49 protein-coding genes and 1 riboswitch (1 of these 50 cut by a window edge) are annotated in these 55,690 nt (G+C 73.1%); of the genes, 24 read left to right on the top strand and 25 right to left on the bottom strand.

What is annotated here, in order from left to right:
- A protein-coding gene (locus tag BLW43_RS12665) for a GlxA family transcriptional regulator (RefSeq protein ID WP_093253988.1) crosses the window boundary here: on the bottom strand, positions 1 to 835 show its 5' portion. 122 nt of this gene lie to the left of the window's left edge; only the first 835 of its 957 coding nucleotides appear in the window; it begins with the start codon at positions 833 to 835; its stop codon lies off the left edge, out of view.
- A 79-nt stretch (positions 836 to 914) separates the two neighbouring features.
- Here BLW43_RS12665 and BLW43_RS12660 point away from each other — a divergent pair, with 79 nt between their 5' ends.
- The 5 genes from BLW43_RS12660 (at position 915) to BLW43_RS12640 (ending at position 6,358) form a co-directional block, all read left to right on the top strand.
- The gene (locus tag BLW43_RS12660; RefSeq protein ID WP_093253987.1) at positions 915 to 2,162 is read left to right on the top strand and encodes a sarcosine oxidase subunit beta family protein; all 1,248 of its coding nucleotides are present in this window, start codon (positions 915 to 917) and stop codon (positions 2,160 to 2,162) included.
- A gap of 22 nt (positions 2,163 to 2,184) precedes the next feature.
- On the top strand, positions 2,185 to 2,472 hold the full coding sequence (locus tag BLW43_RS12655) for a sarcosine oxidase subunit delta (RefSeq protein WP_093253986.1): 288 nt from the start codon (positions 2,185 to 2,187) through the stop codon (positions 2,470 to 2,472).
- Positions 2,469 to 5,393 (top strand): sarcosine oxidase subunit alpha family protein, encoded by a 2,925-nt coding sequence (locus tag BLW43_RS12650; protein ID WP_093253985.1) that lies wholly within the window; start codon positions 2,469 to 2,471, stop codon positions 5,391 to 5,393. Before BLW43_RS12655 ends, BLW43_RS12650 begins: the two co-directional genes overlap by 4 nt.
- Positions 5,386 to 5,853: a sarcosine oxidase subunit gamma gene (locus BLW43_RS12645; protein WP_175478881.1), complete on the top strand. Its 468-nt coding sequence runs from the start codon at positions 5,386 to 5,388 to the stop codon at positions 5,851 to 5,853. Before BLW43_RS12650 ends, BLW43_RS12645 begins: the two co-directional genes overlap by 8 nt.
- A 127-nt stretch (positions 5,854 to 5,980) precedes the next feature.
- Complete coding sequence (locus tag BLW43_RS12640; protein ID WP_093253982.1) at positions 5,981 to 6,358, top strand: VOC family protein; 378 nt, start codon at positions 5,981 to 5,983, stop codon at positions 6,356 to 6,358.
- Positions 6,359 to 6,450: 92 nt separating this feature from the next.
- Here BLW43_RS12640 and glnT read toward each other — a convergent pair whose 3' ends face one another.
- The 6 genes from glnT to BLW43_RS12610 form a co-directional block, all read right to left on the bottom strand.
- Positions 6,451 to 7,758, bottom strand: coding sequence for a type III glutamate--ammonia ligase (glnT, locus tag BLW43_RS12635; RefSeq protein ID WP_093253981.1), 1,308 nt, complete (start codon positions 7,756 to 7,758; stop codon positions 6,451 to 6,453).
- A 28-nt stretch (positions 7,759 to 7,786) separates the two neighbouring features.
- The gene (locus BLW43_RS23540; protein ID WP_093253980.1) at positions 7,787 to 7,951 is read right to left on the bottom strand and encodes a hypothetical protein; all 165 of its coding nucleotides are present in this window, start codon (positions 7,949 to 7,951) and stop codon (positions 7,787 to 7,789) included.
- A 95-nt stretch (positions 7,952 to 8,046) separates the two neighbouring features.
- A complete protein-coding gene (locus tag BLW43_RS12625) occupies positions 8,047 to 9,372 on the bottom strand; it encodes an FMN-binding glutamate synthase family protein (RefSeq protein ID WP_093253979.1) in 1,326 nt (441 codons plus the stop codon).
- A gap of 12 nt (positions 9,373 to 9,384) precedes the next feature.
- Positions 9,385 to 10,080, bottom strand: coding sequence for a protein glxC (locus tag BLW43_RS12620; RefSeq protein WP_093253978.1), 696 nt, complete (start codon positions 10,078 to 10,080; stop codon positions 9,385 to 9,387).
- Positions 10,077 to 10,970 (bottom strand): class II glutamine amidotransferase, encoded by an 894-nt coding sequence (locus BLW43_RS12615; RefSeq protein WP_093253977.1) that lies wholly within the window; start codon positions 10,968 to 10,970, stop codon positions 10,077 to 10,079. Before BLW43_RS12615 ends, BLW43_RS12620 begins: the two co-directional genes overlap by 4 nt.
- 82 nt (positions 10,971 to 11,052) lie before the next feature.
- Positions 11,053 to 11,673: a helix-turn-helix domain-containing protein gene (locus BLW43_RS12610; protein ID WP_093253976.1), complete on the bottom strand. Its 621-nt coding sequence runs from the start codon at positions 11,671 to 11,673 to the stop codon at positions 11,053 to 11,055.
- A 145-nt stretch (positions 11,674 to 11,818) separates the two neighbouring features.
- On the opposite strand from BLW43_RS12610, the gene BLW43_RS12605 reads away from it, so the two are divergent.
- The 3 genes from BLW43_RS12605 (at position 11,819) to BLW43_RS12595 (ending at position 16,401) form a co-directional block, all read left to right on the top strand.
- The gene (locus tag BLW43_RS12605; protein ID WP_093253974.1) at positions 11,819 to 13,165 is read left to right on the top strand and encodes an NAD(P)-binding domain-containing protein; all 1,347 of its coding nucleotides are present in this window, start codon (positions 11,819 to 11,821) and stop codon (positions 13,163 to 13,165) included.
- 4 nt (positions 13,166 to 13,169) lie between these two features.
- Positions 13,170 to 15,497, top strand: a complete 2,328-nt coding sequence (locus BLW43_RS12600) for a trimethylamine N-oxide demethylase (protein ID WP_093253973.1) — start codon at positions 13,170 to 13,172, stop codon at positions 15,495 to 15,497.
- A 94-nt stretch (positions 15,498 to 15,591) separates the two neighbouring features.
- Positions 15,592 to 16,401, top strand: coding sequence for an aspartate dehydrogenase (locus BLW43_RS12595; RefSeq protein ID WP_245731039.1), 810 nt, complete (start codon positions 15,592 to 15,594; stop codon positions 16,399 to 16,401).
- A 46-nt stretch (positions 16,402 to 16,447) separates the two neighbouring features.
- On the opposite strand, the gene BLW43_RS12590 is transcribed toward BLW43_RS12595, so the two are convergent.
- Genes BLW43_RS12590 through BLW43_RS12580 form a run of 3 tightly spaced genes read right to left on the bottom strand, consistent with a single transcriptional unit; the run spans position 16,448 to position 20,263 of the window.
- Complete coding sequence (locus BLW43_RS12590; protein ID WP_093253970.1) at positions 16,448 to 18,700, bottom strand: xanthine dehydrogenase family protein molybdopterin-binding subunit; 2,253 nt, start codon at positions 18,698 to 18,700, stop codon at positions 16,448 to 16,450.
- Entirely contained in the window at positions 18,693 to 19,748 is a 1,056-nt protein-coding gene (locus tag BLW43_RS12585) for an FAD binding domain-containing protein (protein WP_093253969.1), read from the bottom strand. Before BLW43_RS12585 ends, BLW43_RS12590 begins: the two co-directional genes overlap by 8 nt.
- Positions 19,745 to 20,263 (bottom strand): (2Fe-2S)-binding protein, encoded by a 519-nt coding sequence (locus tag BLW43_RS12580; RefSeq protein ID WP_093253968.1) that lies wholly within the window; start codon positions 20,261 to 20,263, stop codon positions 19,745 to 19,747. The genes BLW43_RS12585 and BLW43_RS12580 overlap by 4 nt, the downstream gene beginning before the upstream one ends.
- Positions 20,264 to 20,433: 170 nt before the next feature.
- Here BLW43_RS12580 and BLW43_RS12575 point away from each other — a divergent pair, with 170 nt between their 5' ends.
- The 9 genes from BLW43_RS12575 to BLW43_RS12535 all read left to right on the top strand — a co-directional run bounded on the left by BLW43_RS12575 (position 20,434) and on the right by BLW43_RS12535 (position 29,370).
- A complete protein-coding gene (locus tag BLW43_RS12575) occupies positions 20,434 to 21,033 on the top strand; it encodes a TetR/AcrR family transcriptional regulator (protein WP_093253967.1) in 600 nt (199 codons plus the stop codon).
- Between the two features lie 236 nt (positions 21,034 to 21,269).
- Positions 21,270 to 23,036, top strand: a complete 1,767-nt coding sequence (locus BLW43_RS12570; protein WP_425441182.1) for a PHA/PHB synthase family protein — start codon at positions 21,270 to 21,272, stop codon at positions 23,034 to 23,036.
- A 62-nt stretch (positions 23,037 to 23,098) separates the two neighbouring features.
- Complete coding sequence (locus BLW43_RS12565; protein ID WP_093253964.1) at positions 23,099 to 24,514, top strand: bifunctional enoyl-CoA hydratase/phosphate acetyltransferase; 1,416 nt, start codon at positions 23,099 to 23,101, stop codon at positions 24,512 to 24,514.
- 250 nt (positions 24,515 to 24,764) lie between these two features.
- Positions 24,765 to 25,031, top strand: coding sequence for a hypothetical protein (locus BLW43_RS12560; protein WP_093253963.1), 267 nt, complete (start codon positions 24,765 to 24,767; stop codon positions 25,029 to 25,031).
- Between the two features lie 57 nt (positions 25,032 to 25,088).
- The gene (locus BLW43_RS12555) at positions 25,089 to 25,913 is read left to right on the top strand and encodes a universal stress protein (protein WP_093253962.1); all 825 of its coding nucleotides are present in this window, start codon (positions 25,089 to 25,091) and stop codon (positions 25,911 to 25,913) included.
- Positions 25,914 to 26,035: 122 nt separating this feature from the next.
- Positions 26,036 to 26,470 (top strand): phasin family protein, encoded by a 435-nt coding sequence (locus tag BLW43_RS12550; protein ID WP_093253960.1) that lies wholly within the window; start codon positions 26,036 to 26,038, stop codon positions 26,468 to 26,470.
- Between the two features lie 244 nt (positions 26,471 to 26,714).
- Positions 26,715 to 27,440, top strand: a complete 726-nt coding sequence (locus BLW43_RS12545) for a GntR family transcriptional regulator (protein WP_093253959.1) — start codon at positions 26,715 to 26,717, stop codon at positions 27,438 to 27,440.
- A gap of 34 nt (positions 27,441 to 27,474) precedes the next feature.
- Positions 27,475 to 28,440 carry a sugar phosphate isomerase/epimerase family protein gene (locus BLW43_RS12540; protein WP_093253958.1) on the top strand — a complete coding sequence of 322 codons (966 nt, stop codon included), beginning with the start codon at positions 27,475 to 27,477 and terminating at the stop codon, positions 28,438 to 28,440.
- 3 nt (positions 28,441 to 28,443) lie between these two features.
- Entirely contained in the window at positions 28,444 to 29,370 is a 927-nt protein-coding gene (locus BLW43_RS12535) for a PfkB family carbohydrate kinase (protein ID WP_245731038.1), read from the top strand.
- Here the strand turns inward: BLW43_RS12535 and BLW43_RS12530 are convergent.
- Genes BLW43_RS12530 through BLW43_RS12510 form a run of 5 tightly spaced genes read right to left on the bottom strand, consistent with a single transcriptional unit; the run spans position 29,355 to position 34,998 of the window.
- Positions 29,355 to 30,188 (bottom strand): amidohydrolase family protein, encoded by an 834-nt coding sequence (locus BLW43_RS12530; protein ID WP_093253956.1) that lies wholly within the window; start codon positions 30,186 to 30,188, stop codon positions 29,355 to 29,357. The two genes, BLW43_RS12535 and BLW43_RS12530, sit on opposite strands and share 16 nt — an antisense overlap.
- Positions 30,188 to 31,210: an aldo/keto reductase gene (locus BLW43_RS12525; RefSeq protein ID WP_093253954.1), complete on the bottom strand. Its 1,023-nt coding sequence runs from the start codon at positions 31,208 to 31,210 to the stop codon at positions 30,188 to 30,190. Before BLW43_RS12525 ends, BLW43_RS12530 begins: the two co-directional genes overlap by 1 nt.
- 26 nt (positions 31,211 to 31,236) lie before the next feature.
- Complete coding sequence (locus tag BLW43_RS12520) at positions 31,237 to 32,151, bottom strand: carbohydrate ABC transporter permease (protein ID WP_093253953.1); 915 nt, start codon at positions 32,149 to 32,151, stop codon at positions 31,237 to 31,239.
- 7 nt (positions 32,152 to 32,158) lie between these two features.
- Positions 32,159 to 33,265: a carbohydrate ABC transporter permease gene (locus BLW43_RS12515; RefSeq protein WP_093253952.1), complete on the bottom strand. Its 1,107-nt coding sequence runs from the start codon at positions 33,263 to 33,265 to the stop codon at positions 32,159 to 32,161.
- Positions 33,266 to 33,324: 59 nt separating this feature from the next.
- On the bottom strand, positions 33,325 to 34,998 hold the full coding sequence (locus tag BLW43_RS12510) for a substrate-binding domain-containing protein (RefSeq protein ID WP_093253950.1): 1,674 nt from the start codon (positions 34,996 to 34,998) through the stop codon (positions 33,325 to 33,327).
- A gap of 223 nt (positions 34,999 to 35,221) precedes the next feature.
- On the opposite strand from BLW43_RS12510, the gene BLW43_RS12505 reads away from it, so the two are divergent.
- The 5 genes from BLW43_RS12505 to BLW43_RS12485 all read left to right on the top strand — a co-directional run bounded on the left by BLW43_RS12505 (position 35,222) and on the right by BLW43_RS12485 (position 41,126).
- A complete protein-coding gene (locus BLW43_RS12505; RefSeq protein WP_093253949.1) occupies positions 35,222 to 36,316 on the top strand; it encodes an ABC transporter ATP-binding protein in 1,095 nt (364 codons plus the stop codon).
- 10 nt (positions 36,317 to 36,326) lie between these two features.
- Complete coding sequence (locus BLW43_RS12500) at positions 36,327 to 36,779, top strand: RbsD/FucU family protein (protein ID WP_093253947.1); 453 nt, start codon at positions 36,327 to 36,329, stop codon at positions 36,777 to 36,779.
- Positions 36,780 to 36,790: 11 nt separating this feature from the next.
- A complete protein-coding gene (locus tag BLW43_RS12495) occupies positions 36,791 to 37,723 on the top strand; it encodes a ribokinase (protein ID WP_093253946.1) in 933 nt (310 codons plus the stop codon).
- A 79-nt stretch (positions 37,724 to 37,802) separates the two neighbouring features.
- Positions 37,803 to 39,626, top strand: coding sequence for a glycerophosphodiester phosphodiesterase family protein (locus tag BLW43_RS12490; protein WP_093253945.1), 1,824 nt, complete (start codon positions 37,803 to 37,805; stop codon positions 39,624 to 39,626).
- 177 nt (positions 39,627 to 39,803) lie between these two features.
- Complete coding sequence (locus BLW43_RS12485) at positions 39,804 to 41,126, top strand: ABC1 kinase family protein (RefSeq protein ID WP_093253943.1); 1,323 nt, start codon at positions 39,804 to 39,806, stop codon at positions 41,124 to 41,126.
- Positions 41,127 to 41,146: 20 nt separating this feature from the next.
- On the opposite strand, the gene hutH is transcribed toward BLW43_RS12485, so the two are convergent.
- Entirely contained in the window at positions 41,147 to 42,682 is a 1,536-nt protein-coding gene (gene hutH / locus BLW43_RS12480) for a histidine ammonia-lyase (protein WP_093253942.1), read from the bottom strand.
- Positions 42,679 to 43,881 carry an imidazolonepropionase gene (hutI, locus tag BLW43_RS12475; protein ID WP_093253940.1) on the bottom strand — a complete coding sequence of 401 codons (1,203 nt, stop codon included), beginning with the start codon at positions 43,879 to 43,881 and terminating at the stop codon, positions 42,679 to 42,681. The genes hutH and hutI overlap by 4 nt, the downstream gene beginning before the upstream one ends.
- 82 nt (positions 43,882 to 43,963) lie before the next feature.
- On the opposite strand from hutI, the gene BLW43_RS12470 reads away from it, so the two are divergent.
- Positions 43,964 to 45,343 carry a formimidoylglutamate deiminase gene (locus BLW43_RS12470; protein WP_093253938.1) on the top strand — a complete coding sequence of 460 codons (1,380 nt, stop codon included), beginning with the start codon at positions 43,964 to 43,966 and terminating at the stop codon, positions 45,341 to 45,343.
- Positions 45,340 to 46,044 carry a histidine utilization transcriptional repressor HutC gene (locus BLW43_RS12465; protein WP_175478880.1) on the top strand — a complete coding sequence of 235 codons (705 nt, stop codon included), beginning with the start codon at positions 45,340 to 45,342 and terminating at the stop codon, positions 46,042 to 46,044. The genes BLW43_RS12470 and BLW43_RS12465 overlap by 4 nt, the downstream gene beginning before the upstream one ends.
- A 10-nt stretch (positions 46,045 to 46,054) precedes the next feature.
- On the opposite strand, the gene BLW43_RS12460 is transcribed toward BLW43_RS12465, so the two are convergent.
- The 8 genes from BLW43_RS12460 to BLW43_RS24670 form a co-directional block, all read right to left on the bottom strand.
- A complete protein-coding gene (locus tag BLW43_RS12460) occupies positions 46,055 to 46,792 on the bottom strand; it encodes an energy-coupling factor transporter transmembrane component T family protein (RefSeq protein WP_093253936.1) in 738 nt (245 codons plus the stop codon).
- Positions 46,792 to 48,453 (bottom strand): ABC transporter ATP-binding protein, encoded by a 1,662-nt coding sequence (locus tag BLW43_RS12455; protein ID WP_093253934.1) that lies wholly within the window; start codon positions 48,451 to 48,453, stop codon positions 46,792 to 46,794. Before BLW43_RS12455 ends, BLW43_RS12460 begins: the two co-directional genes overlap by 1 nt.
- The gene (locus tag BLW43_RS12450; RefSeq protein ID WP_093253932.1) at positions 48,428 to 49,009 is read right to left on the bottom strand and encodes an ECF transporter S component; all 582 of its coding nucleotides are present in this window, start codon (positions 49,007 to 49,009) and stop codon (positions 48,428 to 48,430) included. Before BLW43_RS12450 ends, BLW43_RS12455 begins: the two co-directional genes overlap by 26 nt.
- A gap of 71 nt (positions 49,010 to 49,080) precedes the next feature.
- On the bottom strand, positions 49,081 to 49,713 hold the full coding sequence (locus BLW43_RS12445) for a YkoF family thiamine/hydroxymethylpyrimidine-binding protein (RefSeq protein ID WP_093253931.1): 633 nt from the start codon (positions 49,711 to 49,713) through the stop codon (positions 49,081 to 49,083).
- Positions 49,703 to 49,815: riboswitch (TPP riboswitch) on the bottom strand. It overlaps the preceding gene by 11 nt.
- 220 nt (positions 49,816 to 50,035) lie before the next feature.
- Positions 50,036 to 52,153: an ATP-binding protein gene (locus BLW43_RS12440; RefSeq protein WP_175478879.1), complete on the bottom strand. Its 2,118-nt coding sequence runs from the start codon at positions 52,151 to 52,153 to the stop codon at positions 50,036 to 50,038.
- A 113-nt stretch (positions 52,154 to 52,266) separates the two neighbouring features.
- Complete coding sequence (locus BLW43_RS24585; RefSeq protein WP_175478878.1) at positions 52,267 to 54,216, bottom strand: methyl-accepting chemotaxis protein; 1,950 nt, start codon at positions 54,214 to 54,216, stop codon at positions 52,267 to 52,269.
- Between the two features lie 11 nt (positions 54,217 to 54,227).
- Positions 54,228 to 54,581, bottom strand: coding sequence for a response regulator transcription factor (locus BLW43_RS12430; protein ID WP_093253926.1), 354 nt, complete (start codon positions 54,579 to 54,581; stop codon positions 54,228 to 54,230).
- A gap of 239 nt (positions 54,582 to 54,820) precedes the next feature.
- Entirely contained in the window at positions 54,821 to 55,183 is a 363-nt protein-coding gene (locus tag BLW43_RS24670; RefSeq protein ID WP_342741613.1) for a DUF6538 domain-containing protein, read from the bottom strand.
- Positions 55,184 to 55,690 lie beyond the last annotated feature (507 nt).

The following is a 55,690-nucleotide window of genomic DNA, read 5'->3' as shown; positions in this document are numbered from 1 at the left end:
CCATATCCCGCGCCGCGTCGAGGCGCAGGTCTCGATAGAGCGCGGCGACGGTGCGCCCGGTGGCGGCGACGCAGTGGCGGTCGAGCTGACGCCGCGACAGCCCCGCCAGCCGCGCCAGCGTCTCCGGCGGCAGCGGGTCGGCGAGATGGCTCTCCATCAGGCGCACGGTCTCGGCCAGGGCGCCGTCCTTCAGGCCCAGCCTCGCCGCCGCGCCGGGCGTCTGCGCGCCCTCGGCGGGGCGGATCGACAGGTGCACGAACCAGTCGCCGACCCTGCGCGCGAAGCCCGCGCCCTGCCGCTCCGCGATCAGCGACAGCATCATGTCGAGCGCCGCGGCGCCGCCGGCGCAGGTCAGCCGGTCGCGGTCGCGCACGAAGGCCTGCCGCGCGAGCAGCAGCGACGGATCATGCGCGGCGAGCGCGTCGGCGTGCTCCCAGTGCACCGTCATCCGCCGCCCCGCCATCACGCCGGCGCGCGCAAGGATCGCCGGCCCGCCCGAGACGCCCCCCAGCGCCAGCCCCCGCCGGGCGGCGAGCCTGAGCCAGCCGAAGGCGCGGGCGTCGTCGAAGGCTATGGGGTCGCCGCCGGCGCAGACGAGGATCAGGTCCGCCGCCGGCGGCTCGCTTCCCGCGTCCTGCGCGCAGGGCACGCTCAGCCCACCGGAACTTTCGACGGCCCCACCGCGCGGCGCGACATGCGACCAGCGATAGAGCGTCCGCCCCGACAGCGCGTTGGCCGCCCTGAGCGGCTCGACCGCCGCCGCGTAGGACATCAGCGCGAAGCCCGGGACCAGCAGGAACGCGACGGTGAAGGGGGCATGTCCATCCTGCGCCATGATCTGTCCATATCGTCGCTCCCGCCGCCAGCCTTCGCGCGCGATGCTCGATCGGTCAACCGCGACGGAGCCCGCATCGATGCGCCTGTCCGCCCTCACCCTGCTGCGCGAGGCGTTCTCGCCGGAGCGCACGCCCGTCTGGCGAACCCCCGAGCCGAAGCCCGCCTACCGCGTGATCATCGTCGGCGGCGGCGGGCACGGGCTGGCGACCGCCTACTACCTGGCGAAGGAGTTCGGCGTCACCGACGTCGCGGTGGTGGAGAAAGGGTGGCTCGGGTCCGGCAATGTCGGCCGCAACACGACGATCATCCGGTCCAACTACCTGCTCGACGGCAACATCCCGTTCTACGAGCACTCCATGAAGCTGTGGGAGGGGCTGGAGCAGGACTTCAACTACAACGCCATGGTCAGCCAGCGCGGCGTGCTGAACCTCTGCCACAGCGACGCCCAGCGCGACGCCTATGCGCGGCGCGGCAACGCCATGCGCCTGCACGGGGTGGACGCCGAGCTGCTTGACGCCGACGGCGTGCGCGCCATGGCGCCGTTCCTCAACTTCGACGACGCGCGCTTCCCCATCAAGGGCGGCCTGCTCCAGAAGCGCGGCGGCACGGCGCGCCACGACGCGGTGGCCTGGGGCTATGCGCGCGGCGCGGACCTGCGCGGGGTCGACCTGATCCAGAACGCCGAGGTCACGGGCTTCCTGCGCGAGGGCGGCCGCATCGCCGGCGTGCAAACGACGCGCGGCGCCATCCGGGCGGGCAGGACCGGCGTGGCGGTGGCGGGAAACACCTCCCGCGTCATGGCCATGGCGGGCTTCGACCGCCTGCCGATCGAGAGCCACGTCCTGCAGGCCTTCGTCTCGGAAGGCTTGAAGCCGATCATTCCCGGCGTCATCACCTACGGCGCGGGGCACTTCTACATCAGCCAGTCCGACAAGGGCGGGCTGGTGTTCGGCGGCGACATCGACGGCTACGCCTCCTACGCCCAGCGCGGCGGCCTGCCGGTGCTGGAGGACGTCGTCGAGGCCGGCATGGCGCTGATGCCGATGATCGGCCGCGCCAAGCTCCTGCGCAGCTGGGGCGGGATCATGGACATGAGCATGGACGGCTCGCCGATCATCGACCGAACGCCCGCCGAGGGCCTCTACCTCAACGCCGGCTGGTGCTATGGCGGCTTCAAGGCCACCCCCGCCTCGGGCTGGCATTTTGCGCATCTCATCGCGAAGGACGCGCCGCACCCGGTCGCGGCGGCCTACCGCCTCGACCGCTTCCGCACCGGGCGCACCATCGACGAGAAGGGGATGGGGCCTTGGCCGAACCTGCACTGAGCGGCCCGGGAGGCGCGCGCCCATGATCATCGACCACCCGCTCTGCGGCCCCCGCGACGCGCGCGAGTTCACCGTGCTGGGAGACGCGGCGTGGATGGACCGGCCCGACCCCGCCGCGCCCGACGCGGCGGAGGCCTTCCACGCCTACGCCTGCCTGCGCGCCAACCCCGCCGGCGTCACCCGCGAGCTGTGGTGGCACGAGCACGGCGACCGGAGCTGGCTCGTCGTCACCCGCGACACCCTCAGCCACGCCGTGCTGAAGGTTGAGCTGGCCGAGGATGTCGCCCGCGCGTCGAAGGCGGCGCGATGACCGGCGCGCGCCTCCCCGAGGGCGGGCTGATCGACCGCGCGCGGCCGCTGGGCTTCACCTTCGACGGCAAGCCCTTCGCGGGGTTTCAGGGCGACACGCTGGCCTCGGCGCTGATCGCGAGCGGCGTCAGGGTCATGGGCCGCAGCTTCAAGTATCACCGCCCCCGCGGCGCTTTGACCATGGGTTCGGAGGAGCCCAACGCGCTGGTCGGCGTCGGAGAGGGGCCTGACCACGAGCCCAACGTCCGCGCCACGACGCTGGAGCTGCGCGAGGGCCTCAGGGCCGTCAGCCAGAACCGCTGGCCGTCCCTGCGCTTCGACGCGCTGGCGCTGAACGATCTCGCCGCGCCGCTGCTCGGGGCGGGCTTCTACTACAAGACCTTCATGTGGCCGGCGACCTTCTGGGAGCGCGTCTACGAGCCGCTGATCCGCCGCGCGGCGGGGCCCGGCGCGCTCTCCGGAGCGCCGGCGCCGGGCCGCGAGGACCGCGCCTTCGCCCATTGCGACCTGCTGGTGATCGGCGCCGGCCCGGCGGGTCTCGCCGCGGCGCTGGCCGCCGGCCGCGCGGGCCTGCGCGTGATCGTGGCGGACGAGGACGCGCGCCCCGGCGGCAGGCTTCTCGCCGAGAGGCTGGAGGTCGGCGGCGTTTCCGGGGCTGACTGGGCGGCAGGCGCCTGGGCGGAGCTGGCCTCCATGGCGCAGGTGCGGCTGATGTCGCGCGCCTGCGTCTTCGGCGTCTATGACGGCGGCGTCTACGGCGTGCTCCAGCGCACGCCCGACGGGCCCGCGCGCAACGTCTACTGGCGCATCCACGCCCGCCGGGCGGTGCTCGCGGCCGGCGCGACCGAACGCCCCGTCGCCTTCCCCGACAACGACCGCCCCGGCGTGATGCTCGCCGGCGCCGTGCGCGCGCTCCTGAACCGCTGGGCGACGCTGGCGGGCCGGCGCGTGACCGTCTTCGCCGCCCATGACGAGGCGTGGCGCACCGCCGCCGACCTCGCCGCCGCCGGCGCCGAGGTACGCCTCGTGGACGTGCGCGAGGATGCGCCGGGGACGGCGCCGCAGGGCGTCGAGCTCGTCCGCGGCGGCCGGGTGACCGGAACGCGCGGCCGTCTCGGCCTCACCGGCGTGCGCGTGCGCGACGGGCGGGGCGTCGAATGCTGGCGCGAGGCCGACATCCTCGCCGTCTCCGGCGGCTGGAGCCCCGCCGTCCACCTCACCTGCCACCACCGGGGCCGCCCGGTCTGGCGCGAGGACGTCGCCGCCTTCGTCCCCGGCCCCGACCTGCCGCCGGGCCTCTCCGTCGCCGGCGCCGCCGCCGGCGCCGTCTCCACCGCAGCGGCCCTGTGCGAGGGCGACGCGGCGGGGCGCGCGGCCGCCGAGGCGCTGGGCCGCGCGCCCGTGCGCGCCAACCTGCCCGAGGCGGAGGACGCCCCCGTCAGCGCCGCCGCCTTCTGGCTGGTGGAGGGCGTGAAGGGCCGCGCCTGGGTGGACTTCCAGAACGACGTCACCGTGAAGGACATCCGCACCGCAGAGGCCGAGGGCTTCGGCGCTGTGGAGCATCTCAAGCGCTACACCACCATGGGCATGGCGACCGATCAGGGCCGCGTCGGCGCCGTGCTCGGCCTCGGCGTGCTGGCCGAGATCACCGGGAGCGGGATCGCCGAGACCGGTACGACGATCTTCCGCCCGCCCTACGCCCCGGTCCCGCTCGCCGCCATCGCCGGCGCCCACGGCTTCCGCCCCACCCGCCGCCCGCCGACGCACGGATGGGCCGAGAAGCGCGGCGCGGTCTTCGTCGAGGTCGGCCCGTGGCTGCGCGCGCAGTACTTCCCGCGCCCCGGCGAGACCGGCTGGCGCCAGACGGTCGACCGCGAGGCGCTGGCCGTGCGCGAGGCGGTCGGCTTCTGCGACGTCTCGACGCTTGGCAAGATCGACGTGCAGGGCGCCGACGCGGCCGTCTTCCTCGACCGCCTCTACGCCAACCCGATGCTGAAGCTGCCGGTCGGCCGCTGCCGCTACGGCCTGATGCTGCGCGAGGACGGCTGCGTGATGGACGACGGCACGGTCGCCCGGCTGGCGGAGGACCACTTCGTCGTCTCGACCACCACCGGCGGCGCGGCCGGCGTCTTCAGGCACATGGAGTTCTGCCGCCAGTGCCTCTGGCCCGATCTCGACGTCTCGCTGGTCTCGGTCACGGAAGCATGGGCCCAGACGGCCGTCGCCGGACCCCGCGCGCGCGACCTGCTCTCGCGGGTGATCGAGGGGCTCGATCTCGCCGACGAGGCGTTCCCGTTCCTCGCCTGCGGCGAGGGGCGCTTCGAGGGAGCGCCCGCGCGGCTCTTCCGCATCTCCTATTCGGGTGAACTCGCCTATGAGGTCGCCGTGCGCGCCGGCCGCGGCGAACGCCTCGCCGAGGCGCTGGCGGCGGCGGGCGCCGATCTCGGCGCCACGCCCTACGGCACGGAGGCGATGGGCGTGCTGCGCATCGAGAAGGGCCATGTCGCCGGCCCGGAGCTGGACGGGCGCACGACGCCCGCCGACCTCGGCCTCGCGAAGATGGTCTCGACGAAGAAGGACTTCATCGGCGCGACCCTGCTGCGCCGCGAGGGCCTGGCGGACCCCGCGCGCCCCGCCCTCGTCGGCCTGCGCCCGGTCGTGGCGGGCGCGGGCGTGAGCCCGGGCGCGCATCTCTTTGCGCAGGGCGCGCCCGTCGACGCCGGCCACGCCGAAGGCCGCGTCACCTCCGCCGCCTTCTCGCCGAACCTCGGCGAGACCGTGGCGCTGGGGCTGCTGAAGCGCGGGCCCGACCGCATCGGCGAGCGCCTGCGCGCGGTCGACCCCCTGCGCGGCCGCGAGGCCATGGTCGAGGTCGTCTCGCCCCACCGAATCGATCCCGAAGGAGGGCGCCTGCGTGCCTGAGCCGCTGCTTTTCGTCGTGACCTCCCGCCGGGGCGCGGGCGACGCGCTGTCGGGCGTCGTCGCGGCCGAATTCGGCGCGCCCCTGCCCCCGCCGGGCCGCATCGCCGACTGCGGCGAGTGGCGCGTCATCTGGACGGGCCGAGAGAGCTGGTTCTTCGAGACCGCCGCCGTCGCCGCGGGCTCCGCGCGCGCGAGGCTCGACGTTCTCAGGCCCGGCGCGCGGATCGTCGAGGTCGGCGACGGCTACGCCCGCTTCGTGATGGCGGGGCCGGCGGCCCGCGAGAGGTTGCAGCGGCTCGCCCCCATCGACCTCCACCCCTCGGTCTTTCCGCCCGATGCGGCGGCGAGGACGGTGCTGGAGCACATCCCCGTCCTGCTGCACGCCGCCGGGCCCGACGTCATCGAGGCGCTGGCCCCGCGCAGCATGGCCGAGGACGCCGCGCGCCTGCTCGACGGCTGAGCCGCGCCGGCATCACCCGTTCGGGCATGCGACGCTGACGCCCGCGAAGCTTTCCGCGCCCGGTGATACGAATTCCGCCGCGCACGGCGTCGGACCGTCGCGCCATCCTATGAGGGGAGAGACGCGCATGATCGCCTTCACCATGATCGGCACCAACGACCTGGCCAAAGCGGCCGCCTTCTACGACGCCCTGATCGCCGAGATGGGCGGCAAGCGCGCGGTCGACCTTGGCGACGCCATCATCTACGCCGGCGCCGACGGCGGCGCGCTCTTCGCCATCACCGAACCCGCCGACGGCAATCCCGCCACGGTCGGCAACGGCACGATGGTCGCGCTGGCCGCGCCCGACGCGGAGAGCGTCAAGCGCTGGCACGCCAAGGCGCTGGAGCTCGGCGCCGAGAACGGCGGCGACGCCGGCGAGCGCACCCGCGGCCCGCTCACCTTCGACGCCGCCTATTTCCGCGATCTCGACGGCAACAAGCTGAACTTCTTCAAGCTGCACTGACGCGCGGAGCGTCCGGTCCATCCGACGCGCATAGCGTTCGGGTCCACTGACGCGACCTGCGTCCGGGCCGCCACGCGCGGCCCGGACGCCTCTCAGCAGTCGAGCGTCTGCGCGCGCTCCCACTCCGTCAGATGCGCCATGTAGCCCCGCCATTCGTCGTGGCGCAGCTTCAGGAGCGCGGCGACCGTCCCTGCCCCCAGCCCCGCCGTCAGCGTCGCGTCCGCCTCAAGCGCCCGCAGCGCGTCGAGCAGGTTGAGCGGCAGCCGCGGCGCGTCCGTCACTGCGTGGCCCTCGGCGTACATGTCGATGTCGAGCCGCCTGCCCGGGTCGGCCCGCGTCGCGAGCCCGTCGAGCCCGGCCGCCAGCAGCGCCGCAGGGTAGAGATACGGGTTCACCGCGCCGTCGCCGAGCCGCAGCTCGAAACGCCCGCCACCGGGGATGCGAATCATGTGGGTGCGGTTGTTGCCGCCATAGGTGACGGTGTTCGGCGACCATGTGGCCCCGGAGCTTGTCCGCGGCGCGTTCAGCCGCTTGTAGCTGTTGACGGTCGGCGCGGCGAGCGCGGCCAGCGCCGGGGCGTGGGCGAGGATGCCGCCGAGGAAATGATAGCCGAGCGCCGAGACGCCCAGTTCGCCCGCGGGGTCGTCGAAGAGGTTGGTCTCGCCGTCCCTGCTCCACAGGCTGACATGGGCGTGGCAGCCGTTTCCGGTGAGATGGGCGAAGGGCTTCGGCATGAAGCTCGCCCGCAGCCCGTGCGCCTCGGCGATGCTGCGCGCCATGTACTTGAAGAAGGCGTGACGGTCGGCGGTCTTCAGCGCGTCGTCATAGGCCCAGTTCATTTCGAACTGGCCGTTGGCGTCCTCGTGGTCGTTCTGGTAGGCGCCCCAGCCGAGGCTCTGCATGGCGTCGCAGATCTCGCGGATCACCTCGTAGCGCCGCATCAGCGCCGAGATGTCGTAGCAGGGTTTTTCCTGCGCGTCCGCGGCGTCTGCGACCGCGCGACCGTCCGGCGTCAGCAGGAAGAACTCGCATTCGACGCCGTGCTTCAACCGGTAGCCCTGCGCCTCCGCCGCTGCGCAGACGCGCTTCAGCGTGCCCCGCGGGGCCTGCGGAACCTCCGCCCCGTCCATCCACAGATCAGCGGCGACCCAGCCGACCTCGGGCTTCCACGGCAGCTGGATCAGGCTGTCGGGGTCGGGCACGGCGAAAAGGTCCGGGTGCGCCGGCGTCATGTCGAGCCAGGTGGCGAAGCCCGCGAAGCCCGCGCCGTCGCGCGCCATCCCGTCGATCGCGGAGGCCGGGACCAGCTTGGCCCGCATCACCCCGAAAAGGTCGGTGTAGCTGATCTGGAAATACTTGATGCCCCGGTCGCGCGCGATCTCGGACAGCGCGGCGGTCACGACGCGCCCCCCGGCGCCGCAGCGGAGTTCAGAGAAAGACCTTGGCGATCGCCACGATGGCCAGCGTCGCCCCCGAGCCGACGACGAGCGGATACCAGCGGTTCTCGCTGTTGATCTTCGACGTCTCGGCGAGCAGCTTCGCGATCTCCGCGCGCATCTTGTCGTCCGACAGCGCCTGTTCCCGCTCCGTCATCGTCCCCGCCTCCCAACCGGATACGCCGTGATAGCATACTCTCCCCCTGTTATCTCGCCATTGCCGACCGCCCGATCAAGCGCGGCGCTTTCCCCTCAGCGCCCCGGCGTCCAGTCCGTTCCCGCCAGAGGCACGCCGGCCATGGCGGCGGCCTCGATGGTGAGCGCGCAGAGATCCTGCGGCTCGAGGTTGCGGACATCCGACTTGCCGCAGGCGCGCGCGATGGTCTGCAACTCCAGCGTCATCACGTTGAGGTAGTTGGCGAGGCGGCGCCCGCCCGCGACCGGGTCGAGCCGCGCCGCGAGCGCGGGATCCTGCGTGGTGACGCCTGCAGGGTCGCGGCCCTCGTGCCAGTCGTCATAGGCGCCCGCCGTGGTGCCGAGCGCCTGGTAGTCCGCCTCCCAGCGCGGATCGTTGTCGCCCAGCGCCACCAGCGCGGCGGTGCCGATGCTCACCGCGTCCGCGCCCAGCGCCAGCGCCTTCGCCGCGTCCGCGCCCGAGCGCACGCCGCCCGAGACGATCAGCTGCACCTTGCGGTGCATCCCGAGATCCTTCAGCGCCTGAACCGCCGGGCGGATCGCGGCGATGGTCGGGATGCCGACATGCTCGATGAAAACGTCCTGCGTCGCGGCCGTGCCGCCCTGCATCCCGTCTAGCACCACGACGTCGGCGCCCGCCTTCACGCTCAGCGCCACGTCGTAATAAGGCCGCGAGGCGCCGACCTTGATGTAGATCGGCACGCGCCAGTCGGTGATCTCGCGCAGCTCCAGGATCTTGATCTCGAGGTCGTCCGGCCCGGTCCAGTCGGGGTGGCGGCAGGCGCTGCGCTGGTCCACGCCCTTGGGCAGGGTGCGCATCTGCGCCACGCGGTCGTTGATCTTCTGGCCCAGCAGCATCCCGCCGCCGCCGGGCTTGGCGCCCTGCCCCACCACCACCTCGATGGCGTCGGCCTTCCGCAGATCCTCGGGGTTCATGCCGTAGCGGCTGGGCAGATACTGGTAGACCAGCGTTTTCGAGTGCCCGCGCTCCTCCGCCGTCATCCCGCCGTCGCCGGTGGTGGTGGAGGTGCCGGCCAGCGTCGCGCCGCGGCCCAGCGCCTCCTTCGCCTGCGCCGAGAGCGAGCCGAAGCTCATGCCCGCGATGGTGATCGGCGTCCTGAGCGTGATCGGGTTCTTCGCGTGGCGGTCGCCTAGGACGACCTCGGTGCTGCACGCCTCGCGATAGCCCTCCAGCGGGTAACGCGACATCGACGCGCCGAGAAACAGCAGGTCGTCGAAATGCGGCAGCTTGCGCTTCGCGCCGCCGCCGCGGATGTCGTAGATGCCTGTCGCCGCCGCGCGGCGGATCTCCGCCAGCGTCGCGTCGTCGAAGGTCGCGGACTTGCGGGGAACGGTGCGCGGGATCCGCGGCTGCTCGGTCATGCTCTGCGTCCCTTAGTAGGCGTTGTCGATCTTGAAGTTGTAGAGTTTCCGCGCCGAGCCGTAGCGGCGGAACGCCGATGGGTCGGCGTCCATGCCGGCGCGCGCCAGCATGTCGGCGAGCTGGGCGCGGTGCTCGTCGCGCATCTCCTTCTCGATGCAGTCGGCGCCGAGGCTGGCGACGGCGCCGCGCACATAGAGCCGGGCCTCGTAGAGCGAATCGCCCAAAGCCTCGCCCGCGTCGCCCAGCACCGCCAGCGCGCCAGCCTGCGCCATGAAGGCCGACATGTGGCCGACCGAGCCGCCCACGACGATCTCGACGCCCTTCATCGAGATGCCGCAGCGCGCCGAGGCGTCGCCCCCGATCACCAGCATCCCGCCATGCGCCGTCGCGCCTGCGGACTGGCTGGCGTCGCCTGTCACCCGCACCAGCCCCGACATCATGTTCTCCGCGACGCCGGTTCCGGCGTTGCCGTGGATCGTCACCGAGGCGAGCCGGTTCATGCCGGCGGCGTAATAGCCCGCGTGGCCGCGCACATGCACCTCGACCGGAGCGTTCAGCCCGCAGGCGACGGCGTGGGCGCCGCCTGGGTTCAGCACGTCGAACACGCCCTCGCTCTCGGCCTTGAGGGCCGCGTTGACCTCGCGCAGGGACATCGCCCCGAGGTCGAGCGCCGCGTTGGGGCGCAGGGTCTGTGCGGCGATGCTCATGCGGCGCGGCTCCAGGCGTAGATTTCGGAAGGCTTCGGCTCCCAGATGCGGGCGTTGGCCACGTCGGGCAGCTTCGCGATGGCGCGGAACTCGCTGGCCATCGCCACCCAGCCGTCGGTCTCGGCCATAACCGCCGGCTTGCAGGCGATGGGGTCGCGCAGCACCGCGAAGCCGTCCGCCGTGCCGATGGCGAAAGTGTAGAAGCCGTCGAAATCCCTCAGCCCCGCCTTCAGCGCGTCGGCCAGCGTCGCGCCGCGGCGCATCCGCTCGGCGAGATAGCCCGCGGCCACCTCGCTGTCGTTCTCGGTCTGGAAGCGCTCGCCCGCCGCCTGCAGCCGTTCGCGCAGCAGGTTGTGGTTCGAGAGCGAGCCGTTGTGCACGAGGCAGGTGTCGGCGCCGGTGGAGAACGGGTGCGAGCCGGCGGTCGTCACCGCGCTCTCGGTCGCCATCCGCGTGTGGCTGATCGCATGGGTGCCGGCGCGCGCCGAAAGCCCGAAGCGCTCGGCGACGGCGTCGGGGTCGCCCACGCCCTTGAACACCTCGATCGAGCGGCCGACCGACAGCACCGTGACGCCATTTGCGTTGGCGATGAACCAGGCGCGCGCCGCGTCGCCGTCGGCCTCGGTGCGCATCACCGCATGGTCGCCGATGGCGTCGACCGCGACATCGCAGCCCAGAGCCCGGCCGGCCTGAGCCGCCAGCGCGGCCCAGTCGGTCCCGTCCGGGCCGAGCAGCACCAGCTTCGTCGCGGCCTCCGCGGCCCCATAGACCGCGAAACCCGCCGAATCCGGCCCGCGCCCGCGCATCTCGTGCATCATCAGCGCCGTCAGGCGCCCCAGATCGCCCTGCAGCGCGTCATCCTTCAGATACAGCCCCGCGATTCCGCACATGCGCGCTCTCCACTCCGCCCGACACGCTGATAGCCGCACGCCGATTGCGCTGCAAGAAAGTAATTTTCACAGCAGTAAAGGCTCACTCGGCGCTGGCGATGATCGACAGGTAGCGACACGGCAGCGTCACCAGCTCCAGCGGGCCATGCGGCGCCTCGGCGTCGAAGAACAGCGCGTCGCCCGGGTCGAGCCGATAGTTCTTGTCGCCATGGCGGTAGACGACGCAGCCCTCCAGCATGAACAGGAACTCCACGCCGGCGTGCTGAAAGATCGGATAGGCGTCGCTGTCGCCGGTGAGCGTGATGAGATAGGGCTCCAGCCGCACCTTGTTGCGCAGCGAGGCGCCGAGCAGCTGATAGACATGGCCCGAACGCGAGCCGCGCCGCTCGATGGTCAGCCCCTCGCCGCTGCGGACGTAGCTCGCCTCGCGCTTGTCGTCGTATTTAGTGAAGAAGCTGGCGAGAGGGATGTTCAGCGCCTGGGCGAGGTTCTGGAGCGTGTTGAGCGAGGGCGAGGTCTGGCCGTTCTCGATCTTGGAGAGCATGCCGACCGAGAGCGAGGCGCTTTTCGCGAGTTCCGACATGGTCATGCCGAGCGCCGTGCGCATCTCCCGCACCTGGGCGCCGATCCACGCCTCAAGTTCCTTGGGCTGCGGCTCTCTCGGCGGAGAGACCTCCGGCTGTTCTCCGATGATCTGGTCCATACACGTCCACCCTCGCCGCCCGCGTCACTATCGTCCGTCGCGCACCGTCCCGCAATTATCGCACACGCACCCGTTCACGGTGAAAATTTTTTGACTTCCATGAAAAGCCGGTCGAAGCTGAGCGGCGAGCGGCAGGGAGAACGGCATGACTCGTGTGGCGATCATCGGCGCCGGGCCGAGCGGACTGGCCCAGATGCGCGCCTTCGCAAGGGCGCGGGACGCGGGCGCGACCATCCCCGAGATCGTGTGCTTCGAGAAGCAGGCGGACTGGGGCGGCCTGTGGACGCTGACATGGCGCACCGGTCTCGACGCCAGCGGCGAGCCGGTCCATGGCTCGATGTACCGCCATCTCTGGTCCAATGGTCCAAAGGAATGCCTGGAGTTCGCCGACTACAGCTTCGAGGAGCATTTCGGGCGGCCGATCCCCTCCTATCCGCCGCGGGCCGTGCTGCGCGACTACATCGCAGGCCGCGCGGAGAAGTCCGGCTTCCGCGACTGGATCCGCTTCGAGACCGTCGTGCGCCGGGTGGAGCCTTTCGGCGACGGCTTCACGGTGATCTCCGAGAACCTCGCGACCGGCGAGGAGGTCACGGACGACTTCGACAAGGTGATCGTCGCGACGGGACATTTCTCGACGCCGAACGTTCCGGAGTTCGAGGGGCTGGCCGATTTCCCCGGCCGCGTGCTGCACGCCCACGACTTCCGCGACGCGCGCAACTTCACCGGCCTCGACCTGCTGGTGGTGGGCGCGAGCTACTCCGCCGAGGATGTCGGCCTGCAGTGCTGGAAGTACGGCGCGAAGACGGTGACGATGACATGGCGCAGCGCGCCGATGGGCTTCAACTGGCCAGACCGGGTGGACGAACGCCCGCTGGTGACGCGCTTCGAAGGCGACGTCGCGCATTTCTCCGACGGCTCGTCGAAGCGTTTCGACGCCGTCCTGCTCTGCACCGGCTACAGGCACCACTTCCCGTTCATGGAGGAGAGCCTGCGCCTGCGCACGCGCAACCGCCTCTATGCGCCGGGTCTCTACAAGGGCGTGGCGTGGGCGGCCAATCCGAACGTGTTCTACCTCGGCATGCAGGACCAGTGGTACACCTTCACGATGTTCGACGCGGAGGCGTGGTACGCCCGCGACGTCATCCTCGGCCGCATCGCCCTGCCGGGGCCAGACGCGATGGAGGCGGACATGGCGGCGTGGGCCGCGCGCGAGGCGGCTGTCGACGGCGGCTACATGGCGATCGACTTCCAGACGGCCTATGTGCGGGAGCTGGCGCACGCGACGGACTATCCGCCCTTCGACCTCGCCAGCGCGGCGGCGAGCTTCAAGTCGTGGAAGCGCGACAAGGAGGCGTCCATCGTCGGCTATCGCGACAAGGCCTATCCCTCTCCCGTGACCGGAACGATGGCCCCCGTGCACCACACGCCCTGGGCCGACGCGATGGACGACGGCATGGAGACCTTCCTCGCCGTCCGCGCCGCGGCGGAATGATACCGTGACGGCGCTCGCGTCGCCGCCGCGCGGCCGACCGCGAGGCTCCGGCGTTGTGCGCCGCGGCCTCTCAGCGCCGGGCGTGGAGCGGCGGCGCGTGCCGGGCGGCGGCGCGCTGCTGCTCGACCTCGGCGCCGGCGACCGGCTGGAGATCGCCGACCCCGAGGGCGCCCAGCCCGCGCTTCTGGCGAGCTTCGACGCCGCGGGCGCCAGCGCTCCCGGCCTTTTCGGCGCGCCGGGGCCGCGCGCGCGGCTCGACGCGGCGCCCGCAGGCGGCGACCGGCTGCGCGCCGCCTGCCTGCGGCGGGGGATCGACCTGACGCGGGCCGACGCCGCGGCCGTCTTCGGCGCCGAAAGCCCGCCGGGCGCCACCGCGTCCTTCACCGCGACGGAGGCGGGCGTCGCGCTGATCGTCGCGCCGGGCGGCGCCATGGCGCCCGACGCGCAGACGCCGCCGACCGAGCTGCGCGTCGTCGTGACCCGCGCCGCCGCCGGCCCGTCCTTCCGGCGCAGGCCCACGGAGCCGCTCGCCGACGCGATGCTGGACATCCGTATCGACCCCGGCCGCGCCATCGCCTACGAGGTGCCGAAGGGCGGCTGGATTCAGATCCTCGACGTGCAGGGCCGCGAGTGTTCCGACTTCCAGGCCTTCAGCCGCCGCGCGCTCGACCGGGGCCGCCCGCGTGAGATCGACCCGACCGCCACCCGCTCCATGACCGGCGGCCTCTACCCGGCGCCGGGCCTCGGCGCGAAGTTCTTCAGCCAGGATCTCGAGCCGCTGGTCGAGGTGGTGCGCGACACCTGCGGCCGCCACGACATGTTCGGGCTGGCCTGCACCGCGCGCTACTACGCCGCGATGGGCTATCCGGGCCATGTGAACTGCTCCGACAACCTCAACCTTCAGGCGGCGCCCTGGAGCATCCCCGAACGCGAGGGCTGGCCGGCGGTCAACTTCTTCTACAACACCGCCCTCGACGAGGCGCTGCAGATCGGGCTCGACGAGCCGTGGTCGCGGCCCGGCGACTATGTGCTGCTGCGCGCCATGACCGATCTGGTCTGCTTCTCCACCGCCTGCCCCTCGGACATCGACGCCACCAACGGCTTCGACCCCACCGAGATCCAGGTCCGCGTGCATGGCCCGCAGGAGCGGTTCAGCCGCGCGACGGCCTGGCGCAAGACGCCCGACGCGGAGCCAGAGATGACCAAGGAGACCGGGTTCCACCCCCGCACGTCGGCGCTGACGGAGAGTTTCGCCGCCTACAACGGTTTCTGGCTGCCGAGCGTGTTCCCCGGCGAGGGCGCCGTCGGCGAATACTGGGCCTGCCGCGAGCGCGCCGCGCTCATCGACCTCTCGGCGCTGCGCAAGGTGGAGGTGATCGGGCCGGACGCGGAGAACCTGCTCCAGCTCTGCCTGACGCGGGACGTGCGGCGGCTCTCGGTCGGGCAGGTGAGCTATTCGGCGCTGTGCTTCGAGCATGGCGGGATGATCGACGACGGCACGCTCGCGCGGCTGGGGCCGGACAATTTCCGCTGGATCTGCGGCGCCGACGACAGCGCGCTCCACCTGCGCGAGACCGCCGGCGCCCACGGCCTCGACGCCTGGGTGAAGACCTCCACCGATCAGCTCTGCAACGTGGCGCTGCAGGGGCCGCTGTCGCGCGACATCCTCAAGGCCGTGCTCTGGACGCCGCCGGACCGCCCGGCGGCCGATTCGCTGGGCTGGTTCCGCTTCACCGTCGGCCGCATCGCCGGCTGGGAGGGCCCGGCTGTCGTGGTCTCGCGCACCGGCTACACGGGCGAGCTCGGCTATGAGTTGTTTTGCCACCCGCGCGACGCGGAAGCGGTGTGGGACGCGCTGCGCGAGGCCGGCGCGCCGCACGGTCTGGCGGCGATGGGGCTCGAGGCGCTCGACATGCTGCGCATCGAGGCGGGCCTCGTGGCGGCGGGCGCGGAGTTCTGCAGCAGGACCGACCCGTTCGAGGCCGGCATAGGCTTCGCGGTCTCGCTCAAGACCCCCGACGACTTCATCGGCCGCGCCGCGCTGGAGGCGCGCAAGGCCCATCCCCAGCGGCGGCTGATCGGCCTGCGGCTCGGCGGCGGGCGCATTCCCGGCCGGGGCGACGGCGTCTTCACGGGCCGCGCGCAGGTCGGCGAGATCACCTCCGCCACGCGGTCCCCCAGCCTCGGCGGCGTCATCGCGCTGGCGCGGGTCGACGTCGCCGCCGCCGGCCCCTTCGAGGTGGGCAGGCTCGACGGCTTCATGGAGCGCGCGCCCGCCGAGACGGCGCCGTTCCCGTTCTACGACCCTGAGAAGACCCGCGTGCGCGCCTGATCAGGGCGTCCGGGCCAGGCGCCCGGGCAGGACGCTTGCGCTCGGGCCGCGGGCGCCGATGCTGCGGGCGAGGTTCGGGATGCGGGAGCGGGCGATGGCCGTGCGGATGATGACGGTGGGCGTCGCGGGTCTCGGGGCCGCCGGCGGCGCGGTGGCCGCGCGCCTGCTGGCCGGCGCCGAGGGGCTTCGGCTGGGGGCGGTCAGCGTGCGCGACGAGGCCAGGGCCCGCGCCGCGCTGCCGGGCTTCGAGGGGCCGTTCCTCGCGCCCGACGCCCTGCATGCGGTCTGCGACGTGGTTGTCGAGTGCCTGCCGCCGGCGCTCTTTCGCACTGTCGCCGAGCCGACGCTGAAGGCGGGGCGCATCTTCATGCCGCTCAGCGTCGGCCAGCTGCTCGCCCACTGGGATCTCGTGGCGCTGGCCGAGGCCCATGGCGGCCGCATCGTCGCGCCCACCGGCGCGCTGCTGGGCTTCGACGCCGTGCGCGCCGTCGCCGAGGGCGAGGTGCGCTCGGTCACGATGGTCACGCGCAAGCCGCCGGCCGGGCTCGCCGGCGCGCCGTGGCTGGTCAGGAACGCCATCGACATCGACAATCTCGCCGCGCCGCTGCGCGTCTATCAGGGCTCCGTGCGCGAGGGCGCGCTGGGCTTTCCCGCCAACCTCAACGTCGCGGCCGCGCTCAGCCTCGCCGGCGTCGGGCCCGACCGCACCCTGCTGGAGGTCTGGGCCGACCCGACCGTGGACCGCAACACCCACAGCATCTCGGTCGAAGCGGACAGCGCCCGCTTCTCCATGACCATCGAGAACGTCCCCAGCCCCGGCAATCCCCGCACCGGCCGCATCACCGCCCTCAGCGTCATCGCGGCTCTCAGGAGCCTCGTCTCGCCCCTGCGCGTGGGAAGCTGAGCAAGCGGAGCGGGCGGCCGGGCGGCGCGCGGCGCGGCCCCGGCGGTCAGCCCATCAGCGCCTCGATGCGGATGGGGAAACGGCGCGCCCTCACGCCCGTGGCGTGCCAGATCGCGTTGGCGATCGCCCCTGCGGCGCCGGTGATCCCCAGCTCTCCCACGCCCTTCACGCCCAGCGGGTTGACCTGCGCATCGGCCTCGTCGACCAGCAGGACGTCCAGCGCCGGAATGTCCGCGTGCGAGGGCACATGGTAGCCGGCGAGGTCGGCGTTGATCACCCGGCCGCTGACCCGGTCGTGCTCCGCCTCCTCGTGGAGCGCGAAGGACAGGCCCCAGATCATGCCGCCCTCGAGCTGGCTGCGCGCCAGCAGCGGGTTGACGATCCGCCCCGCCGCGAAGGCGCCGACCATGCGCGTGACGCGGATCTGGCAGAGGTCGGGGTCCACCGCGACCTCCGCGAACACCGCGCCATGGGCGAACATGGCGCAGGCCTCGGCGACGGAGGGCGGCCGCGAGGCCGCTCCGCTTCCGACCACTTCGGACAGGCCGGCGCGGGCGAGGATCTCGCCGTAGCTCTCCGACCGGCTGTCGTCGTCGCGCCGGCGCAGCCTGCCGTCTCTGGCGACGAAGCCCGCGTTGTCAGCGCCGAAGAGCGGCGAGGCCGGGTCGGCGGCGGCGATCTCGAAAAGCTTCGCGAGCGCGTCGCCGCCGGCGGCGTGCAGCGCCGAGCCCGCCGTGGCGGTGTGGCCCGAGCCGCCGGCGATCCCGCCGTCAGGCAGGTCGGAGGAACCCGAGCGCAGCTCGATCCGCCCGGCGTCGAGGCCGACGCCGTCGGCCGCGATCTGCGCCAGCGCCGTCCAGGCGCCCTGCCCCATGTCGACGCCGGCGATCTCGAGCGCGGCCCCGCCGTCGGCCCGGATCGTCGCGCGCGCCTGCGCGGCGAACATGGTCGCGGGGAACTGCGCGGTGCCTATGCCCCAGCCGAGCAGGCGGCCCTGCGCGTCGCGCATCCGCCGCGGCTCCAGCGGTCGCCCGGCCCAGCCGAAGCGCCCGGCGCCGTCCGCGTAGCAGGCGCGCAGCGCCTTGGAGGAGAACGGCAGGCCGCTGGCGGGGTCGGTCTCGGCGTAGTTGAGCAGTCGGAACGCCAGCGGGTCGAGACCGGCGGCCAGCGCGGCCTCGTCGACGGCGCATTCCAGCGCCGCCGAGCCCGACGCCTCGCCCGGCGCGCGCATCGCCATCGGCGTGCCGATGTCGGCCCGCACGCCGCCATGGGAGACGGCGATGGCGGGCGCGGCGTAGAGGTTCTTCGAGGCGTTGGCGGCGGGCTCCACGAACTCGTCGAAGCTCGACGTCATGCCGTCCGAACGGTGCTCCAGCGCGGTGAGCCGCCCCTGCGCGTCGATCCCCAGCCGCAGCGTCTGCCGCGTCGCGCCGCGATGGCCCACGGGGCCGAACATCTGGTCGCGGCGCAGCGCGAGCTTCACGGGCCGCCCCAGCTTTCGCGCCGCGAGGACCGCGAGGACATGGGCCCCGGTCACGAGCGCCTTGGAGCCGAAGCCCCCGCCGATGAACGGCGTCCGGATCAGGACGTTCTCGGGCGGCGCGCCGAAGAACGCGGCGAACATCGCCCGGCCGAGCACGGGCGCCTGATGGGGCAGGTCGAGGATGAGGCGGTCGCCGTCCCACTGCGCGACGACGGCGTGCGGCTCCATAGCGTTGTGATACTGGGCCGGCGTCTCGTAATGCGCCTCGATCCTGCGCGCCGCCGTCGCCAGACCGGCCTCGACGTCGCCGCGCGAGAACTGCGGCGGGGAGCCGATGCCGACCGTCTCCGGCGCATAGGCCACGCCGCCCTCGAAGCCGAGGCGCGGGGCCTCGGCCTCGTAGCGCGGCGCCAGCAGCCGCGCGCCCTCGGCGGCGGCCTCCGGCGTCTCGGCGGTCACGAGCGCGATCGGCTGGCCGGCGTAGCGCACGCGGTCGTCCTGCAGCGCCTCGAACCGGAAGCTGAAGCGGTGCGGCTTGTCGTCGGGGTCCGCGGCGAGCGCGGGCCGGTTCGTCGGCGTCATCACGTCCAGAACGCCGGGATGCGCCAGCGCCGCCGCGACGTCGAGAACGCCGACGCGGCCGCGCGCGACCGTGCTGGTGGCGACGACGGCGTGCAGGAGGCCTTCGGGGCGGGCGTCGGCGGCGAAGGCGGCGGCGCCGGTGACCTTGGCGACCCCGTCGCGCCGCGTCATGGGCTGGCCGCTGTTCGACCCGAAGCGCGTCGGCGCTGGGCCGGGGGCGAAATCCTCAGGCATGGGCGGGCGCTCCGATGTCGGCGAAGGGCGAGGCGGGAAGGGCCGGCATGCGCTCGGGCGCGCCCGCGGCGGCAAGGGCGAGGGCGCGGGCGGCCGTGCGCCGCGCCAGTTCGATCTTGAAGGCGTTGTCGCCGGAGGGGCGCGCGGCTTCGAGGGCGGCCTCCGCTGCGGCGCGGAAGGCGCCGGCGTCCGGCGCGGCGCCAATCAGCGCCGCCTCCGCCTCCACCGCGCGCCATGGCCGGGCGGCGACCCCGCCGAGCGCGAGCCGCGCCTCCAGTATCGCGCCGCCCTCCACCCGCAGCGCGGCGGCGGCGGAGACGAGCGCGAAAGCGTAGGAGGTCCGCTCCCGCACCTTCAGATACCGCGAGAACCGCCCGAAGCCCGCGCCCGCCCCCGGCAGACGCAGGGCGACGATCAGCTCCCCCGGCGCCAGCGCGGTCTCTACATGAGGCGTGTCCCCCGGCAGCCGGTGAAGCTCGCGCAGGGCGACGTCGCGGCGGCCGCCGGGGCCCGCGATCTCGACCTGCGCATCGAGCGCCGCGAGCGGCACGCAGAAGTCGGACGGGTTGGCGGCGACGCAGCGCTCGCTCCAGCCGAGCACGGCGTGGCTGCGGCCGGCCTGGTCGCGCGCGTCGCAGCCGGCGCCGGGGTCGCGCCGGCCGCAGGCGGCCTCCGGCGTCTGGAACCACGCGCAGCGCGTGCGCTGCAGCAGGTTGCCGCCGACCGTCGCCATGTTGCGCAGCTGGCCGGAGGCGCCCGACAGCAGCGCCTCGACCACCATCGGGAAGTTGCGCCGCATCGCCGCGTCGCGCGCGACATCGGCGTTGCGGACCATGGCGCCGACGCGCAGCCCGCCATCGGTCAAGGGCTCGATCGCGTCGAGCCCCGGCAGGCGCGTGACGTCCACCAGCAGTTCGGGCCCCGCAGCGCCGGTCTTCATCAGGTCGAGCAGGTTGGTGCCGCCCGCCAGATACGCGGCGCCGGGCCGCGACGCCGCCGCCACGGCCTCCTCGACGGAAGTCGGGCGCAGATACTCGAATTTCCTCACGCCGCCCGCTCCCCGTCCTTGCCCATGCGCCCTTGCGCATCGCCCGCCATGCGCCGCTGCGCGTCGAGCACGGCGTCGACAATGCCCCGGTGGGCGCCGCAGCGGCAGAGGTTGCCGCTCATGCCCTCGCGGATGCGCTCCGGGTCGTCCCCCGCCTCGCCCTCGGCGATGAGCGCCACGGCGCTCATGATCTGGCCGGGGGTGCAGAAGCCGCACTGGAAGCCGTCATGGGCGATGAACGCCTCCTGAACCGGATGCAGCGCGCCGCCCTGCGCCAGCCCCTCGACCGTCAGCACGTCGGCGCCGTCCAGCCCGACGGCGAGCGTGAGGCACGCGTTCACGCGCCGCCCGTCGACCAGAACGGTGCAGGCGCCGCACTGGCCGCGGTCGCAGCCCTTCTTGGCGCCGGTGAGGCCGAGCCGGTCGCGGAGCAGGTCGAGCAGGGTCACGCGGGGGTCGTCGAGGGCGATCTCGCGCGCCTTCCCGTTGACGGTCATCGTCAGTCTGGGCGTCATGGAAGCGTCTCCTTTCCTGGAGTGCGCTGGAGCAGGGATCGATTTGGGGCGGCGGCCGTGCGACGGATGCGGAGCGGGGGCGCAGAGTTGGGGGCGGGGGCCCGGAGTCGCGCCCCGCTGCTGCGAAACATACGGAGGATGCCTCCGCTTATCAACCACGCAGGAGGACCATGTCGGAGGAGGAGGAGGGCCAGCCGGAGGGTGCGAGGGCGCGCAGGCCGCGGGCGGACTCGCTGCGCAACCGCGAGCGGCTGCTCGCCGCCGCCCGCGCGCTCTTCGCCGACGGCGGGCCGGACGCCAGCCTCGAGGCGGTCGCGCGGCGGGCGGGTTTCGGCATCGGCACGCTCTATCGCCACTTCCCCACCCGCGAGGCGCTGTTTCTCGCCGTCTACCAGCGCGAGGCGGATGAGCTCGTCGCTTTGGCCGAACGCCTGCGCGACCACGAGGATCCGCTCGACGCGCTGCGGCTATGGCTACGCGCCAGCGTCGGAATGGTTGCGACGAAGAAGGGGATGCTCGCCGTGCTCGCGCCCGCCGCCGGCGCCGCGGACGCGCTCTACGCCGACACGCGCCCGCGCCTGATCGACGCCCTCGGCGCGCTGCTGCGCCGCGCCGTCGACATGGGGCGCGCACGCGACGATGTCGGGCCGGAGGACGTTCTGCGGGCGCTCTACGGCTTCTGCCACATGGGCGGCGAGGCGCACTGGCGGGCTTCGGCGCTGCGGCTGCTCAACGTCTTCGTCGACGGCCTGCGCCCGGCGGCGCCCTGAGGCCGCCCGGTCCGGCTGATCTTCGAGGCCGACCGGCAAGCCCGCGCCACGATTTCCGACGCCGATCTTGCGCTGCGTCAATTCGGATCGCGGCGTTTCAGGCGACGCTCCGGCCCGCAACCGGACATCAGGAGCGCCCCGTGACAGTCTCGGCCCAGAAGCATCGCCAGAACGCCGCCGCGCCGCGCCGGGCGTCTCCCGAACGCGCCGCGCGTCTCGCCCCGCCGCCGCCGCCGCTGACGCAGACGCCGCCGCCAGCAGGCGAGCGCGACGACTACGCCGTGCGCGCCTTCGCCGAGGTCGCGGACCACGCCGCCCGCGCGATGGTCGCGCGGGCGACCGGGGGCCTCTCGCCCGCCGCCCTGTCGGCGATGTGGGCGGACTGGGCGGCGCATCTCGCGGCATCGCCGGGCAAGCAGGCGGAGCTGATGCAGAAGGCGCTCCGCAAGCAGTCGCGCTTCCTGCGCTACGCGGCGAGCTGCGCGCTCTCCGGCGGGGCGGCGGCGGCCTGCATCGAGCCGCTGGCTCAGGACCGCCGCTTCAACGACCCCGCCTGGGCGCAGTTCCCCTTCAACCTCGCGCACCAGGGCTTCCTGCTGACACAGCAGTGGTGGCACAACGCCACGACCGGCGTGCGCGGCGTGACGAGGGCCCATGAGAACGCCATGGAGTTCACCACGCGCCAGATGCTCGACATGGCCTCGCCGTCGAACTTCCCGCTGACCAACCCCGAGGTGCTGCGGCGCACGCGCGAGGAGTTCGGGATGAACCTCGTGCGCGGCGCGCGCAACCTGTGGGAGGATTTCGAGCGCGCAGCCGGCGGCAAGCCGCCGGCGCTCGACAGCCGCTTCGTCGTCGGGGAGACGCTGGCGATCACGCCCGGCAAGGTGGTCCACCGCAACCGCCTGATCGAGCTGATCCAGTATGCGCCCACGACGCCGACGGTGCGGCCCGAGCCGGTGCTGATCACGCCGGCCTGGATCATGAAGTACTACATCCTCGACCTGCGGCCGGAGAACTCGCTGGTGCGCTGGCTGGTCGCGCAGGGCTTCACCGTCTTCATGATCTCGTGGCGCAACCCCGGCCCCGAGGACCGCGACCTCGGCATGGACGACTACCGCCGGCTCGGCGTGATGGCCGCGCTCGACGCGATCGGGGCGATCTGCGGCGACGCCCCCGTGCACGCCGCCGGCTACTGCCTCGGCGGCACGCTGCTCTCCATCGCCGCCGCCGCGATGGCGCGCGACGGCGACGACCGGCTCGCGTCGATCACCTATTTCGCCGCGCAGAGCGATTTCTCGGAGGCCGGCGAGCTCATGCTGTTCATCAGCGAGAGCGAGGTGAGCTTCCTTGAGGACATGATGTGGGAGCAGGGCTTTCTCGACTCGCGCCAGATGGCCGGGGCCTTCCAGCTGCTGCGCTCCAACGACCTGATCTGGTCGCGGATGCAGCGCGTCTACCTCATGGGCGAGCGCGAGGCGGTCAACGACATGATGGCCTGGAACGCAGACGCGACGCGGATGCCCTACCGGATGCATTCCGAGTATCTGCGCCGGCTTTTCCTGGAGAACGCCCTTTCGGCCGGCCGGTTCATGGTGGAGGGGCGGCCGGTCGCGCTGACCGACATCCGCGCGCCGATCTTCGCCGTCGGGACCGAGACCGACCACGTCGCGCCCTGGCGCTCGGCCTACAAGGTCCACCTCCAGACCGAAACGGACGTGACCTTCGTGCTGACGAGCGGCGGCCACAACGCCGGCGTGATCTCCGAGCCGGGCCATCCGCGCCGCCACTTCCGCATCCGCGCCAGAGCCGCCTCGGCGATCTACCAGTCTCCGGAGGAATGGCTGGCGCAGACCGCGCCGCAGGACGGGTCGTGGTGGCCGTCCTGGGCGGCGTGGCTCGCCGAGCGGTCGGGCGCTGGCGTCGCGCCGCCGCCGATGGCGGGCGGCGCCGACCCCGCGACCCTTCCCGACGCGCCGGGCGGCTATGTCAGGGCGGCCTGAGTCAGGGCGGCCTGAGTGGCGGAACCCGCCATCGGCCCGCGCGCCTCTGGACGGAGGCTCCCATGGCGACGCCTGACGCCGCGATGGCGTTCATCGAGAACCGGACCTTCGACGAGATCGCCCTCGGCGACGCCGCGACGCTCACGCGCCCCCTCAATCTGAGCGACATCGCGCTCTTCGCGGTCGCCTCCGGCGACGTGAACCCCACCCATGTCGACGCGGAGTTCGCCGCGACGAGCCGCTTTCACCATGTGGTCGCCCATGGCATGTGGGGCGCGTCGCTGATCTCGGCGGTGCTCGGCACGAGGCTGCCGGGGCCGGGCGCGGTCTACGTCTCCCAGTCGCTGCGCTTCGAGAGGCCGGTCGCGCCCGGCGACGTCGTGACCGCGCGGGTCGAGGTGATCCGGCGCGAGCCCGCCGGTCGCCGGCTGACGCTGGCCTGCGCCTGCGTCAACGACAGGGGCGAGACGGTGATCTCCGGCGTCGCCGAGGTGATCGCGCCGGCGGAGAAGGTCAGGCGGCCGCGCGCGATCCTGCCGGAGGTGCACCTGCACGAGCATGGGGCCTGGCGCCGCCGCCTTCTCGCCGCGACGCGCGACCTGCCGCCGGTGAGCACGGCGGTGATCCACCCTTGCGACGCGGCGTCGATCTCGGGCGCGATGGAGGCGAAGCGGCTGGGCGTGATCCTGCCGATACTGGTCGGGCCGGCGGCGAAGATCAGGGCGGCGGCCGAGGCCGCCGGGGTCTCGCTGGACGGCGCGGAGATCGTCGACGCGCCCCACAGCCACGCGGCGGCGGAGGCCGCCGTGGCGCTCGTGCGCGACGGCAGGGCGGCGGCGCTGATGAAGGGCGCGCTGCACACCGACGAGGTGATGTCGGCGGTGGTGACGCGCGACGGCGGGCTGCGCACCGAGCGTCGCATGAGCCATGTCTTCGTGCTCGACGTGCCGACCTACCCCAAGCCCCTGCTCATCACCGACGCGGCCATCAACATCGCGCCCGACATCGAGGCCAAGCGCGACATCGTGCAGAACGCGCTGGACCTCGCGCGCGCGCTCGGGGTGGAGACGCCGAAGGCGGCGATCCTCTCGGCGGTCGAATCGGTCGACGTGAAGATCCCCTCCACGGTTGACGCCGCGGCGCTGTGCAAGATGGCCGAGCGCGGGCAGATCACGGGGGGGCTGCTCGATGGGCCGCTGGCCTTCGACAACGCGGTGTCGAGGGCCGCGGCCGCCGCCAAAGGCGTCGTCTCGGCGGTGGCGGGCGACGCCGACATCCTCGTGGCGCCGGATCTCGAGGCAGGGAACATGATCGCCAAGCAGCTCACCTATCTCGCAGGCGCGGAGTCGGCGGGCGTCGTGCTCGGCGCCCGCGTGCCGATCATGCTGACGAGCAGGGCCGACGGCCCCATGTCGCGCCTCGCCTCCGCCGCGCTGGCGCAGCTCTACGCCCACTGGCGGGCCGGGGTCCGGCGATGAGCGCGGCGGTCGTCTTTGTCAATGACGGCTCGTCGCCGCCGTCGAGCAGGCAGTGACCGCCCGGGCGGTCCGGGATTTCCCTGCGGCGCGCGCGGCGCAACGGGCCCGCCTGACGGGGCCCGCCCCCTGCGCGTCGCGCGGCGAAGCCCTCCCGCCTGTCCCGTGACCGACGATTGAGATCGATCAAGGCGCGGGCCGCGCAGCGGGCGCATTCTGGCGCGACCCCGGTTCAGCAACGGAGGTCGGATCGATGATCTCGCTCGAAGACTGCATCGCGCTGTGCGATCTCACGCCCGAGGAAGTCGCGGCGATCGCCGAACATGAGCACATGCCCGAGGTCTCCGCCGCGGCGCTGGGGGCCTATCTGCTGCACCGCGACAAGGGCGAGGCGGTCGTGATGGGCATGATCCGCGACGACATCAGGGCCGCCATCGCGGCGGGCGACGCGCGCCACGCCCGGCAGCTGGTCCACACCTACGCGCTTTTCGTGCGCGAGCATCCCCGCGTCGCGGGCTGAGGCGGCGCGACGGGCCGGCGCGCAAGGGCCGCTCGGCCCAAACGGAGGAGAGGCGTCATGTACAGGACCATCATGACCGTCGCCGACGGCGAGCCGCGCTCCCTGCGGCGGTTGCAATGCGCCGCAGAGCTCGCCCGCCGGTTCGACGCGCATCTCAGCGTTCTGGCGTTCGGCGAGCTGCCAATGCCGGCGATCCTCGCCATGGCCGACGACGGCGGCGCGATGATGGCGGAGGTGTTCACGCAGAACCTCCGCGACGCCGAGGCGCGCGCCGGCAGGGTCGAGGCCGAGCTCGCCCGCGAAGGCGTGCCCTTCGACGTTGAGCCGCTTGCGGCGATGGAGACCGGCGTCGCGCGGCTGGTCGGCCGGCTCGCCCGCTTCGCGGACCTGGTGGTGCTCGACCAGCCGGGCCCCGACGACGCCGAGACGGCGCAGGGCGCCGCCCTGCACGGCGCGCTCTTCGAGGCTGGCGCGCCGACGCTCGTGCTGCCGCCATCGGCAGGGCTGACGCAGGGCCGGTCGGCGCTGATCGCATGGGACGACAGCCGCGAGGCGCTGAAAGCGGTGCGCGGCGCCATGCCGTTCCTGCGCGCGGCGTCCGCGATCGAGATCGTCGTCGTGGACCCCGACGGCGATCAGGCGACGTCGAGCGAAGGTCTTGCGCTGATGCTGTCGCGCCACGGGCTTTCCGTCGGCGTCTCGACGATCGCGCCGGCCGGCCGCTCCACGAGCGACTTGCTGCGCCAGCGCATCCGCGACACGTCGAGCGACCTGCTCGTGATGGGCGCCTACGGCCACTCGCGCCTGCGCGAGGCGATCCTCGGCGGCGTGACGGCTGAGATCCTCGCCGACGCCCCGGCGCCGGTGCTGATGGGCCGCTGAGAGGAACGGGGGCGACGGGAAGCCGCAGGCGCGCCGTCCGCCGACCCTGCGGGCGCCGCGCCCGATCAAGGCGGGCGCGACGCGCCGCGGCGAGTGAAGTCTGCAGGGAGAGGAGAAGTGCGATGACGAGACATGACGCCGGCCCAACCGCCGGGACCCGCCACGCGGCGCAGCAGGCCCCCTTCGACCCCGCGGCGATGCTGGAGCCGAGCCGCAGGGCCATGGAGGCCGCAACCGAGGCCCATGCCCGCATGCTTCGCCAGATGGCCGAGTTCGGCGGCGAGATGCTGCGCTTCGCGGGCCGGCGCATCGAGCAGGACCGGTTCGCGGCGCAGAAGCTCGCCGAATGCCGCACGCCGCAGGACGCGCTCCACGCCTATGGCGACTTCCTGCGCGACGCGACGCGGGACTATTCCGAGGAGATGGGGCGACTCGGCGACATCTGCGGCGCGCAGACCCGCGAGGCCATGGCGCTCGCGGCGGCGTTCTCGCCGGGCCTGCGGCGCCCGCCGCAGGCCGCAGGCTCGGATCGCGCGGCGCCGGTCGGCGGCGCCTGAGCCGACGGTCCCGCGGCGCGCGCCTGGTCGCGGCGCTGCGGGACCGGACCGCAGCGCCCCCGCGGGGCCGTTACTCACGGTCGGGCCAGTGGGCGGGGACTGTGGGCGGGGACTGTGGGCGGGGACTGTGGGCGGGGACTGTGGGCGGGGACTGTGGGCCGGAACCCTTCGGAGTGTACGTCCGCCGCCGGGAGCCGTCAGAGGCGCCGCTTGACAGCGCGCGACCCTTTGCTAGCGTGCTAGCATGTCAGTTTCAGGCGAGGCCGAGGTCAACCGCGGGGCGCAGGCGCTGCAGCCGCTGGACCGGTTCGCGGGCTCGCTGGGGCAGAAGGTCTACGCCGCCCTGCGCCACGCGATCCTGACGCTGGAGCTGCGGCCGGGCGAGGCGCTGCGCAAGCCCGAGCTCTGCGCGCATTTCGGCGTCTCCCGCTCGCCGGTGTCGGACGCCATGCTGCGGCTTGCGGCGGAGGGGCTGGTCGACGTCGCGCCGCAGGCCGGCACCTTCGTCGCGCGCTTCTCGATGAACGACCTGCGCGAGGGCGCCTTCCTGCGCGAGGCCATCGAGGTCGCCGCGGTCGAGCGGGTCGCGGCGCGCGCCGACGCGGCGCAGATCGTCCAGCTCAGCCGAGCGCTCGCGATGCAGGCGGCGCTGGTGACCGAGGGCGACCACGCCGGCTTCTATGCGCTGGACTACGAAATGCACGAGATGCTGCTGAGCTTCACCGGCTACCGGCGCGTCGCGCTGGTGGCGCAGACCGCCTGGCACAACGTGAACCGGGCGCGGCGGCTCATCCTGCCGGCGCCGGGGCGCGTCGAGGCGACGCTGGAAGAGCATCGCGTCATCGTCGACGCCGTCGCCGCGCGTGACCCCGCCGCGGCGAGCGCCGCGATGCGCGCGCATCTGCGCCAGCTCATCCGCTACCTTGAGCCGCTCGAACGCGAGCGCCCCGATTACTTCGTCCCGTCCTGACGGCGCGCCAGCGCCGCCCGCCTGCGAGGTTCCGATGTCAGATCGCCCCAACCGTCCGCGCTATGCGGCGCGCCTCAACGCCTTCGGCGCGCGCGACGGCGTGGCGGAGATGATCCGGCGCGCCGGCGCCGTTCCCGGTCTCGACGCCGCCGACCTGAATTTTCCCGACCATGTCGAGGGCCATGCGCCGCAGGCGCTGGGCGCCATGCTCTCGGACGCGGGCCTCGCGCTCAACGGCTTCGCGATGCGCTACTACGGCGACCCGCGGCTGAAGCTCGGCGCCTTCACCCATCCCGACGCCGCGATCAGGCAGGCCGCCGTCGACCTCACCCGGCGCGGGCTCGACGCGCTGGCGGCGACGGGCGGGCGGCTGATGACGGTCTGGGCGGGGCAGGACGGCTGGGACTACGCCTTCCAGGCCGACCACGCCCGGATGTGGGACATGACCGCCGAAGCGCTCGCCGCCATCGCCGACCACAACCGCCAGATCGAGGTCTCGGTGGAGTACAAGCCCAACGAGCCGCGCGCCTTCTCGGTGCTGCCCGACATGGCGACGACGCTGCTGATGCTGTCGGAGGTCCGCCGCGACAACCTCGGCGTGACGCTCGACTTCGCCCATGCGCTCTACGCCGGCGAGAGCCCCGCGCGCGCCGCGACGCTGGCGGCGCGGTCGTCGCGGCTGCTCGGGGTGCATCTCAACGACGGCTACGGCAAGCGCGACGACGGGCTGATCGCGGGCGCCGTCCACCCCGCTCAGACGGTGGAGCTGTTCGTCGCTTTGGAGCGCATCGGCCATGACGGCGTGATCTACTTCGACACCTTCCCCGACGCCTCGGGGACCGACGCCGCCGCCGAGGCCGGGGCCAGCATCGCGCTCGTGGAGAAGCTGCGCGCCGTGGCGCGGACGCTCGCGGCGGACCCGGAGCTGGCGGCGGCGACCGCGCGGCAGGACGCGCCGGCCACGCAGCGCCTTCTCGCCCGCGCCCTCTACGGGGCGTGAGGCGTGGCGGGCTCGCCGCGGATCGAGGTGCTCGTCGCCGGCGCCCTGCACCATGACGTCGTGGTGGACGCGCCGCGACTGCCGGCGCTCGACGAGACGCTGATCGGCGCCGGCGTCGACTACCGCCTCGGCGGCAAGGGCGCCAATCAGGCGGTCGCGGCGGCGCGGATGGGCGCGGCGACGGCGATGGCGGGGCGCGTGGGCGCGGACGCCGCGGGCGCGGCGATGCTGGCGGCGCTCGACGCGGCGGGGGTGGACCGGCGGCGGGTGATCCGCGGGCCCGGCGCCTCCGGCATGAGCGTCGCGATCGCCGCGCCGGGCGGGGACTACGCGGCCGTGGTCGTCTCGGGCGAGAACGCGCGGTTCGACGCGCGCGACACGGCTTTGCCGGAGGGGCTGAGGCTGCTGCTGCTCCAGAACGAGACCTCGGAGGCCGCCAGTCTCGCGCTCGCGCGGGCCGCCGCCTGCGCCGGGGCGGAGGTGCTGCTCAACGCCGCGCCCTGGCGGCCGCTCCCGCCCGCGCTCGTCCGCGACTGCGCCCTGATCGCGGCGAACCGGGTCGAAGCCGCGCAGATGCTCGGGACCGACCCCGACGCGCTCGATCCGCTGGCGGCGGCGGCGGCGCTGCGCGCGCTCGGCGCGGGGGCGGCCGTCGTGACGCTCGGCGCGGCGGGGCTGGCGCTGGCGGCGGAGGACGGCCAGCCGACGCTAAAGCCCGGCTTCCGCGTCGCGCCGGTCTCCAGCCACGGCGCGGGCGACATGTTCATGGGCGCGCTGGCGGCGGCGCGGGCGCGGGGCGCGGCGTGGGCGGACGCCGCGCGCTTCGGACAGGCCGCGGCGGCGCTCTTTGTTTCGACGCCGGTGGCCCAAAGGGCGGGCGTGGACGCCGCCGCCGTCGCCCGCTTTCTCGCCGCTCAGCCCAGCCCGTAGAAGGCCGCGGCCGTTCCGCCGAAGACGCGGGCACGGTCGGGCTCGGAAAGGCCCGCCGTCAGCGCCTCGGCGGCGGCGAGCCAGTCGCCATGCTCCGCGCGCAGCCGCACCACCGGCCAGTCGGAGCCCCACATGACGCGCTCCGGCCCGAAGACCGAGAGCACATGCGCCGCGTAGGGCCGCAGATCGTCGATGGTCCACCCTGGCGCGGCCTCGGTGACGAGGCCGGAGAGCTTGCAGAACGCCCCCGTCTCGCCGGCGATGCGCGCCATCCCCTCCGCCCACGCGTCGAAGCCGCCGGGGTCCAGCGCGATCTGCGGCTTCATGCAGTGATCGACCACCGCCGGCAGGTCCGGCCAGCGCCTCAGCAGCGTCAGGAAATGCGGCAGGTGGCGCGGAAAGCCCAGCGCGTCGAAGCGCAGGCCGAGGTCGCAGAGCGCGCGGAAGGCCCAGACGTGGTCCTCGCGCAGCATCCAGGCGTCGTCGGGGATGTCCTGGATCATGGGGCGCACCCCGCGCAAGGCGGCATGGCCCGAGAGACGGCGCAGATCGGCCAGCGCCGCGGGCTGCTCGAAGTCCACCCAGCCGACGACCGCCTTCACATGCGGCGTCGCGTCGGCGATCCCGAGCAGGTGCTCCGTCTCCGCCACGGTAGGCGCCGCCTGCACCAGCACCGTGGCGTCGATGCGGCCGGCGTCGAGCTGCGGCTGCAGCTCCGCGGGACCGTAGTCGCGCGACAACACAGGGTCGTCCGCCGGCATCCAGCCATAGTCGCCGCGAACGGGGTTCCAGTAGTGCTGGTGCGCGTCGACGCGCATCACACGGGCGCGTCGGCGCGCATGAGACCCTCGGCCTTGAGCTCCGACCAGAGCGCGGCGGGAATCTTCGCGGCGGCGGCGGCGAGGTTGCTCTCCATCTCCGCCATCCCCTGTCCGCCGGGGATGACCGATACAACCACCGGGTGATGCAGCGGGAACCGGAAGGCGGCGTCCACGAGGCGCACGCCATGGCGCCGGCAGATCGCCTCGATCCGCGCCACGCGCTCCAGGACCAGTTCCGGCGCGGGGTCGTAGTTGTAGAACGCGCCCGGCTTCGGCCCGGTGGCGAGGATGCCCGAATTGTAGGCCCCGCCGATGACCACGCCCACGCCGCGCCTGCGGCAGAGCGGCAGGAAGCTCTGCAGCGCCTCCTGCTCCAGCAGCGTGTAGCGGCCGGCCAGCAGGAACAGGTCGAAGTCGCCGCGCTCCAGCATCCACTGACACGGCCGCCACTCGTTGACGCCGGCGCCGAAGGCGGTGATCACGCCCTCGTCGCGCAGCTTCAGCAGCGCGCGGTAGCCGCCCCCCATGAACTCGGCGAGCTTCTCGTCCAGCGCCGCCTGCGAACCATGGTTGAACACGTCGATGTCGTGAACGAACAGGATGTCGACCCGGTCGACGCCCAGCCGCTCCAGCGAGAACTCGAAGGAGCGCATCACCCCGTCATAGCCGTAGTCGTAGACCTCGGCGCGCGCGGGCACGTCGAACCACTTGCCGTGGCCGGTGCGCTTCTGCTCTGTCGTCGCCTTCAGCAGCCGGCCGACCTTGGTGGAGAGCACGTATTCGTCGCGCGGCTTGCCGCGCAGGAACCGGTTGATCCGCGTCTCCGACAGGCCGAGCCCGTAGAGCGGCGCGGTGTCGAAGTAGCGCGCCCCGCCCGCCCAGGCGGCTTCGAGGATCGCCTGCGCCTCCTCGTCGGAGATCGCCCGGTAGAGGTTGCCGAGCGGCGCCGACCCGAAGCCGAGTTCGGTGAAGGTCAGCGAGCGCCCGTCCCGCGCCCATGTCCGCGTGTTGATCGCCAAGTTCGGTCCCCTTGCGGCCGCCCGGCCTATTTCACTGCGCCGGCGGCCATGCCCTGAACGATGTAGCGCTCCAGCACAATCGCCATCGCCAGCAGCGGCGCGATGGCGGCGGTGGAGAGCGCGGCCATCGACCACCAGTTGATGCCCTGGCTGCCGGTCTGGCTCGCCACCATCACCGGCAGGGTGTTGGCGTGGGTCGAGGTCAGCAGCGCGGCGAAGAAATACTCGTTCCAGCACAGCACGAGGCTCAGCAGGAAGGCCGAGACCATCCCCGGCAGCACGATGGGCAGCACGATCTGCGCGAAGGCGCCCCAGACCGAAAGCCCGTCGACCATCGCGGCCTCCTCCAGCTCCACCGGCACGGCGGAGAACTGGTCGCGCATGATCCAGATGACGATGGGCAGCACGGTCAGCGCATAGAGCAGGATCAGCCCGATCTGCGTGTCGAGCAGCGCCATCTCGCGGTAGAGCACGAGGAACGGCAGCGCCAGAACCACCGGCGGCAGGATGAGCTGGCTGAGGAAGAAGAACGAGATGTCGGGGTTGCGCATCGGCCCGAACCGGTAGCTGAAGCGCGACAGGCCATAGGCGGCCAGCGAGCCCAGCGTCACCGCCAGCGCCGAGGCCGAGACCGACACGATCAGCGAATTGACGAAGCGCTTGAGGAACTCCTCGCGCGGCGTCGACGGGCCGAGGATCGTCTCGGGCGACAGGCCGAGCGAGCGCCAGCCGCGCCAGTCCGGCGTGAACTCCAGCCAGGGCAGGATGTCGCCCTGCATCACGTTGGGCGCCGCCTTGAACGAGGTCGTCAGCGTCCAGAAGATCGGGAACAGGCAGATGAAGGCCCAGAGCGCCAGCGCGCCGTAGATCGCGACGCGCGAGAGCCGCCGGCGCAGGCGGGGCGGGGCGTTCCGCCCGGCATTCATCTCGACGGCGGTCATGCGCTCCTCACATCTCGCGCCGCAGGCCGCGGTTGGCGAGCTTCATCAGCACCGTGATCGCGACCACGATCACCACGAGGTAGAACATCGCGAGCATGGTGCCGTAGCCGACGTTGGAGCGGTCGCGGTACTCGCGGAAGATGAAGCTCGTCACGCTGTCGGTCGCGCCCCCCGGCCCGCCGGCCGTCACCGTGATCACGATGTCGGCGAGCTTGAGCTTGAAGATCAGCCGGATCAGCAGCGCCGTGATCGTGACCGGCAGCATCAGCGGGAAGATCACCTCGCGGAACGTCGTCCACGGCCCGGCGCCGTCGACCTTCGCGGCCTCCAACACCGACTTGTCGAGCGACTGGAGCCCGGCCAGCAGGATCACCATCATCAGCGGGATCCACGTCCAGCCGTCCATGATCATGATCGCCGCGCGCGCGATGGCGGGGTCGGAGAAGAAGGCGGGATTGTCCCAGCCCAGCTCGCGCGCCAGCCGCGCCACCGGGCCGAAGCGCGTCTCCATCATCGACTTGCCGACCATCCAGCTCACCGCCACCGGCGAGAGCATCAGCGGCAGCAGGAACGCCACGCGGAAGAAGCGCCGGGCGCGGATCTCGCTGTTGAGCATCAGCGCCAGCCCGAAGGCGATGGCGTATTCCACAAGGATCGCGAGGCAGTACCAGACCATGTTGGTCATGGCGTTCCAGTAGAACGGGTCCGCCCACATCAGCCGCAGGTTCTCCACCCCGTTGAAGCTGCGCCCCTGCGCCGAGGCGAGGTTCCAGTCGGAGAACGCGATGGAGAGGCCGAACAGCAGCGGGAACACCACCATCGCCAGCACGAACAGCGCCGCGGGCAGCACGAAGAGCGCGCGCCGCCCCTGCTCGCCGCGCGCCAGCGCCTGCCCCCAGCAGAGCAGCACGCAGAAGGCGAGATAGGCGTAGAGGGTCGGACGCCAGTTCGCGAAACCGATCTCGACCACGCCGCCGGCGTCGAGCGCCTGCGCCAGCGCCATGGCGGCGAACAGCAGCGCGCCGCCGCGCATCATCGCGCGCCCGAGACGCCGACGCCCCGGCGCGACGGCGTCGGGCGTCACGATGTGGAGGACGTCGCCCTGCGCCTGCATGTCCCGGCTTCCGGCAAGAGAGAGGTGTCGGGGCCGGCGCGCGGCCGGCCCCGCGCGCGTCAGAGCCCCAGCGAGGCCTTGTAGATTTCGATCTGGCGGTCGCGCCCGATCTGGTCGGTGATCTTCTCCCAGGCCGCCGCGATGGCGTCGGCGGTCTCCTGCGCCGAGCCGTACTGGCCGGCGTAGCCCTTCGCCAACTCGTCCTCTGCGACCGAGTAGTACTGGAAAATGCCGGGGATGCGGGGCTCGATGGCGGCGTTGGGGTGGTTGTAGCTGTCGAGGTTGGAGCCGAGATAGTCGGCGACATAGGCGCGGTCGTAGCCTGCCTGCTCCCACTCGGCATAGTCGAAATGCGAGTTGCGGTAGGGCTGGAAGCCCGACGGATAGGCCGAGGTCCAGAGCGAGATGTCGCGCCCGCCCAGATGCGCCGCCGCCGACCACGCCGCCTTCTGGCGCTTGGGGTCGGCGTCCACCCGCGCCATGACGTAAACGCCCCATCCGATATACGCCATGTTGGGCGCCTCGTTGCGGCCCTGCTCCCACGCGCCGGTCCGCGCGTTGTACACTTCGTCTGCGCCCGGCAGCGCGCTGAAGCCCACCACGTCGCCAACCACGGAGGTGTCGGAGGTGCGGGCGCTGGAGCCGACGTCGCCCCACCATGTCAGCATCCCGCCGGTGCCGGCGAGAAACTGCTGGAAGGCCGTCGTGCCGGGGTCGGCGTTGATCTGGTCCGCCGGGTAGGCGTTCGGCGTGGCGATGAGGTCCATGACCTCCTGGATCGCGCGCACGAAAGCCGGGTTGTTGACCCGCGGCGTCATCGTGTCGGGGTCGAACAGCCAGGACGGGTCGTCGGGGTGCTTGGCGTAGGCGGTGGCGCGGTCCTCCAGGAAATAGAAGCCGAAGCCGCCCCAGCCCTTGAGCGGGTCAAGGAAGCCGTGCGCGCCGAGCCCGGTCAGCGGGTCGGCCTTGCCGGCGAGGAACTTCGAATGCGCGTTGACCTGGGCCCAGGTGGTCGGCGGCGCCCAGTCGCCGGCCCCGCCCGAGGCCTTCCACGCCTCCGCGAAGGCGGAATCCTCATAGTAGTCCTTGCGGTAGGCGAAGGTGTGGCAATCGCCGTCGATCGAGATGCGGTAGGTCTTGCCGTCCCATGTCCCGACCGGGGCCTTCAGGTAGTCCACGTAATCGTCCATGTCGATCAGCGACTTCACCCAGCCCGGCATCTCGGAGGCCATCCCGCGGCCGAGCACGTCGCCCTCGAAGGGCGCCCCCATCTCGACGATGTCGAAGTCGACCGTGCCGGTGGCGATGCTCTGCTGCAGGCGGGCGTTGTAGTCGGCCTGCGCGAGGTCGATCCAGTTGATCGTCGCGCCGGTGTAGTCCTCCCACGGGCGCAGGAAGCCGCGAAACAGGAAGTTGTGCAGGTTCTGGTTGTTGAGCCCCATGAAGGTCAACTCGACACCGGCGAATTCGCCCTGGGCCACCGTCTCGCGCGTGGCGCCGAGGCACATCTCGCCCACCTTGCGCCAGTCGGCGTCCGCCGGCGAGCCCATGCCGACGCCGGGGATCCTGAGCAGGTCGGCGCGGAAGCCCGCGTCCGCCCAGGCCGGCCGCACCGAGACGCCGGTCGCGACGCCGCCCATCGCGCCCATGGCCCCGAGGCTGGCGGCGCCCTTCATCACGGACCGGCGCGAAAGGCCCCGGCGCGTCAGCAGTTCGTACAGTCCCGGCTTCATGGCCGTTCCTCCCTGAGCTTCCCCACGGGGCGCTCTGGCGCGGCGCCCTTCACCACGGCGCGCCCTTCGCGGGCGCCGCCGGGCGGCAGCCTCGCCGCGGGGGACGGCTCCTGTCAAGCACCTAACATGCTAGCATGTCGCACATGGACAGCCCCATGGCGCTGGGCTACGCATTGCGCCCGAACGGCCCGCGCAAGAGGCCCGCAGAGAGAGGGGGCGCCGCATGGCCGAGGTCGCGATCCGCGCGCTGCGCAAGAGCTACGGCGCCGCGGAAGTGCTGCACGGGATCGATCTCGACGTCGCCGACGGCGAGTTCGCGGTGCTGGTCGGCCCGTCCGGCTGCGGCAAGTCCACCCTCTTGCGCATGATCGCGGGGCTGGAGGGCGTCACCGGCGGCGACATCCGCATCGGCGCGCGGGTGGTCAACGCCCTGCCGCCCGCCGAGCGCGACATCGCCATGGTGTTCCAGAACTACGCGCTCTACCCGCACAAGACGGTCGCGGCGAACATGGGCTTCGCGCTGAAGCTGCGCGGCATGGGCCGCGACGAGGTGCGGCGGCGCGTCGGGGAGGCGGCGGCGGTGCTCGGCCTGACGCCCCTGCTCGACCGCTACCCGCGCGAGCTCTCCGGCGGCCAGCGCCAGCGCGTCGCCATGGGCCGCGCCATCGTGCGCGACCCGCAGGTGTTCCTGTTCGACGAGCCGCTCTCGAACCTCGACGCCAAGCTGCGGGTGCAGATGCGCACCGAGATCCGCGCGCTGCAGCAGCGGCTGGGCGCCACGACCGTCTACGTCACCCATGACCAGATCGAGGCGCTGACCATGGCCGACCGCATCGTGGTGATGCAGGGCGGGCGCATCGAGCAGCAGGGGCCTCCGCTCGCGGTCTACGACCGGCCCGCCAACACCTTCGTCGCGGGCTTCATCGGCTCGCCGGCGATGAACATGACGCGGGGCGTCGCGCGGGCCGAGGACGGCGACCTCTGGATCGAGACCGAGGGCGCGCGCCTGCCCGCGCCGCCGGGGACGACCGCGCGCGATGGCCAGCCCGTCGTCTACGGCGTGCGGCCCGAGCATCTGGCGCTCGCCGACGCGGGATCGATGACCGGGGGACCGGCGACGGGGGGGCTCGCCGGCGAGGTCGCGGTGATCGAGCCGACGGGCTCGGACACGATGGCGGTCATCCGGCTCGCGGGCGGCGGCGAACTCGTCGCGCTGCTGCGAGACCGCCCGGCCCTGCGCCTCGGCGCCCCCGTCACTCTCGCGCCGCGGCGGGGGACGGCGCATCTCTTCGACCCCGAAAGCGGGGCGCGGCTATGAGGGAGACGACATGCTGAAGGGCATCGACCCGCGACTGAACGCGGAGATCCTCGCGGCGCTGCGGGCCATGGGCCACGGCGACGTGCTCACCATCGCCGACGCCAACTTCCCCTCCGACAGCGTCGCCCGCTCCACCGTGACCGGTCGGCTGCTGCGGATGGACGGCGCGAGCGGTCCCGAAGCGGCGCGCGCCGTGCTCTCGGTGCTCCCGCTCGACACGTTCGTGGATGATTTCGCCATGCGCATGGAGATGGTCGACGCGCCGCGAGAGATCCCGCCCGTTCAGGGCGAGGTTCAGGCCGAGATCGACGCCGCCGAAGGCCGGCCCCGGCCCATGGTCGGGGTGGAGCGCTTCGCGTTCTACGACCTCGCCCGCCGCAGCTACGCCGTGATCCAGACCGGCGAGCGCCGCTTCTACGGCTGCTTCCTGTTCCGCAAGGGCGTCATCGCCCCCGACGCCTGAGGGACCGTCCCATGTCAAACGCTCCCGCCATCGTCATCCTCGGCGTCTTCGTCGCCGACACCGCCTATCGCGCCGAGCGCCAGCCCCGCATGGGCGAGACCATCCTCGGCCGACGCTTCACGCTCGGGCCGGGCGGCAAGGGCTCCAACCAGGCGGTCGCCGCCGCGCAGGCCGGCGGCCGGGTGACGATCGTGACGCGGCTCGGGGCCGACCCGTTCGGCGCGATGGCGCGGGCGACCTGGGCGAAGGCCGGCGTCGAGGCGGCGGCGACCGAGCATCCCGACGGCTACACCGGCGCCGCCTACATCTTTCTGGAGGACGCGACCGGCGACAACGCCATCATCGTCTGCCCCGGCGCGGCGGGCGATCTCGGCCCCGCCGACGTGGAGGCCCGCGCGGCGCTCATCGGCGGGGCCGCGGTCTTCATGACCCAGCTCGAACAGCCGATCCCCGCCGCGCGCCGGGCGCTGGAGATCGCGCGGGCCGGCGGCGCCCGCACGATCCTCAACCCCGCCCCGGCCGCGCCGCTCGACGACGCGCTGCTGGCGCTCTGCGACGTCGTCACGCCCAACGAGACCGAGGCGGAGGCGCTGACCGGCGTCTGCGTCGAGACGCTGGAGGACGCCGCCCGCGCCGCCGACGCGCTGATCGCCCGCGGCGCCGGGGCCGCCGTGATCACCCTCGGCGCGCGCGGCGCCTTCTACCGCGGGCCCGAGGGCGACGCCCACGCGCCGGCCTTCGCCGTCGGCCCGGTGGTCGAGACGACCGGCGCCGGCGACGCCTTCAACGGCGCCTACGCCGTGGCGCTCGGCGAGGGCGCCAGCCCGGCGCAGGCGCTGCGCTTCGGCTGCGCCGCGGCCAGCATCTCCGTCACGCGGCCGGGCACGGCCCCGGCGATGCCCGCGCGCGCGGAGATCGACGCGCTGCTGCGCATGTCCGGCTGAGCGACTTCACCCGCGCCCCGCACGGCGCCATGGTGGCCGGGGCGCCGTGGCGCCTCCGACTGGCTGAGGAGCGGGACCGATGACGGAGGCGCTGGCCGCCTATGCGCTCGCCTGGCGCCGCCGCGCTTTCGTGATCCCGCTGTTCATGGGCGTGCGGCTGCTTTCTCTGGCGGTCGTGGCGCCGCTGACCGGCGCGGTGGTTGCGCTGGCGGTGTCGCTCTCGCGCCAGCCGGCGCTGAGCGACGCGGACATCCTGATGTTCCTCGCGACGCCCGGGGGCGTGCTGGCGGCGCTGGGGCTCTCGGCCGTGTTCCTCGTCGGCTCGGTCGTCGGGCTGGCGGCGATGACCATCGACCTGCGCCGGCCCGACGCCTCGGGGCTGCGGGCGATCCCCGCGGCGGTGATGCGGCTCGGCGGCCGGCTGCGGGCGCTGGCGCATTACGCGGCGCTGCTGACGCTGCGGGTGCTGGCGCTGGCGGCGCCCTTCGTCCTCGCCGCGCTGCTGACGGCGCGGGCGCTGATCTCCGAGCGCGACATCAACTATTATCTCAGCGAAAGGCCGCCGGAGTTCCTGCTCGCCGCCGCCGTCATCGCGCTCCTTGCGCTGGGGCTGGCGGCCCTGCTCGCCGCGCGGTTCGCCGGCTGGGCGGTCTCGCTGCATCTGGCGCTTTTCGAGGCCGTTCCGCCGGCGCGCGCCTTCGGTCTGAGCCGCGAGCGCATCGCGGGCGGTCGGCGGCGGCTGCTGCGGGCGCTGGGCTGGTGGCTGGCGATCCGGCTCGGGCTCTCCATGGCCGGCGCGGCGGCCGCAGCGCTCGCGATGGCGTGGGCGCCGGGTCTGCTGGAGGGGCATGTGCGGCTGGCGTTGCTGACGATCGGCGTGCTCGCGGCGCTCTGGGCGCTGCTCGACATGGCGATCGCGGGGGTGGCGCTGGGCGCGCTCGCCGCGCTGCTGAACGCGCGCTTCGACCCCGACGCGACCGAGGCGCCGGTGGGCGCGCCGCCGCCGCGGCGGGTGCGCGTCGTCGTCGCCGCCGCCGCGCTGGCCGCCGTGACCGGACCGCTCGCCGGCGCCGCGATGCTCGATGGCGTCGAGGCGTCCGACGCCGTGCTGGTGATCGGCCACCGCGGCGCGAGCGCGCTGGCGCCCGAGAACAGCCTCGCCGCGATCCGCCGCGCCGTGGAGGACGGCGCCGACTGGGTCGAGATCGACGTGCAGGAGAGCGCCGAGGGCGCCGTGATCGTCGTCCACGACAGCGACTTCATGAAGCTCGCCGGCGTCGGCCTGAAGGTGCGCGACGCCACCGCCGACGACCTCGCGCGCATCGACATCGGCTCGTGGTTCGGCCCCGAGCACGCCGGCGAGCGCACGCCGACGCTGGCGCAGGCGCTGGAGGCGGTGCGCGGCCGCGCGCGGCTGCTGATCGAGCTGAAGCACTACGGCTTCGAGGTCGATCTGGAGAACCGCGTCGCGGCGGTCGTGGAAGCCGCCGGCATGGCCGACGAGGTCGCCGTGATGTCGCTGAAATACGCGTCCGTCGTGAAGATGGCGGCCCTCAGGCCCGGCTGGCCGCTGGGGGTGCTGGCGGCGACCGCCATCGGCGACGTGTCGCGGCTGGAGGGCGATTTCGTCGCGATCCGCGCCGCCTCTGCCAGCCCCGGCCTCGCGGAGCGCCTTCACCGGGCCGGCAAGAAGCTCATCGTCTGGACGGTGAACGACCCCGCGGAGATGTCGGCGATGATCTCGCTGGGCGCCGACGGGCTGATCACGGACGATCCCGGGCTCGCCCGCGATGTGCTCGCCGCCCGCGCCGCGATGACCCCGCCGGAGCGCCTCCTCGTGCTGCTCGCGGACCGCCTCGGCCTCGACCTGCCCGCCAGCGCCCGGCGCGACGACAGCCCCTGAGCCGTTCGCGGCGCCAGGGTGGGAGCGTCATCGCAGGAGGCGCAAACGGGCGCCGGAGCGCATATCATGGTCGGCGTCTCCCGAATTGAGCGCGCCGCGCGTTCGGGCGGCGGCGCGTGACCCGCCGCGGCGGCGCGCTACCTGCCGCGCTCGTCGAACGCCTGCGGGAGCGCCGAGATGCCGGACAAGCCCCATGACGCCCGCGGCGTCGCCGTGCCCAGCGGCAGACTGGCCCGCCTTGCGCGCTTCGGCGGGCTGGCCGGCGGCGTGGCGGGAAACGTTGCGGTGGACGCCGCCCGCCGCTTCGCCGCCGGCGAGCGCCCCTCCATGGCGGACCTGCTGCTGACGCCGGCCAACGCCATGCGCGTCACCCGCCAACTGGCGGACCTGCGCGGCGCGGCGATGAAGATAGGCCAGCTGCTGTCGATGGACGCAGGCGAGGTGCTGCCGCCGGAACTGACCGAGATTCTCGCCCGCCTGCGCGCCGACGCCAGGCGCATGCCCGCGAGCCAGCTCCAGAAGGTGCTGACGGAGCGCTGGGGCCAGGGCTGGCGGGACCGCTTCGCCGTCTTCGAGCCCGAGCCGATGGCGGCGGCCTCCATCGGCCAGGTGCATCGCGCCATGACCAGGGACGGGCGCGACCTCGCCGTGAAGATCCAGTATCCCGGCGTGCGCCGGAGCATCGACAGCGACGTGGGCAACGTGGCGACGCTGCTCAGGCTCTCGGGCCTTCTGCCGCCGACGCTCGACGTCGCGCCGATGCTGGCCGAGGCGAAGCGGCAGCTCCACGAGGAAGCCGACTACGCGCGGGAAGGCAGGCATCTCGCCCGCTTCGGCGAACTGCTGGCCGACGCGCCAGGCTACGTCGTGCCGCGGCTGCACGCCGACCTCACGACGGCCGACGTGCTGGCGATGTCGTTCGTCGAGGGCGAGCCGGTCGAGCGCATGGTCGACGCGCCGCAGGACGAGCGCGACTGGGTGGCGACGCTGCTTCTGGAGCTGACCCTTCGCGAGCTGTTCGAGTTCCGCCTGATGCAGACCGACCCCAACTTCGCCAACTATCGCTATGACCGGACGACGCGCCGGCTCGCGCTGCTCGACTTCGGCGCCACTCGGGCGCTGTCGCCGCAGACGACCGGGCGCTACCGCGCGCTGTTGCGCGCCGCCATGGCGGGAGACCGGGAGGCGGTGCGCCGCGGCGCCGTCGAGATCGGCTTCTTCGACGCGTCGACCGACGCGCGCCATCAGGACGCCGCGCTCGACCTTGCGGAGATCGTGCTGGCCCCGCTGCGGGCCGGCGGCGTCTACGACTTCGCGGAACCGGGACGCACGGCCCGCTTGCGCGAAGGCGGCCTCGCGCTCGCCGGCGAGCGGGATTTCTGGCGCATCCCGCCAATGGACACGCTCTTCATCCAGCGCAAGGCGGCGGGGATGTACTTGCTCGCGCAGCGCCTGCGGGCGCGGGTCGACGTGCGCGCACTGCTGGCGCGCTGGCTGTAGAGCGGCGCGGTCAGGGGCGCTCAGGCTTCGAGCTCCGGAAAAAGGCTGGAGCCCGCGGCCTCAAGCACGGCCCCCGAGCGGATGAGCGCGGCGGCGGCCTCCATCTCTGGGGCCACGGCGCGGTCCTCGCTCAGGGGCGGGCAGTCGGCGCGCAGCCGGGCGATGGCGCGCGCGAGCAGCGGCGAGGTCTCCAGCGGGGCGCGGAAGCCGATCCCCTGCGCCGCCGCCAGCGCCTCGACCCCGAGAATGCGCCCGAGATTGTCGGCCATCTCCATCAGCCGGCGGGCGCCATGGGCCGCCATGCTCACATGATCCTCCTGATTGGCGGAGGTCGGCGTGCTGTCGGTGGAGCAGGGGCTCGCGCGGTGCTTGTTCTCGCTCATCAGCGCCGCCGTCGTGACTTCCGCGATCATGTAGCCGGAGTTCAGCCCCGGCTCTGGCGTCAGGAAGGGCGGCAGGCCGGTGGAGAGCGTGGGGTCCACCAGCAGCGCGACGCGGCGCTGGGCGATGGCGCCGATCTCCGCCAGCGCCAGCGCCAGCATGTCGGCGGCGAAGGCGACCGGCTCCGCATGGAAGTTGCCGCCCGAGACGATCAGGCCGTCGTCCACCAGCACGAGCGGATTGTCTGTCGCGGCGTTGGCCTCCAGCCGCAGGGTCGTGGCGGCCTGCCGCATCAGGTCCATCGCCGCGCCGGTCACCTGCGGGTGGCAGCGGATGCAGTAGGGGTCCTGCACGCGGGCGTCGTCCTCGCGGTGGCTTTCGCGGATGGCGGAGCCTTCCAGCAGGGCGCGCAGCGTCGCCGCCGCCTCGATCTGGCCGCGATGGCCGCGCAGGGCGTGGATTTCAGGGTGGAAGGGCGCCGTCGAGCCCATCGCGGCGTCGGTCGAGAGCGCCCCGGTCAGCAGCGCCGCCTGGGCCAGCCGCCAGCCCTCAAAGAGCCCCGCCAGCGCGAAGGCCGTCGAGAACTGCGTGCCGTTGATAAGGCCAAGCCCTTCCTTCGGCCCCAGCGCGACGGGCGCCAGCCCCGCCGCCGCCAACGCGTCGGCGCCGCCCGTCTCGCGCCCCTCGAACATGGCGCGGCCCTCGCCCAGCATGACCGCCGTCATGTGCGCGAGCGGCGCGAGATCGCCCGACGCCCCGACCGAGCCCTGCGCCGGAATGACCGGCGTCACGCCGCGCGCGAGCATCGCCTCGATCAGCGCGCAGACCTCCCAGCGCACGCCCGAGGCGCCGCGGCCCAGCGACAGCAGCTTCAGCGCCATCATCAGCCGTGCGACGCGCTCGGGGATCGCCGGGCCGACGCCCGCGCAGTGCGACAGGATCAGGTTGCGCTGGAGCGTCGCCACGTCGCCGGGCGCGATGCGGATCGAGGCGAGCTTGCCGAAGCCGGTGTTCACGCCGTAGACGGCCGCCGCGCCTCCGGCCGCCTCGGCGACCATCACCGCCGCGCGCTCCACCGCCGGCTGGCAGGCGGGGTCGAGCGTCGGGGTCGTCTCGCCCCGCCAGACGGCCTCGAGCTGCGCCAGCGTCGTCGCGCCGGGAACCAGCGCGCTCACGCCGGCGCCCCGGCGAACCAGCGGCGGCGCAGCGGGTTGAAGCCGATGCGGTAGGCGAGTTCGGCCGGCGCCGTCGCGTCCCATTCCGCGAGATCGGCGCGCATCCCCGAAGCGATCACGCCGCAGTCCGCCAGCCCGAGCGCACGCGCGGCATGGACGGTCACGCCCGCCAGCGCCTCGGCGGGCGTGAGCCGGAAGAAGGTGCAGGCCATGTTCATCGCCAGCAGCGGGGACGTCATCGGCGAGGTGCCGGGGTTGCAGTCGGTCGCCACGGCCATGGGAACGCCCGCCGCCCGCAGCGCCGCTGCGGGCGGCGCCTGCGTCTCGCGCAGGGCGTAGAAGGCGCCCGGCAGCAGCACCGCCACGGTCCCCGCCGCCGCCATCGCGGAGACGCCCGCCCCGTCGAGATGTTCGAGGTGATCGGCGCTCAGCGCGCCATGTCGGGCCGCCAGCGCCGCCCCGCCGAGGTTGGAGAGCTGCTCGGCGTGCAGCTTGACCGGCAGGCCCAGCGCCCGCGCCGCGTCGAAAACCCGGCCCACCTGTTCGGGGCTGAAGGCGATCCCCTCGCAGAAGGCGTCCACCGCGTCGGCCAGACCTTCGGCGTGGGCGGCGCGCAGCGCCGGGATCGCGACCTCGTCGATGTAGGCGTCGGCTCGCCCGGCGTATTCCGGCGGCGTCGCATGGGCGCCGAGAAAGGTCGTGACGATCCGCACCGGGCGCAGGTCGGCGAGCCGCCGCGCCGCGCGCAGCATCCGAAGCTCGGTCGCCACGTCGAGCCCGTAGCCGGACTTGACCTCCACCGTCGCCACGCCCTCGGCCAGCAGCGCGTCGAGCCGGGGCAGCGCCGCGGCCACCAGCGCCTCCTCGCTTGCGGCGCGCGTCTCCCGAACCGTGGAGACGACGCCGCCGCCGGCCCGCGCGATCTCCTCGTAGGAGGCGCCCTCCAGCCGCATCTCGAACTCGCGGGCGCGGTCGCCGCCAAAGACGATATGGGTGTGGCAGTCGATGAGCGCGGGGGTCAGCAGGCGGCCTTCTAGCGGAACGATCTCGGCGGCGGCGTGCTCGGCCGGCAGCGCCGCGTCGGGGCCGACCCAGGCGATCAGTCCGTCGCGCATCGCCACGGCGCCGGCCTCGATGACGTCCGCGCGCCCGCCCAGCATGGTCGCCACGCGCGCCCCGCGGAGTGTGATCGCCGCCATGCCGCAGCTCCCGGTCATTGTTGACTTGGTGAATATGTAAAAGCATATTTGGCTCATCGTCAATCGCGAAGGCCGCGCCGCCATGCCCTCCGACGCCGTGTTGCAGGCCGATCACGCGCTCACGCCGTCGGGCTGGGCGCGCGACGTGCGGGCGACGCTGGCGGGCGGCCGCATCGTCGCGGTGGAGGCCGGCGCGCCGGCGCGGCCCGGCGATCTGCGGCTCCCGGGGCGCGCGCTGCTGCCGGCGCCGGCGAACCTGCACAGCCACGCCTTCCAGCGCGCCATGGCGGGGATGACGGCGCGGCGCGGGCCCGAGCCCGACAGCTTCTGGACGTGGCGGCGGCTCATGTACCGTTTCCTGGACCTGCTCACGCCGCAGCAGATCGAGGCGATCGCCGCGCTGGTCCAGATCGAGATGCTGGAGGCCGGCTACGCCGCCTCGGCGGAGTTCCACTACGTCCACCACCAGCCCGGCGGCGCCCCTTACGCCGACCGTGGCGAGCTTGCGCAGCGCATCGCGGCGGCGGCGGCGGACAGCGGGATCGGCCTGACGCTGCTGCCGGTGCTCTACAGCCATGGCGGCGCCGGCGCGCAGCCTCTGGCCGGCGGCCAGCTGCGCTTCGGAAACGAGCTGGACGGCTTCGCGGCGGTGATGGAGAGCGCCGCGCGCGCCGTCGCCGCGCTGCCCGACGACGCCCGCCTCGGGGCCGCGCCGCATTCGCTGCGCGCCACCCGGCCCGAGCAGCTGCGCGCCGTCGCCGAGGCCTGGCCTGACGGCCCGCTCCACATCCACGCCGCCGAGCAGGTCGCCGAGGTCGAGCAGGTCGAGGCGTGGCTCGGCGCCCGCCCCGTGGCCTTCCTGCTGGACGGCGTGGGCATGGATGCGCGGTGGTGCCTGATCCACTGCACCCAGATGACGCACGACGAGACCGCGCGCATCGCCGCCTCGGGGGCTGTCGCCGGGCTCTGCCCGATCACCGAGTCCGATCTCGGCGACGGGATTTTCGAGGGCGACGCCTTCCGCCGCGCGGGGGGCGCCTTCGGGGTGGGCTCCGACAGCGACATACGCATCACGCTGGCGGACGAGTTGCGCACGCTTGAGTATTCGCAGCGCCTCGCCCACAGGGCGCGCAACGTGCTGGCCGAGCCCGGCGCATCGGTGGGCGAAACGCTCTACCGCGCGGCGCTCGCCGGCGGCGCGCAGGCGTTGGGCCGGGCCTCTGGCGCGCTGGCGCCTGGGATGCTGGCCGATCTCGTCGCCATCGACGTCGAGGACGTCGCGCTGGCGCCGCTGACGCCCGACCAGTGGATCGACGGCTGGATCTTCGCCGCCGGAGACCGCGTGGTGCGCGAGGTCTGGTCGGCCGGCCGTCATGTCGTGACCGGGGGCCGGCATGTGCGCCGCGCGCCCATCGAGGCGCGCTACCGCGCGGAGATGGCGGCGCTTTCGGCGGCGCTGTGAGCGCGCCGAAATACAAACGCATCGAGCAGGCGCTGCTCGCCCGCATCGCCGCAGGCGAGTTCGCGCCGGGCGATCCGATCCCCAACGAGGCCGATCTGGCGGAGGAGTACGGCGTCACCCGCCCGACCATCGGCCGCGCGCTCGGCGCGCTGGTCGCGCAGGGGCTGGTGGAGCGCCGGCGCCGCGCCGGCAGCCGCGTGGCGGTGCGCGCGGCGGTGGCGACGCGCCTCTCCATCCCGCTGGTGCGCGAGGAGGTGCGCGCCGCCGGCGCCCGCTACGGCTATCGCCTGCTGGCGGCGGAGCAGGCGGCGCCGCCCGAGGCGGTCGCGGCGCTGTTCGGCCTCGAGCCCGGCGGCGTCGCGATGCGCACCGAGGCGCTGCATCTGGCCGACGACGCGCCGTGGCAGCTGGAGCGCCGCTGGATCAACCTCGCGACGGTGCCCGCCGCCGCCGCCGCGCCCTTCGAGGCGATCAGCCCCAACGAGTGGCTGGTGCGCGCGGCGCCCTACACCCGCATCGGCCACCGCATCTGGGCCGACCTCGCGGACCGGGACGCCGCGCGCGCCCTCGGCGTCCGCCTGCGCGCGGCGGTGCTCTGCGTCGAGCGCACGACGTGGATGGGCGACGCGGCGGTGACGCAGGTGACGATGATCCACCGCGGCCCCGACTATCGGCTGAGCTTCGGCGACGCCGCGCCCTGAGCAGTCGGGCTCAACGCATCGCGCAGGCCGCGGCCGCGGCGGCGAGCAGGCCGAGCGCGCCGGCGCAGAACGCCCAGTCGCCGCGCGCGGGCGGCGGCGCGCGCAAAAACGTGCGGGGCGCGCCGGGGCGGAAACCGCGCGCCTCCATCGCCGTCGCGGCCCGCCCGGCGCGGCGGATCGCGTAGGCCAGCAGCGGCACCGCGAGCGCGCCCACCTCCCACGGCGTCGGGATGCGGCCCGGCGCGCGCCCCCGACGCATCGCCCGCGCCATCCGCATCGCCTGCGCCTCGCGCGCGACGTCGGGGACGAGGTGCATCGCCTGCAGCAGCGCGTAGCCGATCGACGCCGGCAGCCGCGCCTGCGCCATCAGCGCGCGCACCAGCGCGCCGGCGTCGGTCGTCAGCGCAAACAGAGCCGAGACCATCCCGCAGGCCAGCGCCCGAAAGAAGAGCACCAGCCCCGGCGCCGCGTCGGGCCGCGCCAGCGCCTGCTCCCGCGCCATCTGAACGGCGAAGCCCGTCTCCCGGTCGAACAGCAGGCTGGTGGAGAGAAATCCGAAGCCGAACAGCGCGAAGGGGACCGCCAGCGCCAGAACGGTCGCGGGCCGCACCCGCTCCGTCGTCACCAGCAGCCCGGCGGCCAGCGCGAGCGAGCCGATCTGGAACCGCAGGTCGAAGATCGCGAGGCTCGCCGCGATCCAGAGCAGGCAGAAGACGAGCTTCGGCAGCGGATGGACGCGCCCCAGCATCAGCGCCGCTCCAGCCAGTCGAGCAGGGGCCCCGCCTCGGGCGCCGCAAGGCCGGCGCGCGCGAGCAGCGCGCGGTCGCGCAGCAGCGCGGCGGTCGGCCCCTCCGCCAGCACGCCGCCCTCGGTGACGACAATGGTGCGCGCGCAGACGGCCAGCGCAAAGTCCATGTCGTGGGTGACGACGGCCAGCGCGCGGCCCTCGCCGGCCAGCCGCGCGACCTGCGCGCCGATCGCGGCGGCGCCGCGCGCATCCAGCCCCGCAGTCGGCTCGTCCAGCACGACCAGCGGCCAGCGGTCCGTCGCCGTGATCGAGGCCAGCGCGAGCCGTCGCTTCTGGCCCTGCGACAGCGCGAAGGGATGCCTGTCGGCGACGTCGGCGAGGCCCCACGCCGCGAGCGCCGCATCGACGCCCGCCGCAGGCGCGCCCGACAGCAAGAGCTGCTCGCGCGCGGTCCCGCCGATGAAATGCACTTCGGGGTTCTGGAAGGCGACGGCCCCGGGCGGCCCGTGGCGACGCCCGGCGCGCAGCGGCGCGAGCCCGGCGAGGCAGGCCGCCAGCGTCGACTTGCCGGCGCCGTTCGGGCCGAGCACGCCCAGCGCCTCGCCCGGTCGGATCTCAAGCGTCACGCCGCGCAGAACGACGGGGCCGAAGGGCGGCGCGCAGTCGACGCGGTCGAGCCGCGCCATGGCCGGCTTCCGCGCGGCATGCGGGGGCTCCGGCGCGAAACCGGCCGCGACGCGCCGCGCGCGGGCCCTGCCCGCCGGCGCGAGCCCGTCGACGGCGCGCAGAATCTCGTTGACCTTCAAGGGCGGCGGCAGGACCAGCCCGGCGCGGCCCAGCGCGCGATGCAGGCAACTCGCCAGCGGCGTCCAGACCCCAAGCGCCTCCAGTCTTTCGCCAGCGTCGGCGAAAACGGCGCGCGGAGATCCCTCGGCCGTCGCCCTTCCGTCCGGCCCTAGCGCCACGGCGCGGTCGATCCGCTCGACCGCGGACCCGATGCGGTGATCGACCACCAGCGTCGCCGCCGGGCCGTCCGGCCCCAGCAGCAGCGCCGACATGCGCGCCGCAGCCTTCGGCGCGAGGTTCGCCGTCGGCTCGTCCGCTATCGCGACGGGCGCATCCTGCGCCAGCAGCGCGGCAAGCGCCACGAGCTGCTTCTCGCCGCCGGAGAGCGTCGCGACGCGGCGGCGCCGCCACGCTTCCGGCAACCCGACCCGCGCCATGGCGCCGGCGGTCAGCGCCGCGACGCGGGCGGGCGGCAGGGCGCGGTTCTCCGGCGCGAAGGCGATCTCGTCCTCTACCGTGAAGCCGCAGAGCGTCTCCTCCGCATCCTGGAAAAGGAAGGCGACCGTATCGGCCCAGCACGCGGCGGGGCGGGCGCGGGCGTCGCGGCCGAACAGCGTCGTGCGGCCGGTCAGGGCTGGGTCGGCGCCGGCGGGCGAGAGACCGGTCAGCGCACGCAGCAGGGTGGACTTGCCGCAGCCCGACGGCCCGAGCAGCAGCGCCCTTTCGCCGCGCCGCAGCGCCAGCGAGACCGGGCCGACGGCGTCTCGGTCGGCGAAGGGATACCGCGCCGCGACCGCCTCCCAGCGCGCCAGCGCCGGGCCGGCGTCGGGCTGCGCCCGCGCGTTCCGCTCAGGCGCGCGCGGCGCGACGGTCATGGTCGATGCGCAGCCCCGCCAGCACGCCCGTGCGATGCAGCGCGTTGACGATGCTCCAGCCCAGCAGGCCGCCGAGCAGCGCCCCGCTCGCCAGCCGCAGCGCGAACATCAGCGCCAGCAGCCCCGGCGCAAGCGCGCCGTAGTCGAACCGCACCCAGGTGTAGGCGAAGGAGAACACAGCAGCGCCGGCGCCGGCGGCCATCAGCACGGGCAGGGACCAGCGCCGCCAGCGCGTGGCGGCGAAGACGACCTCGCAGCCAAGGCCCTGGACGAAGCCCGTCAGCAGCAGCAGCAGCCCCGCCGGACTGCCGAGCAGGATCTGCGTCGCGGCTGCCAGCACCTCCGAGACGAGCGCGACGCCCGGCTTGCGCACGATGGCCGCCGCGATGATCGACACGATGAACCAGAAACCCATCACGACGTCCATCGTCACCGGCCCGAAGACCGCCTGCGCGACCAGCCAGACCTGCACCCATCCCAGATAGAGCACGCCGAACACCGCGCCGAGCGCGGCGACGATCAGGGTTTCCCGCAAAGTCCATGTGGCGGACGCCATGACGCGCCTCCTGTCTTCCTGGATTGAAGGGTCGGCGGCGTCCTGCGCGTCCGCCGCGTCGTTGCGCCGGATCAGGCGGCGCTGGGGCTGTTAGCCGATACCGTCGCGTCCATCGCCACATGGCCGTCCGGGGCGCCGAAGGACGTGAAGGCCTCCGCCAGCGTCGCGAAGACCGGCCCGGCGTCGCCGCGCAGCTTCGTGCAGAAATTCTTGGACCGCTCGAAGCAGCCCGACGCCTTCAGGAAGTCGATGCAGCCCATGATCTCGGCCATGTGCCCGCCCATGCCGTCGGCGGACGCGTCGGCGGCGCCGAGCGGATAGAGCGAGAACTGCGCCGCGACGCTGCGCCCGACCGGCTGGGCGCCGGCGACCCGCCCGGCCGCAGCCGCGACCCGCTCCGCCATCGAGCCGCCCGCCGGGCGCGCCGCGCCGGGCGCGCAGATCGGATCGTCCGGCTCGCCCGGACAGCCGCGCGACACCGTGGCGTGCAGCACGCAATGCGCCTCGCTCGCCGCCGCGCGAACGAAAAGGTCGCGCATCGCGGGAAACAGCGCCTCCGGCGGGCCGACGACCAGCGTCGAGACGTCGTCGGTCTCGATTCGCAGCCGCGACCGCCATGGCTCCAGCGCGCCGATGGCGTCCAGGATGATGGCGATGAAGTCATCGCGCATGGGGTGAAGAGAGAGCTGTGCTCCCGAAAACATGTCCGCCTCGCTCCGCTGGCATTACCCAGATCAGCTCAAGGGTCCGCCGGCATGACGCCCGCATCTCAGCCCCGGCGATACGGAGCACCCCTGCTGAGAAACAGCATAGAAGCGCCTGCCGCCGGCGCAAGGGGGGCCGTCGCGGCCCGCGGCCGGCGCGCGGGCCCGGCCTCGGAGCCAGAACCGGAGTTCGCCGGATGGCGAGTTTTAGGGCCGTCCATCGCCCGGCGCCCCGCACCCTTCCGAACGGCGCCCTGCATTGGCGGTCGGGAGGGGTGCGGCGCGGCGTGCGGAGATCCGGAACGGGGTTCGGGTCGGTCTTTCAGGCCGCCGCGGTCCGGGGCGCGTCGCCCGAGCCGGTCCGCCGCGCGATGTCGGCCAGCAGCGCCTCGGCGAGATCGGCCCCCTCGGTCGGCGGCGCGACCAGCATCGCCCAGTCGGGATAAGCGCGGCATTTGGCCGGACCGGTCGCGACGATCTCGAACCCGGTGTGGCGGCGGTCGCGGCGGATGAGCGCCACGATGCGCTCCAGCTCCGACCGGCGGCCCTCCAGCGCCTGCGCCAGGCTCCCGTTGCGCTGGAAGAGACATCCGGTGACGCCGACCTTGCCGTTGGCGGCGGCGGCGTGGGCCGCCAGCGAAGTCAGCGCCGCGCCGTCGAGCGCCACCGTCGCGCGGCTGCGATAGACCAGCCGCCAGAGCGCGCGGGGGTCGCTGGCGTTCTCGCCGGCGTCGTCGTGGCTCGCGGGCCCGGCGATGGGCAGCCGCACCGTGAAAGTGGAGCCCTCGCCCACGGTGCTGGCGACTTCCAGAACGCCGCCGTGCAGTTTCGCGACCATGGCGACCATGCTCATGCCGATGCCCGTCCCGGACACGCCCGCCGAGGTGGAGGCCCGGAAGAATCGCTCGCCGATGCGCGGCAGCTCCGTGGCCGGGATGCCCACGCCGTTGTCGGCGACGGAGATGCAGGCGAAACGGCCTTCGATCCAGCCGAGCACGCGCACCCTGGGCGCGTCATGGGCGTATTTCACCGCGTTCGAGAGCAGGTTGTCGATCACGCTGTAGATCAGGCGCTCATCGACGCGCACGAGATCGCCAAGCGCCTCGACCTCGACCGTGAACTCGGCGTCCGGCGAGATGGCCCGCCGCTCCTCGATCAGCGTGGCCACGACGCCGCGAAGATCGACCTGCCCGAGCGCGAGCCTGAGCGTCCCCGACTCGATACTGGAGGAGAGCAGCGCCCCCTCCATCAGCCGGACGAGCCGCGCCACCGAGCTGCGGATCGTCAGCAGTCTCGCCGCCACCGTCTCGTCCGACATGCGCGCGCGGCGACGCTGGAGCGAGCTTGCCGACCCGTCGATGATCGCCAGCGGCGTGCGGAATTCATGGCTGACCATCGAGACGAACATGCGCTGCTTGGCGTTGAGCTCGCGCTCGCGCAGCAGCGAAAGCTCGACGTCCTCGGCGGCCGTGCGGAACCACCTCCGCAGATCGTCGATCTCGCGCGCCGCCCTGGGAGGCGCCTGGTCGATCTGCAGGCCCTTCGTCCGCAGCTCCTCCACCAGCCGCCCGAGAGGCTGGGTCGTCGCCGACGCCGCGAGGTGAACGCTGAGCGCGCCTGTCAGGAGCACGATCAGGAAGACCGCGCCAAGAAACTGCTGCACCGGATCGTCGTAGAAGGGGCGAACGGGGATGCTCTTGTTCAGGACGAGCGCGAGGCCCGGCTCCCGCTCAAGCGGCGCGATCATCAACCCTTCGATCATGCCGTCGCCGAGGACGAAGCGCGAGCGTTCATCCGGAGAGACGCTCGCGCGCCCGTTCGGACGCGCGTGCAGCATCGCCTGCGCCTCGGCGAGCGGCGTGAGCACCGTCTGCTGCGCCGTGACGCGCTCGAAGGCCTCGAACAAGCGCGGAAGCGACATCGAGACCAGCACCACCCCCTCGACGTCGCCGCCGATTCGCACGGCGTGCATGAAGAGCAGCGCGTCGCCCTCGATCCAGCGCACCGGATCGCCATTCAGCGACAGGTCGAGCGCCTGCGCGAAGAGCGCCGGCCGGCGCAAGGGCCCTTGCCGATCGAGCTGGATCACTTCGCCGTCGAGACCGACCAGCGCCGAGTACAGCGCCCCGGAGCCGATCAGCGGAAGCGACCGCAGATAGGGCGACGCGACGCTCTCGAGGTCATGACCGGCGAAGGCGCGTTCGACGATCAAGCTCCGCGCCACGTCCGCGATGGCGTCGTCGACGGCTTCGAACTGCGCCTCCATCAGCTCCAGCCTCGCCGTGAGGCGCTGAGCGAGCGTCTCCGTGACGCTGTCGATGTTGTCGATGTAGGCGCGCCAGGCGGTCAGGGCCCACAGCGCCAGACAGCACGCGAGGGTCAGCGGGATCACCCGCAGCATCACCTTCGCGCGCAGGGGACGCCGACGACCGCTGGTCATGGCGCGGCCGCGCCGATCGCCCGCCGTTCCTGCGCCGGCGCGGTCGCGCGCCTGCCGCGAAGGCGGCGCCATGGGCTCATGTCGGCGTCATCCATGAATGCTGCTTTCGCGGGTCAGGCCGCCGGCGACCTCGCCTCGCCGCTTTCAAAGGGATCGCCATGGGGCGACATCCAGTCGGCGGGCTCCTCGGTGGACATCCAGCTGTCGTCCGACGCGTCGCCAGGCGCGTCGCCCGGAGCGTCGCCCGGCGCGTCGTTGAGGGGCGGCGACGCGTCGAGGACGAAGCCGGCGGCGTCGTCCGCCACCTCGGAGACGATGAAGAAGGCGACCACCTCGCGCAGCTCCTCGACGCTGCGCGCGAGGTCGGCGGCGGTGGCCCCGTTCTGGCCGGCGATGGCGATGTTGCGCGCCGCCGCGTCGGCGACCGACTCGATCTCGGCGACGATCTCCTGCGCCGAGTCGGTCTGCCCCCGGATCGAGGCGCGGATGTTCTCCACCTTGGCCGACGCCTCGGCGACCGCCTGCGAGATGCCGGTAAGCGCCTCGCGCGCCTGGCTGAACAGCCGCGCGCCGGTGCTGACGCGCTCCTTGCTCTCCACGATCAGGCGTTCGATCGTCTTGGCGGCGTCGGCCGAGCGCGTCGCGAGCGCCCGCACCTCCTGCGCCACGACGGCGAAGCCGCGGCCCGCCTCTCCCGCGCGCGCCGCCTCTACGGCCGCGTTCAGCGCCAGCAGGTTGGTCTGGAACGCGATCTCGTCGATGAGGCGCGTTATGTCGCCGATCCGCGTGGCGCTGTCGGCGATGGCGGTCATCGCGGCGTCGGTCTCGACGATGACCGCGCGCCCGCCCTCGGCGCGGCGCTCGGCCTCCTGCGCCAGCGCCGCGGCGCTGTCGGCGTCGCCTGCATTGGCGATGATGGCGCGGCTGACCTCCTCGAGCGCGCGGGATGCGCTGCGGATCGCGACGTCCTGCGATTCGGCGCCGCTCTGCAGGTCCAGCGACATGTCCGCCAGCGCCTCGGTCCTGCTCTGGACCGCGCTGGCGACGCCGTTGATCCGGTGCACGACCTTCTCGAACGTTTCGATGGACGTGTTCAGGCTGCTCTTGAGCGACGCGAACTCGCCCTCGTAGTCTCCGGTCAGCTTGAAGGTCACGTCGCCGGCGACGAGCGCCTGCACGGCGCCGTCGATGTCGGCGAAGAGCTCCGCCATCGTGTCCAGCAGCGCGTTCATGTCGCCGGCCACGTTGATCAGGAACTCCTGGCGGACCTCGTCCTCGTTCACGTTCACGTCGACGCGCGAATAGATGTCGCCGCGCTTGAAGCCCGCGATCAGGTCCGCGATGCGCCGCTCGAGCAGGGCCTCCTGCGTCGCGTCGACGAACTCCGCCAGATAGCCGACGCGCTCGCCTTCGGCGTCGACGACGAGCGAGATGTTCGCCTCGATGACGCAGTCCTCCCAGTCCAGGCGGACGGATCGCGCGTCGCGCCGGCCCTGGTCGCCGCCTTCGAGCACCTTTTCGCGCAGGAACGCGAAGAGGTTCGGTGCGCCAGGCTCCGCAGGGTCGTATCCGGTGTGGCGCCGAAAACTCTCGGCGCGTCTGCGGGCGAGGCTCGCGAACGCGGCGCCGCCGAGGATGAGCTTGCCCTCGGCGTCGAACGCCGCGACGCCGGCGCGGCTGGAGGCCACGGCGCCCGTCATCAGCGCCGCGTCGGACGCGGCGCGGCGCAGCCGCCCGCGCAGATCGCCGTCGCCCCTGCCGAGGACGCGCTCGTGCGTCTCCACGAAGCGCCTCGCCTCGCGCAGCAGGCGCGCGTGCGCATGGAGCGCGACCGGAAGCGCCAGCGCAAGCGCCGTGAGCGCCACGAGCGAGACCGTCGCTGGCCAGTCCGAACTCTCGGGCGACGCATCCGAACCGGCGATCGGCGTCGGGCCGCCCCCGAAATCGGCCGCAAGGAGCGCGACGGCCAGGGCCAGGACCGCGGCCAGCAACGCCGCGGCCACGCCGCGCGACGCGAAGGCGTCGAGCAGCCCGATGCGTCGCATCCCGATGCCGATGCCCATGCGCGCCATGATCAGGAGACCAGCGTCGCGAGCCGATCCATGTCGATGGGCTTCGTCAGGTAATGGTCGGCCCCCAGCATCAGGCCGTCGGCGATGTCGTTGCGGTCAACCCGGGCGGAGACGAAGATGAAGGTCAATTCGTTCGGCCCCAACCCCAGCGCGTTCAACTTCTGCTTGAGCGCAAGTCCGTTCATGACGGGCATGTTCACGTCGCAGCAGACGAACTGGGGGCGGTGCTCCAGGATCGCCGCAAGGCCCTGCTCGCCGTTGACGGCGGTCACGACCGTGTGGCCGAGATCCTCGAGCTCTTCGGCGATCATCGCGCGCAGCGCGCTTTCGTCTTCGATCACGACAATCTTCGCCATGTCACACTCCTAGCTGGCCAAAAGCCGACGCGGAGAGGAGCCTGCCCAGAACGCCTTCAAAAACTCATTAATCGCGGTCCGGTTTTCGCGGATGCGCGCTCAGACCGCGGAGCGCCCGAGCCGCTACGCCGCGTCGGGGAAATCGCCGTCGACCCTCCGGATCGCTCAGGGTCGGCGCAACCGCCTGACTTGGGATGATGATTTGCGCTCCCTCGATCCGGCGTCCCGATGAATCGCCATCAGGCCGGGCATCGCTCGCCTTCGCGGCGCCGCGCGCAGGTCGACCGCCGGATCGTCGTCATCGCCATCGCGATGCGCTTCCAGGCCGCCTCGAGGACGCGGTCGAGGCCCTGCGCCCGCACCATCGCCTCGGGCAGGCGGTCGGTGCGCAGCGAGATCGCGCGCACCGACCGCAGACCGAGGGCCCGCAGCTGCTCCGGCGTCCGCCTGCGGTGGCGCCAGACACCGCCGCGGCGCGTCAGGTGGAGGGTGGGCCGTTCGCCGCAGCACGGACGATGCGTCGGCAGCCGCAGGCGCGCGGCCGGCGCCCTGTGACGCAGATTGTGCGACAGCCGGTCCGACCAGCGAGAAACCCGCCCCAATCGATGGAGCAAGTCGCTGATATTGGTTGATTTTCGGTTAACATGGCTGGGGAACCTGGATTATGACCTAAGTGTTTGATATTGCTTATAGAATAGCAAACCTGAGGAGATGGGGTCAAGCGAAATCGGGCGGAAATGCGAGAGGCGATTTTCCGGAAGAGCGTCACCGCCGAAGACCGCCGCTCTGATGTGAGATCGCCACCTTCTCGGGCGGACGCCCAGGTCGCTCGCCCGACTTTACGAGGCTGGCTGCGTCTCGGGGGCGGTATGCTGTTTGCAGAGAGTTGGATTTCCGGTAGGATTTCCGGAAATGGAGAAGCCTATGCCGAAGACCGATCCGTCCCCGATCACGCAGTGGCGCAAGCGACGCGAACGCCTTGGCTTCGTGCGCGTCGAGGTTCAGGTCCGGAAGGGCTATGTTGCGCAAAGGTGGCTGGCGGAGGGATTCACGTCGCGAATCCAGCGTGATAGCCGGGGTGGATGAGCAAGCCGACACCCCCGACGTAC

The organism is Rubrimonas cliftonensis, from assembly GCF_900107585.1.
Lineage (GTDB): Bacteria > Pseudomonadota > Alphaproteobacteria > Rhodobacterales > Rhodobacteraceae > Rubrimonas > Rubrimonas cliftonensis.
This window is presented reverse-complemented; position numbering and strand designations above follow the sequence as displayed.

What these genes read in the sequence shown, in the direction of transcription:
- BLW43_RS12660 (WP_093253987.1), top strand. Translation starts at nt 915, where the DNA reads ATGCGCCTGTCCGCCCTCACCCTGCTGCGCGAGGCGTTCTCGCCGGAG.
- BLW43_RS12655 (WP_093253986.1), top strand. Translation starts at nt 2,185, where the DNA reads ATGATCATCGACCACCCGCTCTGCGGCCCCCGCGACGCGCGCGAGTTC.
- BLW43_RS12650 (WP_093253985.1), top strand. Translation starts at nt 2,469, where the DNA reads ATGACCGGCGCGCGCCTCCCCGAGGGCGGGCTGATCGACCGCGCGCGG.
- BLW43_RS12640 (WP_093253982.1), top strand. Translation starts at nt 5,981, where the DNA reads ATGATCGCCTTCACCATGATCGGCACCAACGACCTGGCCAAAGCGGCC.
- BLW43_RS23540 (WP_093253980.1), bottom strand. Translation starts at nt 7,951, where the DNA reads ATGACGGAGCGGGAACAGGCGCTGTCGGACGACAAGATGCGCGCGGAG.
- BLW43_RS12625 (WP_093253979.1), bottom strand. Translation starts at nt 9,372, where the DNA reads ATGACCGAGCAGCCGCGGATCCCGCGCACCGTTCCCCGCAAGTCCGCG.
- BLW43_RS12620 (WP_093253978.1), bottom strand. Translation starts at nt 10,080, where the DNA reads ATGAGCATCGCCGCACAGACCCTGCGCCCCAACGCGGCGCTCGACCTC.
- BLW43_RS12615 (WP_093253977.1), bottom strand. Translation starts at nt 10,970, where the DNA reads ATGTGCGGAATCGCGGGGCTGTATCTGAAGGATGACGCGCTGCAGGGC.
- BLW43_RS12610 (WP_093253976.1), bottom strand. Translation starts at nt 11,673, where the DNA reads ATGGACCAGATCATCGGAGAACAGCCGGAGGTCTCTCCGCCGAGAGAG.
- BLW43_RS12605 (WP_093253974.1), top strand. Translation starts at nt 11,819, where the DNA reads ATGACTCGTGTGGCGATCATCGGCGCCGGGCCGAGCGGACTGGCCCAG.
- BLW43_RS12595 (WP_245731039.1), top strand. Translation starts at nt 15,592, where the DNA reads ATGGCCGTGCGGATGATGACGGTGGGCGTCGCGGGTCTCGGGGCCGCC.
- BLW43_RS12590 (WP_093253970.1), bottom strand. Translation starts at nt 18,700, where the DNA reads ATGCCTGAGGATTTCGCCCCCGGCCCAGCGCCGACGCGCTTCGGGTCG.
- BLW43_RS12580 (WP_093253968.1), bottom strand. Translation starts at nt 20,263, where the DNA reads ATGACGCCCAGACTGACGATGACCGTCAACGGGAAGGCGCGCGAGATC.
- BLW43_RS12575 (WP_093253967.1), top strand. Translation starts at nt 20,434, where the DNA reads ATGTCGGAGGAGGAGGAGGGCCAGCCGGAGGGTGCGAGGGCGCGCAGG.
- BLW43_RS12565 (WP_093253964.1), top strand. Translation starts at nt 23,099, where the DNA reads ATGGCGACGCCTGACGCCGCGATGGCGTTCATCGAGAACCGGACCTTC.
- BLW43_RS12560 (WP_093253963.1), top strand. Translation starts at nt 24,765, where the DNA reads ATGATCTCGCTCGAAGACTGCATCGCGCTGTGCGATCTCACGCCCGAG.
- BLW43_RS12555 (WP_093253962.1), top strand. Translation starts at nt 25,089, where the DNA reads ATGTACAGGACCATCATGACCGTCGCCGACGGCGAGCCGCGCTCCCTG.
- BLW43_RS12550 (WP_093253960.1), top strand. Translation starts at nt 26,036, where the DNA reads ATGACGAGACATGACGCCGGCCCAACCGCCGGGACCCGCCACGCGGCG.
- BLW43_RS12545 (WP_093253959.1), top strand. Translation starts at nt 26,715, where the DNA reads ATGTCAGTTTCAGGCGAGGCCGAGGTCAACCGCGGGGCGCAGGCGCTG.
- BLW43_RS12540 (WP_093253958.1), top strand. Translation starts at nt 27,475, where the DNA reads ATGTCAGATCGCCCCAACCGTCCGCGCTATGCGGCGCGCCTCAACGCC.
- BLW43_RS12530 (WP_093253956.1), bottom strand. Translation starts at nt 30,188, where the DNA reads ATGCGCGTCGACGCGCACCAGCACTACTGGAACCCCGTTCGCGGCGAC.
- BLW43_RS12520 (WP_093253953.1), bottom strand. Translation starts at nt 32,151, where the DNA reads ATGACCGCCGTCGAGATGAATGCCGGGCGGAACGCCCCGCCCCGCCTG.
- BLW43_RS12515 (WP_093253952.1), bottom strand. Translation starts at nt 33,265, where the DNA reads ATGCAGGCGCAGGGCGACGTCCTCCACATCGTGACGCCCGACGCCGTC.
- BLW43_RS12510 (WP_093253950.1), bottom strand. Translation starts at nt 34,998, where the DNA reads ATGAAGCCGGGACTGTACGAACTGCTGACGCGCCGGGGCCTTTCGCGC.
- BLW43_RS12505 (WP_093253949.1), top strand. Translation starts at nt 35,222, where the DNA reads ATGGCCGAGGTCGCGATCCGCGCGCTGCGCAAGAGCTACGGCGCCGCG.
- BLW43_RS12500 (WP_093253947.1), top strand. Translation starts at nt 36,327, where the DNA reads ATGCTGAAGGGCATCGACCCGCGACTGAACGCGGAGATCCTCGCGGCG.
- BLW43_RS12495 (WP_093253946.1), top strand. Translation starts at nt 36,791, where the DNA reads ATGTCAAACGCTCCCGCCATCGTCATCCTCGGCGTCTTCGTCGCCGAC.
- BLW43_RS12490 (WP_093253945.1), top strand. Translation starts at nt 37,803, where the DNA reads ATGACGGAGGCGCTGGCCGCCTATGCGCTCGCCTGGCGCCGCCGCGCT.
- BLW43_RS12485 (WP_093253943.1), top strand. Translation starts at nt 39,804, where the DNA reads ATGCCGGACAAGCCCCATGACGCCCGCGGCGTCGCCGTGCCCAGCGGC.
- hutI (WP_093253940.1), bottom strand. Translation starts at nt 43,881, where the DNA reads ATGGCGGCGATCACACTCCGCGGGGCGCGCGTGGCGACCATGCTGGGC.
- BLW43_RS12470 (WP_093253938.1), top strand. Translation starts at nt 43,964, where the DNA reads ATGCCCTCCGACGCCGTGTTGCAGGCCGATCACGCGCTCACGCCGTCG.
- BLW43_RS12460 (WP_093253936.1), bottom strand. Translation starts at nt 46,792, where the DNA reads ATGCTGGGGCGCGTCCATCCGCTGCCGAAGCTCGTCTTCTGCCTGCTC.
- BLW43_RS12455 (WP_093253934.1), bottom strand. Translation starts at nt 48,453, where the DNA reads ATGACCGTCGCGCCGCGCGCGCCTGAGCGGAACGCGCGGGCGCAGCCC.
- BLW43_RS12450 (WP_093253932.1), bottom strand. Translation starts at nt 49,009, where the DNA reads ATGGCGTCCGCCACATGGACTTTGCGGGAAACCCTGATCGTCGCCGCG.
- BLW43_RS12445 (WP_093253931.1), bottom strand. Translation starts at nt 49,713, where the DNA reads ATGTTTTCGGGAGCACAGCTCTCTCTTCACCCCATGCGCGATGACTTC.
- BLW43_RS12440 (WP_175478879.1), bottom strand. Translation starts at nt 52,153, where the DNA reads ATGACCAGCGGTCGTCGGCGTCCCCTGCGCGCGAAGGTGATGCTGCGG.
- BLW43_RS24585 (WP_175478878.1), bottom strand. Translation starts at nt 54,216, where the DNA reads ATGGGCATCGGCATCGGGATGCGACGCATCGGGCTGCTCGACGCCTTC.
- BLW43_RS12430 (WP_093253926.1), bottom strand. Translation starts at nt 54,581, where the DNA reads ATGGCGAAGATTGTCGTGATCGAAGACGAAAGCGCGCTGCGCGCGATG.